A 56,329-nucleotide genomic window follows, 5' to 3' on the forward strand; every position below is an offset into this window, starting at 1 on the left:
GAACGAGACGGTGGCCGACTTCGTCGGCGCCGACCGGGGGCTCAAGCGGCTGGCGGTCACCCCGATCGACCCCGCCGACCTCGAGCACCCGCCGGTGGTCGGGGTGGGCGACGGCCTGGCCGAGGCCGGGGCGGCGCTGGACCGCGCCGGCGCGGCCCGGGCGGTGGTGCTGGACGCCGGCGGCCGCCCGGCCGGGTGGCTGCCCGCCGACCGGGCGTCGGGTTCCGGGACGGTCGCCTCGGCCGTCGTCCGCGACGACGCCGCCGTGCCGCTGCAGGCCTCGCTGCGGACGGCGCTGGCCACGATCCTGCAGTCCGACGCCGGGTGGGTGCCGGTGCTCGACGGCGACCGTCACCTGGGCGTCCTCACCCCCGCCGCCCTGCACGCGGCGCTGCGCCGGTCGGTGCACGAGGGCGCCGGCTGAGCGGCTGGGTCCGGCGCCGGGGCCGTCCGTCGGCACCGGTCAGGCTCGGGCGCCCGCCTGCGGTGTCTCGTCGTCGGGGGACGGCGGGATGCGGCAGACCGACTCCAACCAGAGCGCCGCTCCGACCAGCGCGGCCGAGCAGACGACCCCGACGACCCCGGTGACCGTGTCGTTCGCGGCGGCCTGCAGGCGCGACACCGACGGTCCCACGTAGAGCAGCAGCCCCACCCAGATGCCGACGAAGGCCGCGCCGACGTACGCGCTGGCCTGCGCCAGGACCGCGAGCCGGGCGACCAGCATCGGCTCGACCGGGCGGACCGGCGCGGTGCCGCGCTCGGCCGCGGGACGGCGGTCCCGCTGGGCGGCCAGCCGGGCCCGCAGCGTGCGGGCGCCGAGGAACTCGGCCAGGGCCAGCACGCCGAGCGGCACCGGCAGCCACCAGCGGAGGGCCGGCAGGGAGCCGTAGCTCGCCCGCACGACCAGCCACGCGGCGACGGCGAGGCCGGCCGCGAGGACCACCAGGTCCCGCCGGTCCACGGGTCTCACGCGCCCTCCTCGCCGGCGCTCGTCGGACGCGTCCGCGGCCTCGCCCTGCCCGTTCGCGAGCTCGCGAGCTCGCTCACCGGAGGTGCTCCCAGCGGACGACGGCCGCGACGTCCTCCGGTGGCAACGCGGCCAGCAGGTCGCTCACCCGGCCGCGGCCCGGTAGCACCGCGGTGGGGTCGAGGCTGGCCCACGGCACGAGCACGAACGCGCGCTCGTGCGCGCGAGGGTGCGGGAGGGTGAGCGCGGGGTCGTCGGAGAGGACCGGCCGGCCGTCGTCCCCGGTGACCGTGACGACGTCGACGTCGAGGGTGCGCGGCCCCCAGCGCACGTCGCGGGTGCGCCCGGCGGCCTGCTCCAGCTCGTGCGCGCGGGCCAGCCAGCCGGCGGCGTCCCGGTCCCCGCGCACGACCACGACCGCGTTGAGGTACGGCGGCTGCTCGACCGGGCCCCACGGCGGTGTCTCGTACAGCGTCGAGCGGGCCACCAGCACGCCGTCGCCCTTGAGGGCGGCGACGGCGGTGCGCAGCGCGGCGGCACGGTCCCCCAGGTTGGCGCCCAGCGACAGGACCGCACGGGTCACGAGTGCTCCCCGCCGGCGCTCGTCGTCCTCGCGCCCGGGGGTGCTGTGCCCTCGCGTGAGCTCGCGAGCTCGCTCACGGCCGCTCCCGCCGGATGGCGACGGCGACGTCGTCGAACGGGACGCCGAGGTCGGCCTCGGGCTTGTGCACGGTGATCTCGACGGCGTCGACCAGCGGGTCCTCGAGGCAGACGTCGGCCAGCCGCTGGGCGAGGGTCTCCAGCAGGTCGACCGGCTCCCCCGTCAGCACGCTGTGCAGCGCGCGGGCCAGCTCGGCGTAGTTGACCGTGCGCTCGAGGTCGTCGTCGGCAGCGGCCGGGGCGGTGTCCAGCTCGAGGACGGCGTCGACGCGGAAGGTCTGCCCCAGCCGGCGCTCGGCCTCGTACACGCCGTGGAAGGCGTGCGCGGAGAGCCCCTGGATGGCGATGCGGTCCAGGCGGGTGGACGGGTGGGCGTCAGCCACGGCGCTCTCCCTCGCGACGGGCCGCCTGGACGGCGGCGACGGTCCGGACGGCATCGGCCGAGGCTGCCGCGTCGTGCACCCGCACGCCCCAGGCGCCGGCCTCGGCGGCCAGCACCGTGGTGGCCAGCGTGGCGGCGTCGCGCTGCTCGGCCGGGCGCAGGGTGTCGTCGGGGGCGGCGAGCAGGCGGCCGAGGAAGGACTTGCGGGATGCGCCGACGAGCACGGGCAGACCGAGGCCGACGACCCGGTCGAGGCCGGCGAGCAGCCGCCAGTTGTGCTCGGCGCGCTTGGCGAAGCCGAGGCCGGGGTCGAGGACCAGCTGCTCGGGGGTGACGCCCGCGGCGACGACGTCCTCCACCCGGGCGGTCAGCTCGGCGCAGACCTCGGTGACGACGTCGCCGTACTGCGCGGCGGCGTACATCTCGCGGCTGTGCCCGCGCCAGTGCATGAGCACCCACGGCACGCCGGCCTCGGCGACCAGCTCGGCCATGTTCTTGTCGGCCAGGCCGCCGCTCACGTCGTTGACCAGGACGGCACCGGCCTCGAGCGCGGCCTCGGCCACCTCCGCCCGCGTGGTGTCGACGCTGGCGCGCACACCCGCCGAGGCGAGCTCGCGGATCACCGGGACGACCCGGCCGCACTCCTCGGCGGCGCTCACCCGGTCGGCTCCGGGGCGGGTGGACTCCCCGCCGACGTCGACGTAGTCGGCGCCGGCGGCGTGCATCACCAGCCCGTGCGCGATCGCCGCACCGGCGTCGGCGAAGCAGCCACCGTCGGAGAACGAGTCGGGCGTGACGTTGAGGACCCCCATGACCACGCAGCGGCCGGGGCGCGGCAGTTCGGTGCAGGTCACCGGCCCAGCACGAGGCTCATCGCCTCGCTGCGGGTCGCCGCGTTGTCCCGGAAGATCCCGCGCACGGCCGAGGTGACGGTCGACGAGCCGGGCTTGCGGACCCCGCGCATGGCCATGCACAGGTGCTCGGCCTCGATCACGACGAGCACACCGCGCGGCTTGAGGACGTCGGCCAGCGCGTCGGCGATCTGGCTGGTCATCCGCTCCTGCACCTGGGGTCGGCGGGCGTAGACCTCGACCAGCCGGGCCAGCTTGGACAGCCCGGTGACCCGCCCGTCCTCCCCCGGGATGTAGCCGATGTGCGCGACCCCGTGGAACGGGACCAGGTGGTGCTCGCAGGTCGAGTACATCGGGATGTCCTTCACCAGGACCATCTCGTCGTGGTCCTCGTCGAAGGTGGTCGCCAGGACCGCGGCCGGGTCCTGCCACAGCCCGGCGAAGGTCTCCGCGTACGCGCGGGCGACCCGGTCGGGGGTGCCCTGCAGCCCGGGACGGTCGGGGTCCTCGCCGACGGCGAGCAGCAGCTCCCGGACGGCGGCCGCGGCCCGGGCGTGGTCGACCCCGGTCCGTGGCGGGCTCAGCAGCAGAGCCGCGCCGTCCTCGTCCCCACCCGCTCGGGCCGGGACCTCGCTCACCGCTGCGCGGGGGCCCCCACGTCCCCCACAGCGGTGCTGCCGTGGCCGATGTGGCCGTTACCGTTCTGGGCGGCCTGCTCCGCGGGGGTCAGCACCGGCGGCTGGTCCGACGGGGTGCGCTTGCCGAAGCCGTTGTACGGGGCGAGCGACGGGCGCTTGGTGACCGGCGCGCAGATGCGGGCCATGTCCTCCTTGGAGAGGGTCTCCTTCTCCATCAGCTCGAGCACGAGCTGGTCGAGGACGCCCCGGTACTCGACCAGGATCTCCCACGCCTCGTCGTGCGCCGCCTCGATGAGGGCACGGATCTCCGCGTCGATGTCGGCGGCGACGGCCTCGGAGTAGTCCGGCCGGGTGCCCATGTCGCGGCCGAGGAACGGCTCGGACTCGTTGCTGCCGTACTTCACCGCACCGAGCTTGGCGCTCATGCCGTACTGGGTGACCATCGCCCGCGCCATGGCGGTCGCCTTCTCGATGTCGTTGCCGGCGCCGGTGGTGGGCTCGTGGAAGACGAGCTCCTCGGCCGCCCGGCCACCGAGGGCGTAGGCGAGGGTGTCGATCATCTCCGACCGGGTCTGGGTGTACTTGTCCTCGGTCGGCAGCACGAGCGTGTGCCCGAGCGAGCGGCCGCGCGGGAGGATCGTCACCTTGTGCACCGGGTCCAGGTTGGGCAGTGCGTGCGCCACCAGGGCGTGGCCGCCCTCGTGGTAGGCGGTGACCTTCTTCTCCTTCTCGCTCATCGCCCGCGTCTTGCGCTCGGGGCCGGCGACGACGCGGTCGATCGCCTCCTCGAGGAGCTCGTCGGTGATCACCGTGCCGTTGGTGCGGGCGGTGAGCAGCGCGCCCTCGTTGAGCACGTTGGCGAGGTCGGCGCCGGTGAAGCCCGGCGTCCGGCGGGCCACGGTCCCCAGGTCGACGTCCGGGGCGAGCGGCTTGCCCTTGGCGTGCACCTCGAGGATCCGCTTGCGCCCCTCGAGGTCGGGCCGGTCGACGGCGATCTGGCGGTCGAAGCGGCCCGGGCGCAGCAGCGCCGGGTCCAGGATGTCCGGTCGGTTGGTGGCGGCGATCATGATGACGCCGCCCTTGACGTCGAAGCCGTCCATCTCGACGAGCATCTGGTTGAGCGTCTGCTCGCGCTCGTCGTGGCCGCCGCCCATGCCGGCGCCGCGGTGCCGGCCGACCGCGTCGATCTCGTCGACGAAGATGATCGCCGGGGCGTTCTGCTTGGCCTGCTCGAAGAGGTCGCGCACGCGGCTGGCACCGACACCGACGAACATCTCGACGAAGTCGGACCCGGAGATGGAGAAGAACGGCACCCCGGCCTCGCCCGCCACGGCGCGGGCCAGCAGCGTCTTGCCGGTGCCGGGCGGGCCGAACAGCAGCACGCCCTTGGGGATCTTCGCGCCCACGGCCTGGAACTTGACCGGGTTGGCGAGGAAGTCCTTGATCTCGTGCAGTTCCTCGATCGCCTCGTCCGCGCCGGCGACGTCGGCGAACGTCGTCTTCGGGGTGTCCTTGGTGACCTGCTTGGCCTTGGACTTGCCGAAGGCCATGACCCCGCGGCCGCCGCCCTGCATGGAGTTGAACAGCCAGAACAGCAGGAGCAGGAGGATCACGAACGGCAGGAAGCTGATCAGCAGGCTGACCAGGACGCTGTCCTGCGTGACGTTGGTGTTGAAGTCGACGCCCTCGCCGTCACCCAGCCCGGAGACCAGGTCGAAGACGTCGTCGGCCGCCCCGAGCGGGTAGGAGGCGGTGATCTGGTCGCTGCCCTCGACCGGGTTGGCCAGCTCGAGGTCGAGCGTCTGTTCCTTGTCGTTGATCGTGACCTGGTCGGCGTTGCCGTTCTGGATCTGCTCCAGCGCGACCGCCGTGCTGACCTCCTGGAAGCCGCCGGTGCCGCGGAACAGCGAGGAGAACGCCAGCGCCAGGAGGACGACGAGGACGACCCAGAACCACACGGAGCGGAAGATCTTCTTGCGTTCCATACACCGATGCCGGGCGACCGGGTGCTCCGGCCTGTCCCGTCCACCCTCCTGATCGTCCGGGGGACGCTCCCTGCGGCCCGGGCGGGCACCCTGGCGCTCGGTGCAGCGTCGTTGCGATCGACGGTACACCGGGGAGTCCCTGCGACAGCCGTGCAGCGGCCGGGTCCGGCCCGACAACCCCCTGGCGGGTGGCCCGTCGTCGGCAGTGGGCCGCGGTGCGGCTCCGCGCACGACCGCCGCACCGTGAGCCGCCCGCCACCGTCCCGTCCGCCGACGGTCCTCCGCCGAATATCAGCTCAGCTCACGTCTGCAGGTCCTGGCTCACGACCGATGGGAGCCAGGACCCTCGGTGGGTCAGCTCGGCTGATCACCGAGGACCCGACGGACGGTCAGCTCGAGTAGACCTCGGGCTTGAGGGTCGCGATGTAGGGCAGGTCGCGGTAGCGCTCGGCGTAGTCCAGGCCGTACCCGACCACGAACTCGTTCGGGATGTCGAAGCCGACGTAGCGCACCGGCACGTCGACCTTCACCGCGTCGGGCTTGCGCAGCAGTGCGCAGACCTCGATCGAGGCCGGGCGCCGTCCGCCCAGGTTCTTCAGCAGCCAGGACAGGGTGAGCCCGGAGTCGATGATGTCCTCGATGACGAGCACGTGCCGGTCGCTGATGTCCCGGTCGAGGTCCTTGAGGATCCGCACGACGCCGGAGGAGCTGGTGGCCGAGCCGTAGGAGGAGACGGCCATGAACTCCATCTGGGTGGGCAGCCGCAACGCCCGCGCGAAGTCGCTCATGAACAGCACCGCGCCCTTGAGCACGCCGACCAGCAGCACCTCGCGCCCGGCGTAGTCGCGCTCGACCTGCTCGGCCATCTCGGCGATCTTGGCCTGGATCTGCTCCTCGCTGAGCAGCACGTGGTCGATGTCGGGGCCGTAGCCGTGGTCGTTGCCGAGCTCTGCGGGAGCGCTGGCGGGCTCGCTCACGGGCGGGACTCCTCGCGGGTGGGGGGTGCGTCCTCGGGACGGGTGCCCCGCGTCTCGGGGGGCGACAGGACCAGCCTGCCAGACGTCCGGAGGGCGCCTGCACCGCCGGGTAGGTCCACCCGGCCCTGCCCGCGCCAGTGTGTGACGAGGGCCTCCACCGCGTGCAGGTGCACCGCCTGGACGTCGGGGACGCCGGCGGCGCGCAGCCACCCGCGGAGCACGCGCCGGCGCAGGCCCGCGGGCAGCGCACCGAGCTCCCGGGCGGGGAGCTCGTCGGCGCCGGCGAGGCGGGCCAGCTCGGCCGCGGCGAGCTCGTCGAGGGCGTCGAGGTCCTCGCGGAGCAGGTCGGCGGTGCGGGCCAGGGCGGGCGCGACACCGCCGCCGAGCACCTCCTCCATCAGCGGCAGCACCTCGCCCCGCAGCCGGGCGCGGGTGTAGGCCGGGTCGGCGTTCCAGGGGTCGTCCCACACCGGCAGCCCCTGCTCGGCGCACGCCTCCCGGGTGGTGGCCCGGCGGACCCCGAGCAGCGGGCGCCACCAGGTGGTCCCGTCCGCCGTCCGCTCGGGGACCATGCCGGCGACCGAACGCGGGCCCGAGCCACGGCCAAGACCCAGCAGCACCGTCTCGGCCTGGTCGTCGAGGGTGTGGGCGAGCGCGACGCGGGCACCCAGCTGGACGGCGGCGGCGGCGAGCGCCGCGTACCGCGCCGTCCGGGCCGCGCCCTCCGGACCGCCGCCCGGGCCGACCGCCACGCGGCGGACGAGGACCGGGTCCAGCCCGAGCCCGTGCAGGACCTCCGCCGTCCGCTCGGCCCGCTCGGCCGAGCCGGGCTGCAGCCCGTGGTCGACGGTGATCCCCCCGGCCCGGACGCCGGCGCGCCGCGCCTCGAAGGCCAGCGCGGCGGCCAGGGCCACGGAGTCCGCTCCCCCGCTGCACGCGGCGAGCACCGGCCGATCGCTCCCCCGCAGGCCGGGCCGCACGGCGGTCCGCAGGACCGCGACGGCCCGCGGCGGACCGGCCACCGAGGTCAGGCGGGGATGGCGGGGCGGCCGTGCACCCGCTCGACCCAGCGCGCCGGGTCGGTGAGCTCCTCGATCCGCGGCAGGTTCTCCGGCCCCTCCCACACCCGGTTGAAGCCCTCCATGCCGACGAGGTCGACGACGCCACCGACGAACACCCGGCCCTCGGCGTACTGCTTCATCTTCTGCTCGAGACCCAGCAGGCGGCGCAGCACGCGGTCGATCGGGCCGCGGCCCTTGCGGCGCTGGGCGAACCGCTTGCGCAGCGTCCGCACCGACGGGACGACGTCCGGCCCGACGCCGTCCATCACGTACTCGGCGTGCCCCTCGACCAGGCTCATCACGGCGGTGACCCGGTCGAGGACGGCGCGCTGCGCCGGGTCCTGCACCAGCGCCATCAGGCCGGCGTCGTCCCCGCCGTCGGCGCCACGGGCGGCGTCCAGGATGCTGCGCAGGACGTCGCCCAGCCGGTCGCGGAGCACGTCGGGATCCAGGTCGGTGGCCTCCACGAACTCGGCCATCTGCGCCTCGAGGTGGTCCTTGAGCCACGGCACGGCGGTGAACTGCAGCTGGTGGGTGACCTCGTGCAGGCAGACCCAGAGCCGGAAGTCGGTGGGGTCCACGCCCAGGCGGCGCTCGGCGTCGACGATGTTCGGCGCGACCAGCAGCAGCCGGCCGCCGGTGCCGAAGACCTCGTACTGGCCGAGCACGCGGGAGGAGAGGAAGGCGAGCACGCCGCCGGCCTGCACGCCGGTCGCGCGGGAACCGATGGCGGTGGCCAGCGGGCCGGGCCGGTGCTCCTGCCGGGCGGCGAGGGCATCGACCAGCGGGTCGAGCAGCGCGGACATCCCCCGCGTGTTGGCGTCCACCCAGCCGGGCCGGTCGACGACGGCGACCTCGGGCACCGCGCCACCCGGCACGGGGCTGAGCCCGGTGAGGCCCTCGACGTGCGCGACGGCGGTGGCGGCGGCCTCGTGCAGCTCGCGGACGACGGCGGCGGCCTCCTCGCGCGTCGTCTGCGGGCCGGGGCCGACCAGGCGGCGGGCGGTGCGTCCGGCGAGGTCCCAGTCCACCATCCGTGCGGAGCTGCTCATCGGCTCACGGTAGGCCCTCCGGCAGGGGCCCGCCGCCGGCCCCGTCCCGGCCGGCCTCCTGCAGGGACCCGCCGCGAGCTCGCGAGTGGCGGGAGCAGGGGGTCCTCCTCCAGAGGACGGGGAGGACGGCGTCCTCCCCGGGTGGGGCCGGGGAGGTCCCTCTCACCTGCAGCCGCAGGCGGCCAGCGCGGAGGCGACGGCGTCGAGCGCGTCCTCGGCGGCCTCACCGTCGGCGGGGGCGCCGTCGGCGACCACGCCGAAGACCAGCAGCCGCCCCTCGGCGGTGACCACGGTGCCGGCCAGGCCGTGCACACCCAGCAGCGTGCCGGTCTTGGCGCGGACCGAACCCGGCGCGGTCGCCGGGTCCGCGTCGCCGCGGTCGAACAGGGTGCCGTCGTACCCGGCCACGGGCAGGCCGGACAGGACGGCGGAGGTGCCGGGCAGCGTGCCGTCGGCGGCGCCGGTCAGCAGCTCGGTGAGCAGCTCGACCGGCACCCGGTCGGTGCTGGACAGGCCGCTGCCGTCGGACAGCGAGACGCCGGTGACGTCGAGGCCCGCGTCGGCCAGCGCGTCGGTGACCGCTTCGGCGACCCCCTCGAAGGTGGCCGGCAGGTCACGGGCGAGGGCGACGTGGCGGCCCAGCGACTCGGTCAGCAGGTTGTCCGACTGGGACAGCGCCTGCTCGACCAACCGGGCGACCGGCGCGGACCGCACGGAGCCCAGGGGCTGCGCGCCCTCCGCCGCATCGCCCAGGACGACGGCCGCGTCGGGGACGCCAAGGGCGACGGCCAGCGCGGTGCCGGCGTCGGTCCCGGGGGCACCGCTGCGGGGCAGGTCGCCGGAGCGCACCCGGGCGCCGTCGACGGCGGTCGCGGTGACCGGGGCGGCGTAGGTCGACGGCGCGTCGCCGGGCCCCCAGCCGGCGGCCGTGAGCGGGCCCTGGAACAGCGAGTTGTCGACGACGACGCGGGTGACCTGCGTGCCTGGCGGCAGGCTGCTGCGCACCTGGGCGGCGAGGTCGGCCACGGTGGGCGCGCCGGGGTAGGTCAGCGAGGGGACGGTCCGCGACAGCGTCGGGTCGCCGCCACCGACGAGCACCACCTCGCCGGGCGCGGAGCCCGCGACGACGGTGGTCTCCAGGGTGGTGTCGGGGCCGAGGGTGGTCAGCGCGGCGACGGCGGTGAGCAGCTTGGCGGTGGAGGCCGGTGTCGAGGGGACGTCGGAGTCCTGGTCGAGCAGCACCTCGCCGGACGCGACGTCGACGACCCGGGCCTCGACACCCGGCCCGAGCGCCGGGGAGGCCAGCAGCGGCGCCAGCTCGTCGGCGAGCACCGCGGCGTCCGGAGCAGGCGCCTCCGAGGCCAGCGCCGCGAGCACCGGCGCGGCCGGCTCCACGTCGGGCAGGCGCGCCTCGGCCGCGGCGACCTCCTGGGCGGCGTCGTCCTCCCGCGGGGCGACTGCGAACCAGGCGCCGGCACCCACCACGAGCAGCAGGGCGAGGAGCCCGAGGACGAGGCGGCGGCGGAACCGGGAGTACTTCGGCGTGACGGTCGTCGACCCGCTCGACGCGATGGTGCCCACCCCCCGGAACGACCTCCGGCGGTCCTCCGGGGTCCGATCCGCCACACTACGTCCGTGCAGTTCGACGTGACGGTAGAAATCCCGAAGGGCCAGCGGAACAAGTACGAGCTGGACCACGCCACCGGACGCATCCGCTTGGACCGGATGCTGTTCACCTCCACCCGCTACCCGGCGGACTACGGGTACATCGAGAACACCCTCGGGCAGGACGGCGACCCGCTCGACGCCCTGGTGATCCTCGACGAGCCGACGTTCCCCGGGTGCCTCATCACCTGCCGCGCCATCGGCATGTTCCGGATGACCGACGAGGCCGGAGGGGACGACAAGGTCCTCTGCGTGCCGGCGACGGACCCGCGGATGGCGCACCTGACCGACATCCACGACGTGTCGGAGTTCGACCGCCTGGAGATCCAGCACTTCTTCGAGACCTACAAGGACCTCGAGCCGGGCAAGTCGGTCGAGGGCGCCGAGTGGGTCGGCCACACCGAGGCGGAGGCGGAGATCAACGCCTCGCTGCAGCGGGCCGAGGAAGCCGAGCCCCACCACTGACCCCTGTCCACTGGCCCCTCACCGAGCGGCCGCCGAGCGCACGACGGACCCCGACGGCGGCGCACCCCACCGGGTGCGCCGCCGTCGGCGTGGTGGGGACCGCAGGGACGACAGCGGCCCCGTCCGGGTGGACGGGGCCGCTGGGGTGGAGCCGCCTGTCGGAATCGAACCGACGACCTTCTCATTACGAGTGAGATGCTCTACCGACTGAGCTAAGGCGGCGGACGTGCGCGGCCAGCTTACGTGACCACTGCGCTCCCCCTGCGCAGGCCCCGGCGGGTCACGCGGGCAGGCGCAGCGCCACGGTGAGCGCCTCCACGGCGACCTGCGGCTTCACGTTCTGCTCCAGCGCCCGTCGGCAGTCCAGGACGGCGTCGATGCGCCGCAGCGCCCCCTCCGGACCGATCCGCCGCGCCAGCTCCGCGGCGTCCGCAAGCCGGTCCGGGTGGGCGAGGGTCACCCCTTCCGTCCCGCTCGTGGCGACCACCAGGGCGTCGCGGTAGAGGGCGGCGAGGTCGACCAGGGCCCGGTCCAGCGAGTCGCGGCCCAGCCGGGTGGCCCGCGACTTCTGCCGCTTCTCCAGCTCCTTGAGCTGCCCGGCCCCGCGGCTGGCCGCGGCGACGCCGGGACCGCGGGCGCCCACACCGAGGCTCTGCTTGACCGCCTCGGTCTCCGCGCCGTCGAGCTCCGTCGACGCCCGGTCGGACTCCTCCTTGGCCGCGCCGACCAGGTCGTCGGCGGCGTTCAGGCAGGCGGCCAGCGAGACCAGCGAGAGCGGGACGTCGAGGACGGCCTTGCGGGCGAGCCGGGCGGTCTCGTCGCGGGCCAGGTGCCGGGCGCGCCCGACGTGCCCGCCGGCGGCCGCGGCCGACCAGGCGGCCAGCGCCGGGTCGACGCCGTCCCGGCGGACCAGCACGTCGGCGACCGCGTCGACGGGCGGGGTGCGCAGGCCGACGACGCGGCACCGGGAGCGGATGGTCACCGGCACGTCGTCGGGGTGCAGGCTCGGTGCGCAGAGCAGGAAGACCGTCCGCGCCGGCGGCTCCTCCAGCATCTTCAGCACGGTGTTGGACGCCTGCTCGGTCATCCGGTCGGCGTCCTCCACCAGGACCACCTGCCAGCGCCCCTGGGACGGTGCCCGCCCGGCGATGCGGACCAGCTCGCGCACCTCGGCCACGCCGATGGACAACCCCTCCGGGACGACGGTCTGCACGTCGGCGTGGGTGCCGGCGAGCACCGTCCGGCAGGCGTGGCAGGTGCCGTCGCCGCCGTCCGGGCACTGCAGGGCCGCGGCGAAGGCGCGCGCGGCGACCGACCGGCCCGAGCCGGGCGGGCCGGTGAACAGCCAGGCGTGGGTCATCGCGGTCGGGTCGGCCACCGCGGCCTGCAGCTCGGCGACGACCGCCGGCTGGCCGATCACCTGCTCCCACACCCCGCTCACGAGTGCACCTCCAGCAGGGCGCCGACCCGCTCGCGGACGTCGGCGGCGAGCTCCTCGACACCGCGTGTGGCGTCGAGCACGAGGTAGCGCCCGGGCGCCGCCGCGGCCAGCGTGCGGAAGGTGTCGCGGACCCGCTGGTGGAACTCCAGCGACTCCGACTCCAGCCGGTCGGCGGCCGCGCGGCCGCGGGCGCGGGCCAGCCCGGTCTCCGGCGGCAGGTCGAGCAGCACGGTGAGGTCGGGGCGCAGCCCGAGAGTGGCCCAGCGGGAGATCGCCGCGACGTCGTCCAGGCCGATGGTGCGTCCGGCCCCCTGGTAGGCCAGCGAGCTGTCGACGTAGCGGTCGGTCACCACGACCTCGCCCGCTCCCAGCGCCGGGCGCAGGACGGCGTGCGCGTGCTGGGCGCGGTCGGCGGCGTAGAGCAGCGCCTCGGCGCGCGGGGACAGCCCGGTGTGCGCGCGGTCGAGCACGATCGCCCGGACGGCGGCGCCCGCGGGGGTGCCGCCGGGCTCGAAGGTGGCCCGCGCCGGACGCCCCCGCGCGGTCAGCCACTCGCACAGCAGCCGCACCTGGGTGGACTTGCCCGCACCCTCGCCGCCCTCGAACGCGATGAACAGGCCACGGGGCCGCCCGGCGGACTCGACGGACAGGGCGGGCGGACCGTCGTCGGACACGGGGATCGCGGGCTCCCAGTCGGTGCGGTGGAGGAGGGTGCAGCAGGCGCAACGGTACCGGGGTGGGCCGACGGTCCCGGGGGTCCGCGGGCCCTAGGGTCGGGACGTGACGAGCACCGCTGCCTGGGACCCGGCCGGCTACCTGCGCTTCGGCGACGAGCGAGCACGCCCCTTCGTCGACCTGCTCGCGCGCGTCGGCGCCCGGGAGCCGGGGAGCGTGGTGGACCTCGGCTGCGGGGAGGGTGCGCTGACGGCGTCACTGGCGCAGCGGTGGCCGGGCGCGCGGGTGACCGGGGTCGACTCCTCACCCCAGATGCTGGCCGCGGCCGCCGCGCACGCCGTCCCCGGCCGCGTGGCCTTCGAGGCCGGCGACGTCCGGGAGTGGCGGCCCGACGCGTCGGTCGACGTGCTGGTCAGCAACGCCGTCCTGCACTGGGTGCCCGGGCACGACGACCTGCTGCACCGGTGGGCCGGGGAGCTGGCGCCGGGTGGCTGGCTGGCGGTGCAGGTCCCCGGCAACTGGCGGGCGCCGACCCACGCGCTGCTGGCCGGTCTCTGCCGCTCGCCGCGCTGGGCCGGGCTCGTGGGCGACGCGGCACCGGCGGAGGACGCGGTGCTCGACCCGGCCGGCTACCTCGAGGTCCTCACCGCCGCGGGCCTGACCGCCGACACCTGGGAGACGACCTACCTGCACGTCCTGCGGGGGGACGACCCGGTGCTCGGCTGGGTGCGCTCGACCGTGCTGCGCCCGGTGCTGGCCCGGCTCGGCGAGGACGACGCCGCGGAGCTGACCGCGGAGTACGCAGCAGCGCTGCGCGCGGCCTACCCGCGCCGTCCGGACGGGACGACGCTGCTGCCCTTCCGGCGGGTGTTCGCCGTCGGGCACGCGGCCTGAGCGATCAGCCCACCGAGTTCGGCAGGCAGGCTCGGACCCCGTCGGTGCCGCCCCGCTCGAAGGCGTCGATCCGCTCCTGGGCGCTGCCGTGGGTCTCGGTCCGCGGCTGTCCGGACGCGTCGACGTAGACCGTCCCCCAGGCGTTGTCGCTGGCCACGGCGGTCAGCGACGCGGTGAACTCCTCCGCGTCGCCGGGCTCCAGCCTCAGCAGTCCGGCGTCGACGGCGCCCTGCAGCGCTGCCCCCGCCAGGCAGTCGGCCTGCAGCTCGTAGGCCTCGGACACCAGGGCCGGGTCGATGTGCGAGACGACGGAGTGGGCCCACTCGTGGGCGACGACCAGGTAGACGAAGGCGTCACCCAGCTCCTGGGACCGCAGCATCAGGTCCACCTCGAAGGCGAGGAAGTCCCCGATCGGGCAGTGGAAGGCGTTGCCCTCCGGGAGCAGCAGGTCGCCGCAGTACACCTGCTCCTGCGGGGCGTCGTAGAGCCCGGGTGCGCGGGCGGCCGGAACCAGCCCGGGCGCGGTGTACGAGCCGGGGAAGTACTCGCTCCAGGAGCTGCGCCACCAGGCGTCGACGGCGCGCAGCGCGGTGGCGTAGTCGTCGTCGAGGTCGTCGGTGGCGGCGCCGTCCGGACCGGTCACCAGGGCCGGCGGGGGTGCGGAGCCGGCCGGCCCCGGGGTGGCCGCCGCCGCGGGGGTGCCGACGCCGAGGAGCACGGCGGCCACGAGTGCGGTCAGCAGTAGGCCTGCGCGCGTCGCCATGGCCAGCTCCCTCCGTCGGGGACGCGCAGGCTAGGACGGCGGCCCTGAGAGCGCGCAAGGTGCGGCGCGACGCGGCCGGGCGGTTCGGGTCGGGTGGGGGTGCGTTCGTGACCGGGGGTGGCTGCGCCGGGCCGGTGGGTCGCCGCCGCGGGGCGGGCGCGGGCCACGGTCAGGCGGGCGTCAGCCGGTAGGCGTCGGTCCGGTACGGCAGGTCGACGACGTCGCGGCCGCGGGTGCCGGGGTGGGTGTCGAGCACCGCGCGCACCTCGCCCAGGAACGCCTCCCGCCGTGCGTCGTCCATCGTGGCGACGTAGCTGCGCGTGGCGATGCCGGCGACCACCTCCCCGTGGGACAGCCGTTGCACGGTGCCGGAGCGGTGGTGCTCCACCCGGGCGCCCAGCGCACGGGCGATGACGTCGACGACGCCCCGGTCGGCCTCGTGGCCGCGAGCCTCGTCGGCCAGCACCCGGCCCAGCGCGGCCACCCAGGGGACCTCCTCGTCACGGGTGTTCCAGACCAGGCCGACCACGCCGCCGGGGCGCAGGACCCGCCGCAGCTGCGCCGCCGCGGGCTCCGGGTCGAACCAGTGCGCGGCCTGGCCCGCGACGACGGCGTCGACGCTGCCGTCGGGCAGCGGGACGGCCTCCGCGTCGCCGACGTGCGCGGTCACCTGGGGGTACCGGGCGCGCAGCTCGGCGAGCATCTGCCCGTCCGGGTCGACGGCGACGACCTCGTGCCCGGCCGTCAGCAGGACGCCGGTCAGCAGGCCGGTGCCGGCGCCCAGGTCGAGCACCCGCCGCGGGGACGTCCCGACCAGGAAGGCCACGGCGTCGGCCGGGTAGTCCGGCCGGTGTGCCGCGTAGCCGGCCGCGACGGAGCCGAACGACGTCCGCCGCTGCCGCCACGTGTCCGGGTCGGGCCCGCCGGCCGGCACGGAGACGTCAGCCCGCGGGGACGGCGTCGCTGCCCGCCGTCGCCTTCTTCGTGGCCTTCTTGGCCGGCGTCTTCCCCGTCGTGGTCGCCTTCTTGGCCGTCGTCTTCTTGGCGGCGGCCTTCTTGGTGGCCTTCCTCGTGCTCGGGTTGCTGCGCCGGTCGGCCAGCAGCTCGGCGGCGCGCTCGAGGGTGATGCTCTCGACGTCGTCGCCCTTGCGCAGGCTGGCGTTGGTCTCGCCGTCGGTGACGTACGGGCCGAACCGGCCCTCGCGGACGGTGACCGCGCCCTGGGTGACCGGGTCGGCGCCCAGCTCCTTCAGCGGCGCGGCGGCGGCCCGGCGGCCCCGCTGCTTGGGCTGGGCGAAGACGGCCAGCGCCTCGTCGAGGGTGACGGTGAACAGCCGGTCCTCGGACTCCAGCGAGCGGGAGTCGGTGCCCTTCTTCAGGTAGGGCCCGTAGCGGCCGTTGAGCGCCTGGATCTCCTCGCCGTCCGGCGCGGCGCCCACGGTGCGCGGGAGCGTGAGCAGCTTCAGCGCGTCGTCGAGGGTCACCGTCTCCGGCGACATGGACGAGAAGAGGCTGGCCGTGCGCGGGGCCTCCTTGCTGCCCTCGGGCACCACGGTGGTGACGTAGGGGCCGTACCGGCCGGCCTTGACCACGACGGGCAGCCCGGACTCCGGGTCGGTCCCGAGCGTGCGGTCGCCGGACGGCGCGGCGAGCAGTTCCTCGACCTTCTCCTGGGTCAGCTCGTCGGGGGCGAGGTCCTCGGGGAGGCTGACGCGGGGACCGTCCTCGCCGCCGACCTGCAGGTAGGGCCCGTAGCGCCCGACCCGGACGACGACCCGCTCGCCGTTCGGCCCGGTGGCCTGCAGCGGGATGGAGTTGACCCCGCGGGCGTCGATCTCCTCCAGCCGCTGGCCGATCACCGACTTGAGCCCGCCGGAGGCCGCGATGCCGCCGGCGTGCCGGCCCTCACCGCCGAAGTAGAACTCGGTGAGCCAGTCGACCCGACCCAGGTCGCCGGCAGCGATCTCGTCGAGCTCCTGCTCCAGCGAGGCGGTGAAGTCGTAGTCGACGAGCTGGGCGAAGTGCTGCTCCAGCAGGTTGATCACGGCGAAGGCCACGAAGGTGGGCACCAGCGCCGAGCCCTTCTTCCAGACGTACCCGCGGTCCTGGACCGTCTGCATGATCGAGGCGTAGGTGGACGGCCGGCCGATACCCAGCTCCTCCAGCCGCGCGACGAGGCTCGGCTCGGTGTAGCGGGACGGCGGGGTCGTCGAGTGGCCCTTGGCCTCCAGCTCCCGGGTGTCGAGCTGCTGGCCGCGCTCGACCCGGGGCAGCCGGCGCTCGGCATCGTCGCTGCCGTGGTCGTCGTCGCCGGCGGTGCCCTCGTCGCGCGACTCGACGTAGGCGCGCAGGAAGCCGGGGAAGGTGATGGTGCGGCCGCTGGCGGTGAACTCGACCGCCTCGTCGGTGCTGCTGCGCCCGGCCAGCCGGATGCTGACGCTCTGCCCGACGGCGTCGGCCATCTGCGAGGCGATGGTGCGCTGCCAGATCAACTCGTAGAGGCGGAACTCGTCGCGGGCCAGCGGGCCGGCGAGCTGACCGGGGGTGCGGAAGCTGTCACCGGCGGGCCGGATCGCCTCGTGCGCCTCCTGGGCGCCCTTGGCCTTCTTGGCGTAGCGGCGCGCCTCGGCCGGGACGTAGGCGTCCCCGTAGAGCTGGCGGGCCTGGGTGCGGGCGGCGTTGACGGCCTCGTTCGACAGGTTCGTCGAGTCGGTCCGCATGTAGGTGATGTGGCCGTTCTCGTACAGCCGCTGCGCCACCCGCATGACCTGCGCTGAGGACCAGCCGAGCTTGCGACCGGCCTCCATCTGCAGCGTCGAGGTGGTGAACGGCGCGTACGGGCGCCGTCGGTAGGGCTTCTCGTCCACCCGGCTGACCGTGACCTGCCGGCCCTCGAGCCGGGCCGCCAGGCCGCGGGCGCCGGCCTCGTCCAGGTGCACGACCTCGCCGGTCGCCCGTCCGGTGGCGGGGTCGAAGTCACGGCCGGTCGCGACCCGGCTGTCGTCGACGCTGACCAGGCGGGCGCGCAGCGTGGTCGGCTCGCCCTCGTCCGCGCTGGTGCGCCGGCCGGTGACGGCGAAGGTGCCCTCCAGCGACCAGTAGTCGGCCGAGTGGAAGGCCATCCGCTCCCGCTCGCGCTCGACGACGATCCGGGTGGCCACCGACTGCACGCGCCCGGCCGAGAGCTTGGGCAGGACCTTCTTCCACAGCACGGGGCTGACCTCGTAGCCGTAGAGGCGGTCGAGGATGCGGCGGGTCTCCTGGGCGTCGACCAGCGCGGTGTCCAGCTCCCGCGGGTTGGCCACGGCGCGGGCGATCGCCTCGGGGGTGATCTCGTGGAAGACCATGCGCCGCACCGGCACGCGCGGCTTGAGCGTGTCCACCAGGTGCCAGGCGATGGCCTCGCCCTCGCGGTCCTCGTCGGTCGCGAGGTAGACCTCGCTGGCGTCCTTGACCAGCTGCCTGAGCCGGCTGACCTGCTGCTTGCGGTCGGGGCTGACCACGTACAGCGGCTCGAAGGCGTTGTCGACGTCGACGCCCAGCCGAGCCCAGGACGCGCCCTTGTGCTCGGCCGGCACGTCGGCGGCGTTGCGCGGCAGGTCGCGGATGTGCCCGACGCTGGCCTCGACGACGTAGCCACTGCCGAGGTACCCCGCGATCTTCCCGGCCTTGGTCGGGGACTCCACGATGACCAGCGGCCGTCCGCCGCCGGCGGCCGTCCGGCGGCGGGCAGGGGTGGTCGTACCCCCGGCGGTCGCCGCCGCGGTCCGGGTGCCGGTGTGCGTGGTCTTCGTGGGTGCCACGGTGCTCCTGTCGGTGGTGCTCGGTGCAGGCGCCGGTGGTCCGGCGCCGGACGACGCGGTCGCTCCCCGCGTGCCCTCGGCGACGCCACGGTAGGCCACGGGGCCGACCGGGAGGCCAGTGGCGACCCACCGTGGGCGTGCCGTCACCCGATCCAATGGACGGGGGCGACTGCGTGTTCCCGGGCCTGACGGGGTCATGCCGGCTCCCGGACCCCGCCCACGACCTCGCCGATCGGGGTCAGCGTCGGGAACCACTCGTCGTAGTACTCCCAGTGCATCATCACCGGGTCGGTCGGCAGCTCGATGGCACCGTAGGAGTCCTCCCACGTCTGCTCGCCGTGGAACTCGGCCCAGGTGATCGGGTCGACCGGCGCGGAGGCCTCGTACACCCGCTCGACCTCGAGCTCGACCGCCCTGTTGTCCATCCCCGGGCTGCCGAGCAGGACCACGTCGTCGGCAGCCAGCCGACCCGGTGCGTCCGCCGCCCGGTCGATGACGAGCGTGCCGTAGCTGTGCCCGATGACGGTGGTGTGCGGACGTCCCCCCGAGGTCTCCGCGCGGGCTGAGGCGAGCCCGTCCAGCGTTGCGTCGAGCGCCCGGCCGCCGGGCCAGGAGTGGTGCGGGCTCGGCGCCTTGGTCAGGTTCGACGGCGCCCGGTAGCCCATCCACGCGATCGTCGCGACGGCGGCCGCCGGAGCCGCCGCCGTCGCGACACCCGCGACAGCACCCGCGTCGCCGACGAGGCCCGCCAGGTCCTCGCTCGGGTCTTGCCCGGTGCCGGGCACGAGCAACGCCACGTGGTCCGCGGTGTCCAGGTCCCCGACCGCCAGGGCGACCAGCCCCTCCTCCGGCTGGAACTGGAGGAGCTGCACGTCCTCGCCTGCCACCTCCTTCCTGGTGATCTCTGCGGCCACCGAGACGGCGATCGCGTGCCCCGGCAGTGACGGGTCGGCCAGCGCGCGCTCCACCAGCACCCGGTTCCCCTGGTCGCGAGCCCAGGCCGGCACACCGTCCAGCCGGCCGATCCGGCCGGGGATCTCGGAGATGGCGGTCGACCGGTCCGCGGTCGACAGACCGGCCCACCAGGCGGCCCGCTCGTCAGGTCCGCCGGGCGGCGGGAGGACCGCCGCCCGGCCGGCTCCGGCGACGACCGTGCCGAGCAGGTCCGTGAAGGTGACCGGGGCGCTGCCTCCTCCCATCCCGAGGCGGGTCAGTGCGGCCTCGGCCTCACCCGCCGCTCGGTCCCCCCGCGCCGCGGCAGCCGAGGCATCCTCGGCCAGCTCCTGCGCCTGCAGGGCGACGGCCGTCCGGTCGGCGCCGACGCCGGGCTCGGCGCCGACCGCCACGACCGGCAGCGCCACCAGCCGCCCGGCGCCGTCCAGGACGACGGGGACCGACGCGGCAGCAGCCAGGGCCCGCTCGGCCAGCTCCTGCGCGGTCTCCGCCTCCGCCAGTAGGCGCTGCGCGTGCTCGAGCGACTCGTCCAGGGCCGCGGTGACCGCCGTGGCGACCGTCGAGACCTCCACGAGCGCGGCACCGGCGGCCTGCGCGGCCGGCCCGTACCAGCAGGAGGCGTCCTCCAGCGAGCGGCCGACGGCCTCGACCCGGGCCCGCCAGGCGGGCAGCCCACCGGCGACGGAGTCGAGGGTCCAGACCGCCCCCCGCAGCAGCGGGACGTCCCACCCGGCGACCTCGGCGAGGGTGCGGACGCTCACCGGGCGGCCGGGCCGTGGTGCCGGGCGAGCACCCGGTCGGCCAGTGCTGCGTCGGCCGCCCGGTAGGAGTCGACGGCCGCGGACAGGGTCGCGGCGAGCGCCCCGGTCTGCTGGCCCAGCAGCGCCAGGGCGGTGCCCCAACCCGAGCCCGCGGCGCCGGCGCTCTCCGCGGCTCCCCCGCTGACCGCCGTCCCCAGGGAGACCGCGGTGGACCGGCACAGCCGCGCCTCCCCGGCCAACTCGGCGGCGAGGCCGGCCAGCTCGGCGGCGAGCGCGTCGACGGCGTCGAACTGGGCGGCGATGGTTCCGGACACGTCAGGACCTCCCGGCGTCTGCCGGGCCCACGGCGGGACCGGCGCGGCGGGACGCTAGGACGGCGGGGCGACGCCTCCCGCGTGCTCGTCCACAGCGCCGGTCGCCGTCCACAGACCGGCGCCGGGCCGGCCGGGCGGCGCCTCGGTGCCGCAGTGTCCGGTGCGTGCGATCAGGGGACGGTGGTGGTCAGCGTGGACGAGGCGTCGGTGGAGGCACCGCCCACGACCACCGAGCGGCGCTTGGAGATGACGACCGAGATCACGATCACCAGGACGGCCCCGAGCGCGATGAGCAGGCGCGCGGTCGTGTTGGCGCCCTCCCCGACCGACAGGCTCACGATCGCCGGGGCGATGAGCAGGGCGACGAGGTTCATCACCTTGATCAGCGGGTTGATCGCGGGGCCGGCGGTGTCCTTGAACGGGTCGCCCACGGTGTCGCCGATGACCGTGGCGGCGTGCGCCTCGCTGCCCTTCCCGCCGTAGGCGCCGTCCTCGACCATCTTCTTGGCGTTGTCCCAGGCACCGCCGGAGTTGGAGAGGAAGACCGCCATCAGCGTGCCCGCCGCGATGGCGCCGACGAGGTAGGCGGCGAGCGGCCCGAAGCCGAGCCCGAAGCCCACGGCGACCGGCGCGAGGACGGCGAGCAGGCCCGGTGTGGCCAGCTCGCGCAGCGAGTCCTTGGTGCAGATGTCGACGACGGCGCTGTAGTCCGGACGCTCGCTGTAGTCCATGATCCCGGGCCGGGTGCGGAACTGCTCCCGGACCTCGAAGACCACTCGGCCGGCTGCGCGGGAGACGGCGCTGATCGCCAGACCGGAGAAGAAGAAGACCACCGCGGCCCCGAGCACCGCGCCCACCACGTTGTTCGGGTTGACCAGGCTGAAGGCGTCCCCCAGCGTGTCGCCGGCATCGTCGAGGGCGACCCCGATCTGGGCGTTGTAAGAGCCGAAGAGCGCCGTCGCGGCCAGCACCGCCGTCGCGATGGCGATGCCCTTCGTGATCGCCTTGGTGGTGTTGCCGACGGCGTCGAGGTCGGTGAGCACCCGGGCGCCGTCCTCGTCGATGTCCCCGGACATCTCGGCGATGCCCTGCGCGTTGTCGCTGACCGGGCCGAAGGTGTCCATCGAGACGATGACGCCGGCCGTCGTCAGCAGGCCGCACCCGGCCAGGGCGACGGCGTAGAGCGCCGCGCCGCCGCCGATCAGGAAGGCGCCGTAGACCGCACCGCCGATGAGGATCGCGGCGTAGACCGCGGACTCCAGACCGAGGGAGATGCCGGAGAGGATCACCGTCGCCGGACCGGTGAGGGAACTGCGGCCGATGTCCCTGACCGGCTTGCGGCTGGTCTCGGTGAAGTAGCCGGTCAGCTGCTGGATCGCCGCTGCCAGCACCACGCCGACCAGCACTGCGACGAACCCGAGGACCTGCGGGCTCACGACGCTGTCGGGGACGTCGGCCACGCCCGGCAGCACGGTGAACGAGGCCGCCGCGACGAGGACGAGGGACACGACCGCGGAGGCGAAGAACCCGCGGTTGATCGGCGCCATGCCGCTCGCGTCGTTCTTGGCCGGGTTGCTGGCCAGGATGCCGACGACCGAGGCGATCACGCCGATGGCGGCGACGGTGAGCGGGAAGACCATGCCGACCGCGCCGAAGAAGACCTGACCGAGGATGAGCGCGGCGACCAGCGTGACCGCGTAGGACTCGAACAGGTCGGCGGCCATGCCCGCGCAGTCGCCGACGTTGTCGCCCACGTTGTCGGCGATGGTGGCCGCGTTGCGCGGGTCGTCCTCGGGGATGCCCGCCTCGACCTTGCCGACCAGGTCGGCGCCCACGTCGGCGGCCTTGGTGAAGATCCCGCCGCCGACGCGCATGAACATCGCCAGCAGCGCCCCGCCGAAGCCGAAGCCCTCCAGCACCACGGGTGCGGTCTCGTCGAACAGCAGCAGCGCCAGGGCCGCACCGAACAGGCCCAGGCCGACGGTGATCATCCCGCAGACACCGCCGGTGCGGTACGCGATGCGGAAGGCCGGGCGGTAGCCGCCGGTACGGGCGGCAGCGGCCACGCGCACGTTGCCGCGGGTGGCCAGGGTCATGCCGATGAAGCCCACCGTCGCCGAGAACAGGGCGCCGACCAGGAAGAACAGCGCCCGGCCGATGCGGGTCCCCCAGCCGCCGTCGGCCACCGGGAGCACCAGCAGGAGCAGAAACACGATGATCGCGAAGACCCCGAGGGTCTTGAACTGTCGTCGCAGGTACGCCGCGGCACCCTCCTGCACCGCCTGCGCGATCTCACGCATCTTCGGGGTGCCCTGGTCGGCGGCCATGACCGCGCGGACCAGGTAGGCGGCGAAGGCGAGAGCGGCGAGCGAGACGGCGAGGACGATCGTCACGAGGACGACGTCCCCGCCGGAGAGGGAACTGTCCGGCATGTGTTCCTCCGAGCACTGGAACCGCCGGGGCACGCCCGCTCCGGTCGGCGAAGTTCGTGTCCAGCTCGCACGGGCCTGCACGGCTGGTGCCGCCGGAGTGTAAGGGAGGTCACACCCCGTACCGGTAGTCCTGCGGCCCGTCGTCTTCCTCCCGTTGCGCAGCGGGACGTCACCCGGAGGTGTGACAGTGGTGGGGTGACCGCGCTGCACCCGGTCCGGTCGGCTCCCCCTCCCGGCACGGACCCTCTTCCCCAGGGTGGTTCGCCCTCCCCCGCCGGCACGCCGCCGCCCGGGGCCGACCTGCTGGCCGCCGTCCTCTCCGGGACACCGGAGGAGGAGCAGCCGGTCACCCACGTGCACCGGATGCCGGTGCGGGACAGCCGCACCCTGCCGTGGCCCGCGTGGGTGAGCCCGGAGCTGCGCGGGCGGCTCGAGGCCCAAGGGGTGCACGCGCCGTGGCGGCACCAGGTCGAGGCCGCGCAGCTGGCCCGCGACGGCTCGCACGTCGTGGTGGCGACCGGGACGGCGTCGGGCAAGTCGCTGGCCTACCAGGTACCGGCGCTGACCCGGCTGGCCGAGGACCCCCGCGCCTGCGTCCTGTACCTGGCGCCGACGAAGGCCCTGGCCCGCGACCAGCTGGCCTCGGTCGCGGAGCTGGCCGACCCGTCGGTGCGGCCGGCCGCCTACGACGGCGACACCCCCATGGAGGAGCGGGAGTGGGTCCGGCGGCACTCGCGCTGGATCGTCACCAACCCGGACATGCTGCACCGCGGTGTGCTGCCGGCGCACCAGAAGTGGTCGAGCACGCTGCGCCGGCTGGCCTACGTCGTCGTCGACGAGTGCCATGCCTACCGCGGCGTCTTCGGCTCGCACGTGGGTCACGTGCTGCGCCGGCTGCGGCGGATCTGCCGCCGCTACGGCGCCGAGCCGGTGTTCCTGCTGGCCTCGGCGACGGTGGCCGAGCCGGCCGCGGCGGCGACCCGACTGGTCGGCGCACCGGTGGTCGCGGTGACGGAGGACGGCTCGCCGCGACCGGGCGCGACCTTCGCGCTGTGGGAGCCGCCGCTGACCGAGCGCACCGGCGAGCACGGCGCCCCGCTGCGCCGCTCGGCGGCCGCGGACGCCGCCGCGCTGCTGGCCGATCTGGTCGAGCGCGGCGCCCGCACGCTGGCGTTCGTCCGGTCGCGGCGCAGTGCGGAGTCCGTGGCCGAGCAGGCCCGGCACGTGCTGCGCGACCGCGGCCGCACCGACCTCGCCCGTCGGGTGGACTCCTACCGCGGCGGTTACCTGCCCGAGGAGCGGCGGGAGCTGGAGCGCGCGCTGTCGGCCGGCGAGCTGCTCGGGGTGGCCACCACGAACGCCCTGGAGCTGGGCATCGACATCGCCGGCCTGGACGCCGTCGTGCTGGCCGGCTACCCCGGGACGCTGGCCTCGCTGTGGCAGCAGGCCGGCCGGGCGGGACGGGCCCAGCGCGAGTCGCTGGTCGTCTTCGTCGCCCGCGACGACCCGCTCGACCACTACCTGGCCCACCACCCGCGCGCGGTCTTCGGCCGGCCGGTGGAGGCCACCGTCACCGACCCCGGCAACCCCTACGTGCTCGGGCCGCAGCTGTGCTGCGCGGCCGCCGAGCTGCCGCTGGTACCCGAGGACCTGGCCGACTTCGGCGGCACGGTGGCCGAGGCGCGGGTCGAGGAACTGGTCGCCGAGGGATCGCTGCGCCGCCGCCCCACCGGCTGGTACTGGGCCGGCCGGGGCCGGCCGGACGTCGACATCCGGGGCAGCGGCCTGGCCCCGGTCACGATCATCGAGGGCGGCACCGGGCGGCTGCTGGGCACCGTGGACGGCGACGCCGCGCACGCCACCGTGCACACCGGCGCGGTGTACGTGCACCGCGGTGAGACCTACGTCGTCGACGAGTTCTGCGTCGACGACGCCGTCGCGGTCGTCCACCCGGAGAGCCCGGAGTGGACGACGGTGGCACGGGACGTCACCGACCTCGCGATCGTCGCCGCCGACCGGTCGCGGTCGCTCGGCACGGTCACCGCGCACACCGGTGTCGTCGACGTGACCAACCAGGTGGTGGCCTACCAGCGGCGCCGGCTGGGGTCCGGTGAGGTGCTGGCCGAGTTCCCGCTGGACCTGCCGCCCCGCCAGCTGCGCACCCGAGCGGTCTGGCTGACCCTCGACGAGCGGGCCGTGGCCCGGGCCGAGGTCGACGACGCCGAGCTGCCCGGCTCGCTGCACGCCGCCGAGCACGCGGCGATCGGCCTGCTCCCCCTGCTGGCCACCTGCGACCGGTGGGACCTCGGTGGGATTTCGACCGCCCTGCACCCCGACACCGGCGCGGCCACGATCGTCGTCTACGACGGGCACCCCGGCGGCGCGGGCTTCGCCGAGCGCGGGTTCGCCGTGCGGCGGCGCTGGCTGCAGGCGACCCGGGCGACGGTGGCCAGCTGCGAGTGCGAGAGCGGTTGCCCGTCCTGCGTGCAGTCGCCGAAGTGCGGCAACGGCAACGAGCCGTTGGACAAGGCCGGCGCGGTGCGGGTGCTCGACGTCGTCCTCGACGAGCTGGCCGCCGCCGAGGCGGCCGGCGAGGCGGTTCCCGACGGGACTCCCGACGAGGACGACAGCGGGGACGCCGACCGGCCGGGTGCACCTCCCGACGAGGCCACCCCGGGGACGACCCGGGTGGACGGCCCGGACGCGGAGCCGCCCGCCGCGCAGGACGACCTCGTCTTCTGACCCCGGCGACCGCGGCCCGCCCCGCACGGAGCGGCTGGAGGACCGGCCGGCTACCGCCCGGCCCGCCGTCGGCTGGCTGCTGGCACCGGGCCGGGGCGGGCAGCCGCGCCCTGGGGGACCTCAGCGATCCACCCGGAACGCCACCGCCCGCACCGGGGCACCGTCGGCACCGGCCAGTCGCAGCGGCAGCACGCTGACCACCGGGTCCTCCGGCACCGCACCCAGGTCGCGCAGGTTCTCGACGATGACGCCTCCGGCGCCGAGCACCTCGAGGTGCGCGGCGAACCCGTCCGCAGGTCGGCCTCCGACGACGGTCTCGTCGAGGCTCAGGGCGTCGAGCCCGACGGTGCGGACGCCGGCCGCCACCACGCGCGCGGCGGCGTCCCCGGTCAGGTAGGGGTGGTCGAAGTAGGCGTCGGTCCCCCAGTGCTCGTCCCACCCGGTGCGCAGCAGCAGGATCCGGCCGGGGCCCAGCAGGGACGCCCAAGGCACGAGGTCCGCCCACTCGATCCGGCCGCGCAATGGCTTGCCGCGCACGTCGGCGACGACGGCCGGCCCGAGGAAGTACTCGAGCGGGAGCTCGTCGATGCGGGCGCCGTCGTCGAGGAAGTGGTACGGCGCGTCGACGTGCGTCCCGGTCTGCGAGCCCATCTGCACGTGGAGGACGTTGTAGCCGTCGGCCGCCACGGTGGCGGCGGGGGTGAAACGGGCCACCGGGTCGCCGGGGTGGACCGGGGTGTCGTCGTGCAGCGGGTGGGAGAGGTCGACCACCTCCCGGACGGGCGGGGTCGGGGGACCGGTCACCGGGCCTCCTCGAGCTCGACGGTCACGGGGCGGGCGTGAGGACCCACAGGACCTCGCAGGTCGCTGGCCGACGCCGGTGCCCAGCAAACCGCACACCGCGACGAGCGAGGCGACCGACGGCGAGACCCAGCAGCGCTCCAGGCGGCTGAGGAGACCCTTGGCGAGCCCCGCTTGCGCGGCCACGGCCGACAGCGTGGACCGGCCGCCTGGCGACCGCCGGGGAGCCGGAGCTCACGGCGAAACCGGACCGGCACGGGCACGGCCGCCGGCCCGGCTGACGCCCAGCGGGCCGAGCTGGACGGGGACCTCGACGGCGACCTCGACGACCGCCCCGCCCCCGACCGTGCACGCCGTCAGCCGGGCACCGTTGGCGCCGGCCACCTCCCCGGCGGCGGCGCAGGCGCCGGGGTCACCGCGGACGGCGTGCTCGGCCGCGGCCAGGGCGGCGAGGTCGGCCGCGGCGGTGGCCCGGTGCCGGCCGACCGCCGCCGCTCCGACCAGCACCGCCGCCACCCCGATCGCGGCCAGGACGCCCGCCAGGGCGACCACCCACACCGTGGCCGACCCGCGCTCCCCCGACCGTCGGGACCCGGCGCTCACCCGGGTGCCTCGGCGGTGCCCGGTTCCCGCTGGGCCACCGCGGAGGCCGACACCGGCACCCGCAGCGGGACCGGCCCGAGCGGCGCCACCTGCGCCGCGACCGTGACGGTGACCGTGGTCCCGCCGATGGCCACCGTGGTCGCCGCTCCGTCCGGCGCGGCCCGGCCGGCCAGCGTGGTCACCAGGGCGGTGTCCTCGCCGCGGGCGGCCGCCCGGGCGCCCTCGCGGGCGGCGTCGACGCACCGCAGCTGCGCCCCGACGACGGTCACCGCGGCGACCGCACCGGCGAGCACGAGCAGCAGCACCGGCAGCACGACCGCCGTCTCGGCCGTCACCATGCCGGCCTCACCGCGGAGCCGGCCGCAGCGCCGCCGCCGGACCATCAGGACAGGGTCGCCAGCGCGTCGGCGACGAGCGCGCTGAGCCCGTCGACGACGGAGCCCCCGGTGACCACCCGGTAGAGCACGGCGGCGAAGGCGCAGGCGGCCACGGTCCCGACGGCGTACTCGGCGGTGCTCATCCCGGCCTCGCCGGCCGCCCGGACGCGCGCCCACCGCGCCCGCAGGCCGCGCGGCCGGCTCCCCTCGGCGGGGACATCGTCCGCGTCGGGCAGCTCCTCGTCGCCGGTTCGCGTCGTGCAGGGTCCGGTCACGGTGCCTCCTCGGTGTCGGGCCCGCTAGCCGGGCCGTCACTGCGACCCTCGCGGGGCGAGGGGACCGGGCACAGGCGCGGACGGGATCTGTGGACGCCGCCGCCCGCTGTGGACGCGGGGCTCAGCCGAAGACGTCGGCCGCGATGCCGAGCACCAGCGGTACGACGCCGAGGCAGAGGAAGGCCGGCAGGAAGCAGACCCCGAGCGGCGCCAGCACCCAGACCCCGGCGCGCCGGACCGCGGCGTCGGCGCGGCCGCGCTGCTCGGCGCGGGCGTCGGCGGCCAGCGACCGCAGCGCCGGGACGACGGTCGAGCCGGACTCCCCCGCCCGCACCAGGACCCGGCCCAGGACGGCCGGCTCGGCCGCCGCGTCGGCCCACGCCCGCCGCGGCGCCGCGCCCAACCGGTACAGGCCGGCCACCGTGGTCAGCTCGGGGCCGAGGGGACCCGGCAGGGCGGTGGCCACCGCGGCCAGCGCACCGCCCACGGGCAGTCCCGCCTCGAGGCAGACCGCGAGCAGGTCGCAGGCGACGGGCAGGTCCGCCTCGGGTGTCGGGCCGGCCCGCGCGCCGTCCCGGCTGCCGCGGCGCAGCAGCCGTTCACCGCCGACCGCGACGAGCCCGGCCACTCCCACCCCGGCACCCCCGCCGACCAGCAGCCCGGCGGCCAGGCCGGCCGCGCCCGCCAGCAGCCACCGCCGCCGTGCAGCGCCCGGACCGGACGGCTGCGGCGGGCGCCCCGCACCGTCCCGGGTGGCCAGCCACCGGGCACGGACGGCGACCGGCGACCGCACCGGCCAGCACAGCAGGGCGCTCGCCAGCACGAGCGCGACCACGGCGGCGCTCACCGCACGGCCCGGCGGACCAGCCGCGCCGACCAGGCCAGTCCACCGACCTCCAGCGCGACGCCGGCCACGAGCAGCAGCTGACCGGTCCCCGTGGTGGTCAGCACCCGCCACGGGTCGGCACCCACGCCGCCGCCCATGGCCAGCCCCAGAACGGGGAGCCCGGCGAGCAGGGCGGCGCTGGCCCGCGACCCGGCGGTGGCCGAGCGGAGCTCCAGCCGGTGCCGGGACCGAGCGCGCAGATCGTCCTCCACCGCGCCGACGACGGCGACCAGCGAGCACCCGGTGCGCGCGCTCAACCGCGCGGCCGCCGCCACCCGGCCCAGGGCCCGCCCGAGCTCGCGGTCGTCGTCGGCCTCCCCGGCGCCGTCCCCCGGCGAGCGGACCGCCCGGGCCAGCGCCCGGCCGCTGTCGTCGTCCGCGCACGCGGCGACGGCGGCACGGGTGGCCTCGTCCAGCGACCGGCCGCTGCGCAGCTCCGCGCCCAGGGCGGTCAGCGCCTCGACCAGCGCGGCCAGCCGGGCCTCCTCCTGCGCACCGGCCCGGCGGTGCAGCTCGGCGCGGGCGGCGAGCGCCGCGCAACCGGCGGCGAGGGCCGCGACCAGCGGGGTGCTCAGCAGGGCGGCGACCGCGCCGGCGGCGGTCGCGGCCACCGCCGGCAGCGGGACGCCGGACGCCGGTCGGAGGGCGGCGTCCGCGGAGCGGACGACCGACCGCCACCGCTGCCGTCGGAGCGCCGCGGACCCCGGCCACAGCAGCAGGGCGCCGGCGAGGAGCAGCAGTCCGCCGGTCACCCGCGGCCCGCCGAGAGCAGCTCTCCGAGCAACGGCGCACCCGGGCAGGAGCCGCCGTCGGCCCGCCAGCCGGACTCCACGACGACGAGGTCCCCGGCGCGGCGGACCACGCCGACCTCCTCCACCCGCCGTCCGGACGGCGTCCGACGCAGGTGCACCACCGCGGACAGGGCCGCGGCGGCCTGGCTGTGCACGGCCAGCCGGTCCAGCCCCGCGGCCACCCCGAGCGCCTCGAGCCGCGCCGGGACCTCGGCCGGCCGGTTGGCGTGCAGGGTGCCGCAGCCGCCGTCGTGCCCGGTGTTCAGCGCGGTCAGCAGATCGGTGACCTCCGCGCCGCGCACCTCGCCCACGACCAGCCGATCGGGTCGCATCCGCAGCGCCTGGCGGACCAGGTCGCGCAGCGTGACCTCGCCGACGCCCTCGACGTTGGGCGGCCGGGTGGCCAGCCGGACGACGTGCGGGTGCGCCGGCACCAGCTCCGGGGCGTCCTCGCACAGCACCAGCCGCTCCCCCGAGGGGACGAGGCCGAGCAGCGCGGACAGCAGCGTCGTCTTGCCCGAGCCGGTGCCGCCGGTGACCAGGAACGCCAGCCGGCCGGCGACCAGCGCCTGCAGCAGATCACCGGACGCGCCGGGGAAGGCGCCGCGCGCGGCCAGGTCGGCGAAGGACAGCGAGGCCCGGCGCAGCACGCGCAGGGACAGGCAGGTCCCGCCGCCGGACACCGGCGGCAGGACCGCGTGCAGCCGGGTGCCGTCGGGCAGACCGGCGTCCACCCAGGGAGCGGCGTCGTCGAGCCGGCGTCCGGCCGCGGCGGCCAGGCGGACGGCGAGACGGCGCACCGCGTCCTCGTCCGGGAAGCGCAGGAGCGTGCGCTCCAGCCCGCCGCCCCGGTCGACCCACACCTGGTCGGGGCCGTTGACGAGCACGTCGCTCACCCCGGGCTCGCGCAGCAGTGGCTCCAGCGGACCGGCGCCGGCCAGCTCGTCCACGGCGTCGCGGACGGCCTGCAGGACGTCGTCGTCGCCGAGCAGGCCACCGGACTCCTCCCGGACCAGCGCCGCGACGGTGGCACGCGTCGGCACCCCGGGTTCGAGGACCAGCCGGGCGCGGACCCGGTCGACCAGCACCCCGGTCACGCCGCCGCGCCGTCCATCCGGGCCAGCTCGGCGAGCAGCCGGCGGGCCAGCGCACCCAGCGGCGAGCGCGCGCCCACCTGCGGTGGTCGGCCCTGCTCCCCGCGGGGCAGCGCGGTGCGGTCGGTGCCCAGCTCCCCCAGCACCGGCCGCCCCACGACGTCGGCGACCTCGTCGGCCGACAGCCCGCCGGGCACCGGGCGCACCACCAGCTGCGCCGCGGACCACGGCGCGGACCGGTCCGCCCCGGCGGGCTCGACCAGCAGGCGGGCCGCCGACGCCGCCCGGAGGCGGGCCGGGACGACGAGCACCGCGAGGTCGGCCTCGGCGAGCACGGCCGCGGTCGCCTCGGCGCCCGCCGTGCGGGGCAGGTCGACCACCACCGGCCGGCCACCCGCGCGCGCCGCCTCGACCACGGCGGTCAGCGCCTCCGCCGGGACCTCCCCGGGCGCCGACCGCGAGGCCGCGAGCACCGAGACGCCGCCGACCTCGGGGAGCGCGGCCATGAGCGCGTCGCCGGCCACCCGGCCGCGCAGCCCGGTCAGCTCAGGCCAGCGCAGGCCCTCGTCCCGCTCTGCGCCGAGCAGCAGGTCCAGCCCGCCGCCCCACCCGTCGGTGTCGACCAGCAGCACGCCGTCCGAGGCGGGTGCGGCGGCCAGCGCGAGCGCCGCCGCCAGCGTGCTCACCCCGGCGCCGCCGCAGCTCCCGCCGACGACGACGAGCCGGCCGCGGTCGACCGGACGGCGCAGCGCCGCGGCCACCCGGGACACCAGCCAGCCCTCGTCCGCGGGCAGCACCGCCACCCGCTCGGCGCCCTGCTCCACCGCAGCCGCCCAGACCGGGGCGGGCGGCTCCCCCGGTGCCACGACCACGACGCCGGCGCGTCGGGGCAGACCCCGCACCGGCGCGGAGGTCAGGACGTCGGCCCCCAGCAGCACCACGGGCGCCTCCCGGTGGGCCCGGCGCAGCCCCGGACCGCCCGTGGCGACCTCCGGTTCGGTGCCCGCGGCGGCGAGCAGCCTCAGCAGGTCGTCGAGCAGCTCCTCGTCGGCGCTGGCGACGAGCGGGCGGGCGGGCGGGGACCGGAACGCGGACACGCCCGCCAGCCCAGTCCGGGAACGGACGAGGCGCGAGGGGCGGCCGGGATCTGTGGACGACCCGAACGGGTGTGGACGCAGCCGTGTGCCACGTCACAACCGTCCTGCACACCTACAGTCGTGAACCGTGACCCGCGCAGCGGCGTTCTTCGACCTGGACAAGACGGTCATCGCCAAGTCCAGCACCCTGGCCTTCGGCCGTCCGTTCTTCCAGGGCGGGCTGATCAACCGGCGCGCCGTCCTCAAGGGCGCCTACGCGCAGTTCGTCTTCTCCCTCGCCGGCGCCGACGCGCCGCAGATGGAGCGCATGCGCGCGCAGATCACCGAGATGTGCACCGGGTGGGACGTCGCCACGGTCCACGAGATCGTCCGCGAGACGCTGCACGACATCGTCGAGCCGATGGTGTACGCCGAGGCCGCCGACCTGATCGAGGAGCACCGGGCAGCCGGACGGGAGATCGTCATCGTCTCCAGCAGCGGGGCGGAGATGGTCGAGCCGATCGGCGAGATGCTCGGCGTCGACCGCGTGGTGGCCACGCGCATGGTGACCGTCGACGGCCACTACACCGGCGAGATCGACTTCTACGCCTACGGGGCGAACAAGGCGGTCGCCGTCCGGGAGGTGGCCGCCGAGAGCGGTTACGACCTGGCCGACTGCTACGCCTACAGCGACTCGATCACCGACCTGCCGATGCTGGCGGCCGTCGGGCACCCGACGGCGGTCAACCCCGACCGGGCGCTGCGGAAGGCCGCGACCGAGCACGGCTGGCCGGTGCTGGAGTTCAGCTGGCCGGTGACCATGGGGTCGCGCTTCCCGGTCCCGTCCGCACCGGTGGTCACCGGTGCGGCGATGAGCGTGGGCGCCGCGGTCGTGGGCCTGGCCTGGTACGCCCGCCGGCGTGCCCTCCGCGTGGCCGCCGCGACCCCGCCGGCACCGGTGCCCGGCCGCTGGCGGCGCCGCGGCGCCTGAAGGAGGACCGTCCCGGCCCCCTCGCAGGGTCCCGCCGCGAGCTCGCGAGTGGTGGGGGGCGAGGGGGTCCTCTCTCAGAGCGGCAGGCGCTCCCGCACCCGCTCGACGAGCGTGCGCACCGCGGACACCGGCCGGAACGCCCGCGCGGCCGCGGTGAGGGCCGTCTGCTCGTCCGGCCGCAGGTCGATGTCGGCGGCCGCGGCGTTGGCCTCGATCTGCGCGACGCTCGAGGCGCCCGGGATCACCACGACCCGCGGCAGGGAGACCAGCCACGCCAGCGCGATCTGCGCAGGCGCGACGGCGTGGGCCGCGGCCACCTCGCGGAGCACGCCGAGCAGGGGCTCGGCGCGGCGCAGGTTCTCGGTGCCGAAGAGCGGGTTGGCCGCGCGGACGCCCCCGGGCCGGTTGCCGACCCCGTAGCGCCCACCGAGCAGGCCCTGGGCCAGCGGGCTGTAGGCCATCACCATCCGGCCCTCCCGCTCGGCGAAGGGCACCAGGTCGTCGAGGGCCGACGGCGCCGCCAGGGAGAAGTGCACCTGGTTGCTGACCACCGGCCGGCCGAGAGCGGCGTCGGCCGCCTGCCACCGCGCGAGCGAGTAGTTGGAGACGCCCACCGCGCCGATGCGGCCGGCGTCGAGCAGCTGCCGCATCCCGGGCATGGTCACCGAGTCGGGCACCACCGGGTTGGGCCAGTGCACCTGGTAGAGCGGCACGCGGTCCAGCTCCAGGCGGCGGGCGCTGCCGGCCAGCCGGCTGCGGACCACCGGCGGGAACGGGGCGACCGGGAACACCTTGCTGGCGACGACGACGTCGTCGCGCTCGCCGCCCAGCGCTTCGCCGAGGATCCGCTCGCTGCGGCCATTGCCGTAGATCTCCGCGGTGTCGAACAGGGTGGTGCCGAGCTCGCGGGCCCGCCGGACGATCGCCGTGGCCTCGCCGGACGCGTAGGCGTCGCCGTAGCCCCACTCGCGGGAGCCGAACTGCCAGGTACCGAGGCCGACCCGGCTGACCGCACCGAGCCCGTCGACGTCGAGGTAGCGCACGACCGACAGTCTCGCCGCCGCGCCGGACCGCCGCAGGGCGGCCGGACCTCAGCCACGGAGCAGGGCCTCGGCGATGGCCAGCCCCTCCAGAGCCCCGTGCTCGGTGGCGCGGCAGCAGTGCACCAGCCACCCGGCCACGCCCTCCGGCTGCCCGGCGGCGTAGCCCGCCAGGGCGCGGGTGTACTCCTCGCGGCCGAGTTCCGCGAAGCCGACCTCGGGCACCGAGACGGCCTTGGGGTCCAGTCCGCGGGCGATGCCGGTGAGCCGGGCGGCCGCGCGGGCGACGACGCCGTCGGCGGTGCCGAACGGGGCGATCGCGGCCAGCTCGCCGTGCACGACGGCGGCCAGCACGACGGCCGGCACGGAGCTCTCCGCGGTGACCAGGGAGAACAGGCCGGCGAGCCGGGGCCCGGCGTGGGCACCGGGGCGGCCGAGGTCGGCGCGGTCGGCGAGGTCCGCGGCGGCCAGCACGTGCAGCCGGGCCAGCACCTGGCCGGGGGCCCGGGACCAGGTGTCCACCATCGGGCCGAGGGCGGCCGAGGTCCGCAGCGAGCCCTGCACGACCGGGTGCTCGACCTGCCCGGCCCGCAGGTCGGCCAGCGGGACGTCGACGCCCTCGAGGGCGGCGGACGCACGCGCGCCGCGCAGCGCCGACTCGGTGCTGACCTCGGCCGACCGGTTGCGCATCAACCGGTGCCGGAGCAGGCGGTCGATGCCGGCCCGGGCGCCCTCGGCGGCGTCCCGCACGCCGGGCAGGTCCAGCAGCGCGGCGAGCGGGTCGGCAGCGGCCGGGCGGGTTGCCGGACGGCCGGCGCCGGGACGGACGGGGATGGTCACGTGTCCTCCTCGCTGACGGTCGTCGGCCGTGCGACCAACGGTGCTGCGATCCACCGGGAGCGCGCACGCTCGCTCCCGCTGGACGACGGTACGAGGCGGGCCACGGGAACCGGCGGCACCCTGGCTACGCTGCCTGCCACCATGGCCCGGCCGCTGACCCTCCTGCTCGTGCGCCACGGGCAGAGCGAGTGGAACGCCGCGGGCCTCATGCAGGGCCAGACGGCGCACGTGCCGCTGACCGAGCTCGGGCACGCCCAGGCGGCCGGGGCCGCGCGGGAGCTGGCGGAGCTGCGCCCGGGTGCCCTGGTGTCCAGCGACCTCCGCCGGGCGGTGCAGACCGCCGAGCACTGCGCCCGCGCCACCGGCCTGCCGGTGACGACCACGCCGGCGCTGCGCGAGCAGGGCTACGGGGTGCTCGAGGGCCGGCCCTCGCGGGAGCTGTGGGACGTCGTCGACTGGACCGACCCGCACTGGGCGGCGCACGGCGGCGAGAGCCTGGCCGAGCTGCACGCCCGGGTAGGCGCCTACCTCGCGCAGCTGTCCGCGGACCCGCCGGCCGAGGTGGTCGCGCTGGTCACCCACGGCGACACCATCCGGGCGGCGCAGGCGGTCGCCGCCGGGCTGGGCCCGGACGCGATGCCGGCGGTCACCCCGCACAACGGCACGGTGACGGCGCTCGAGCTGGTCCTGTGAGTGCCGCGACGGCGACGGGCGGGCGAGCCCCGCGGGGAGCGCCGGCGACCGAGGAGCGGAACGAGTCCGGAGACAGGCCATGAGCAGGGTCCTCGTGCTCGGCGGCTCGCGGTCGGGGAAGTCCGCGCACGCCGAGGCGCTGCTGGCCGGCGCCGGCGACGTCACCTACCTGGCCACCTCTCCCCCGGTCCCCGGCGACGCCGAGTGGGCCGAGCGGGTGGCCGCGCACCGGGCCCGCCGGCCCCCCGGCTGGACGACGCTGGAGACGACCGCGCCCGGCGACCTGCTGCGCCGGGGCACCGTGCTGGTCGACAGCGTGACGACCTGGGTCGCCGCGCTGATGGACGAGACCGGCGTCTGGACCGACGAGCCGGGCGCCCGCGACCGCCTGGCCCGCCGCTGCGACGCGCTGGTCGAGGCCTGGACGATGACGCCCGCGCACGTGGTCGCGGTGTCCGACGAGGTGGGGCTGGGCGTGGTGCCCGAGACGCGCTCCGGGCGGCTGTTCCGCGACACCCTGGGCTCGGTCAACCAGCGGCTGGCCGGCACCGCGGACGAGGTCTGGTTCGTGGTCGCCGGGCTGCCGCAGCGACTGCGATGAAGTGGGCCGGGCCGCTGGAGTCCGCCGCGCTGCTCACCGTCCTGCGGGTGCCGGCGCGGGCGGCGTCGTCCACCCGCGGCGTGCTGCCGTGGGCGCCGCTGGTCGGCCTGGTGCTCGGCGGGGTGGCGGCCGGTGTCGGCCTGGCAGGCGCACGCCTGGTCTCACCGCTCACCGGGGCGGTGCTGGCCGTGGCCGTGCTGGCGGCGCTGACCCGCGGCCTGCACCTGGACGGGCTGGCCGACACCGCCGACGGGTTGGGTCCGCTGCGCGGCCGCGAGCGCGCACTGCAGGTGATGCGCCAGGGGGACGTCGGCCCGTTCGGCGTGGTGACGCTGCTGCTGACCGTCCTGCTGCAGGTGTCCGCCGCGGCCACCCTGCTCGAGGCCGGGCGGGGCTGGACGGCGCTCGTGGCCGCACCGCTCGTGGCCCGGCTCGCGATGGCGCGCACCGGGCTGCCCGGCGTGCCGATGGCCGCGGGCTCCGCGCTCGGGCAGTCGGTCGCCGGCACCGTGTCGGCGCGCTGGCTGGCCGGCTGGGTATTCGCCACCGCGGCGCTGCTCACCGTCGCGGGCCAGGCCCTGCTGGTGAGCGCGGTGGCCGGCCTGCTCGCGGCCGAACTCCTCCTGCGCCGGGCGCGCGCCCGGCTGGGCGGCGTCACCGGCGACGTGATGGGTGCGATGGGCGAGACGGCGGCCACGGTCACCCTGCTGGTGGCCGCGGCCGCCCTGCCGTGAGGGGCTGGAACGGCCCCGTCCAGAGGCTCGCCGCGAGCCTGCGAGCGGTGAGGAGGACGGGGTCCTTGCTCAGCGGCGGCGCAGCAGCCCGCCGAGCAGCCCGCCGAGGCCGCCGGAGGCCGCGGGGGTCGCCCGCCCCCGGCCGACCCGCCCCGAGGTCGCCCGGCCGTAGCCGCGACCGGTCGACATGCCACCGCGAGGCGCCATCCCGCGGTTCATCCGCCCGCCGCGGGCCGCGCTGCGCGCAGTGTTCTCTGCCGTGCCCATCAGTCGTCCGAGGATGCTCATGCGCGCAGGCATACCCAGCGCCGCGCCGGTCGATGCGCCGGTCAGGACCGTGAGGACGCCGGGGTCTCGCCGCCCTCCAGGTCGCCCTCGGTGTCCAGGTATGCCTGCTGCAGCTCGGCCAGCAGGCCCGCGTCCGGCTCGGCCCACATCTGCCGGTCGACGGCCTCCAGCAGCCGCTCGGCGATGCCGTGCAGCGCCCACGGGTTGCTCTTCTCCAGGAACGCGCGGTTCTCCGGGTCGAGCACGTAGGTCTGCGCGAGCTTCTCGTACATCCAGTCGGCGACCACGCCGGTCGTGGCGTCGTAGCCGAACAGGTAGTCCACGGTGGCGGCCAGCTCGAAGGCGCCCTTGTAGCCGTGCCGGCGCATCGCCTGCAGCCACTTCGGGTTGACCACGCGGGCGCGGAACACCCGGGCGGTCTCCTCGGTCAGCGACCGGGTGCGCACCGACTCGGGCCGGGTCGAGTCGCCGATGTAGGCGCGCGGCGCCGAACCGGTCAGCGCGCGGACCGTCGCGACCATCCCGCCGTGGTACTGGAAGTAGTCGTCGGAGTCGGCGATGTCGTGCTCGCGGGTGTCGACGTTCTTCGCCGCCACCGCGATCCGCCGGTAGGCCGCCTCCATGTCCGGGCGGGCCTGCACGCCGTCCAGCCCGCGGCCGTAGGCGTAGCCGCCCCAGACGGCGTAGACCTCGGCCAGGTCGGCGTCCCCACGCCAGTTCCGCGAGTCGATGAGCGGCAGCAGCCCGGCCCCGTAGGCACCCGGCTTGGAGCCGAACACCCGCGTGGTCGCCCGCCGGCGGTCGCCGTGCCCGGCCACGTCGGCGTCCACGTGGGCCTTCACGTAGTTCTGGTCGTCGGACTCCGAGGACAGCCCCGCCACCAGCGTCACCGCGTCGTCGAGCATGGTGACCACGTGCGGGAAGGCGTCCCGGAAGAACCCGGAGATCCGCACGGTCACGTCGATGCGCGGGCGGCCCAGCTCCTCCAGCGGGACGGGCTCCAGCCCGGTCACCCGCCGGGAGGCGTCGTCCCACACCGGGCGGACGCCGAGCAGCGCGAGCACCTCGCCGACGTCGTCCCCCGAGGTGCGCATCGCCGAGGTGCCCCACACCGACAGCCCGACCGAGGCCGGGTAGGCGCCGGTGTCGGCGAGGTGGCGCTCGACGAGGGAGTCGGCCATCGCCGAGCCGGTCTCCCAGGCCAGCCGCGAGGGGATGGCCCGCGGGTCGACGGAGTAGAAGTTCCGTCCGGTCGGCAGCACGTTGACCAGCCCGCGCAGCGGCGAGCCCGACGGTCCGGCGGGCACGTAGCCGCCCTCGAGGGCGTGCAGCGTCGCGTCCATCTCGTCGGTGGTGCGCTCCAGCCGGGGCACCACCTCGTCGACGGCGAACCGCAGCACCGCCTCGACGCCCTCGTCGGAACGCCCCAGCACCTCGGCGACCACCGATGGCACGGCACCGGGCGCCCAGCCCGCGGTCTCCATGCCGCCGACCAGGGCGGCGGCGGAGGCCTCCACCGCGTCGGTCTCCGTCCGCGACGCCCCCTCGGGCAGCCCGAGCGCCTCGCGCAGCCCCGGCAGCGCCACCGCGCCGCCCCAGATCTGCCGGGCGCGCAGCATCGCCAACACCAGGTCGACGCGGTCCTGCCCCGACGGCGGCGTGCCGAGCACGTGCAGGCCGTCGCGGATCTGGGAGTCCTTGATCTCGCAGAGCCAGCCGTCGACGTGCAGGACCATCTCGTCGAAGCGGTCGTCCTCGGGCCTCTCGGAGAGCCCCAGGTCGTGGTCGAGCTTCGCGGCCTGCAGCAGCGTCCAGATCTGCGCGCGGACGGCGGGCAGCTTGGCCGGGTCCATCGCGGCGACGTTGGCGTGCTCGTCGAGCAGCTGCTCCAGCCGGGCGATGTCGCCGTAGGAGTCGGCGCGGGCCATCGGCGGCACCATGTGGTCGACCAGCGTGGCGTGCGCGCGGCGCTTGGCCTGCGAGCCCTCCCCCGGGTCGTTGACCAGGAACGGGTACACCAGCGGCAGGTCGCCGATCGCGGCGTCCGGGGCGCAGGACGCCGACAGCCCCACCGTCTTGCCGGGCAGCCACTCCAGGTTGCCGTGCTTGCCGACGTGCACCAGCGCGTGCGCCCCGAACACCGAGCGCAGCCACCAGTAGGCGGCGAGGTAGTGGTGGGACGGCGGCAGGTCCGGGTCGTGGTAGATCGCGATCGGGTTCTCCCCGAAGCCGCGCGGCGGCTGGACCATCACCACCACGTTGCCCGCCCGCAGCGCGGCGAAGACGATGGCCTGGTCGGTCCCGGAGCCGTCCACGAACAGCGCGCCCGGCGGCTGCCCCCAGTGCGCGACCATCGCCTCGCGCAGGTCCTCGGGCAGGGTGTCGAAGAAGGCGCGGTACTCCGCCGCCGGGATGCGCACCGGGTTGCCCGACAGCTGCTCCTCGGTGAGCCAGTCGGCGTCCTGCCCACCCGCGGCGATGAGCGCGTGCACCAGCGCGTCGCCGTCGAGGTCGGCGACGCCGGGCAGCGCGTCGGGACCGTCGAACGGGCCGACGTCGTAGCCGGCGCCGGACATCGCGGCCAGCAGCCGGACGACGGACGCCGGGGTGTCCAGGCCGACGGCGTTGCCGATGCGGGCGTGCTTGGTCGGGTAGGCGCTCAGCATCACGACGACGCGGCGGTCCCCGGGCGCGACCGACCGCAGCCGGGCGTGCGCGACGGCGGTACCGGCGACCCGTGCGGCCCGCTCGGGGTCGGCGACGTAGTGCGTCAGGCCGTCGGAGTCGGTCTCCTTGAAGGAGAACGGCACGCTGATCAGCCGGCCGTCGAACTCGGGGATCGCGACCTGGTTGCCGACGTCGAGCGGGGAGAGCCCGTCGTCGTCGGCCAGCCACTCCTCCCGCGAGCGGGTCAGGCACAGCCCCTGGACGACCGGCACGTCGAGCGAGGCCAGGGCGCCGACGTCCCACGCGCCGTCGTCCCCACCGGCCTGCGCGGTGGCCGGCCGCGAGCCGCCGGCGGCGAGCACGGTGACCACCAGGGCGTCGGCGCCCTGCAGCGTCGCCAGCAGCTCGTCGGAGACGTTCCGCAGGGACGACGTGAAGACCGGCAGCGCGGAGCCGCCGGCGTCCTCGACCGCGGTGCACAGCGCCTCGACGAACGCGGTGTTCCCGGCCAGGTGGTGCGCCCGGTAGTAGAGGACGGCGACCGTCGGGCCGGGCCCCGCCTCGTCCGTGCCGCCGTTCCGTGCTCCCTCCGCTCCTCGGTCGCTGGCGCTCCCCGCGATGCTCACTCGCCCGTTACCGGCGGACGGCCGCTCCAGCACGCCCCAGTCCGGGGCTACCACCGGCGGCTCGAAGCCCTCGCCGGTGAGCAGCACGGTGTCGGACAGGAAGCGGTGCAGCTGGACGAGGTTGTCCGGCCCGCCCTGCGCCAGGTAGCCGTGCGCCTCGGTCGCGACGCCCATCGGGACCGTCGACAGCTCCATCAGCTCGGCGTCGGGCAGCGCCTCCCCACCGAGGACGACGACCGGCACCGGCCCGGCCAGCAGCGGCGCCAGCAGCTCCTCGTACTGGCGGCGCACCCCGAGGAGGCGGACGACGACGAGGTCCGCGCCGTCGGTCAGCGCAGCGGTGCCCGCGTCGTCCAGCCGGGCGGGGTTGCCCAGCCGCCAGTCGGCGCCGCTGGCGCGGGCGGAGAGGAGGTCGGTGTCGCTGGTCGACAGCAGCGTGAACACCGACGGCACGCTACCGGGGGGAGCTGGGGCCTCGCGGCGCGGACCCGTCCCCCTGCGGCGGGTGGCGACGCCCCGGACGGCCGGGTCCGCACGCTGCGCCCGCGGGGACGGGGGACGCCGCAGCCCTAGCGTCGCGCCCATGGCCCCCGCTCCGGTGCCGCCGTTCCCCGCCGACGCGTTCGGCCGCGTGCTCTGCGTCGTCGCGCACCCCGACGACGTCGAGTACGGCACCTCCTCCGCCGTCGCCGCCTGGACCGCCCGCGGCACCGACGTCGCCTACCTGCTGCTCACCCGCGGCGAGGCCGGCATGGACGCGCTCCGCCCCGAGGAGACCGCCCGGTTGCGGACGGCGGAGCAGCTGGCCGCCGGTGAGGCGGTCGGGGTCTCCGAGGTCCGCTTCCTCGACCACCCCGACGGCGTCCTGGAGTACGGACTCCCGCTGCGCCGGGACATCGCGCGCGTCATCCGCGAGTACCGCCCCGACGCCCTGCTGGTCGGCTCGTGGGAGGTCGAGTTCGTCGCCGGGCTCAACCAGGCCGACCACCGCGTCGCCGGCCTGGCCGCGGTGGACGCGCTGCGCGACGCCGGGAACCGGTGGGTCTTCCGCGAGCTGCTCGACGAGGGGCTCGAGCCGTGGACGGTGCGCTGGCTGCTGGTCGGCGGCGACCCCCGCCCCACCCACGGCGTGGACGTGACCGGGGAGCCGCTGCAGCGGGGCATCGCGTCGCTGGAGGCGCACGGGCAGTACCTCGCCGGCATCCCCGGGCACCCGCCCCCGCGCGCCATGATCACCGGGGTCACGGCGCTGCAGGGGCGGGCGATGGGGGTCCCGCACGCGGTGCTCTTCCGCGCCTTCGACTTCGCGGCCCCACCGCCGATCGCGCTCGAGGCGATGCGGGCGGCGGCCGAGCCGGTCGGCTGAGGAGGCTCAGCAGCCCCCGTCGCCGCCGCCACCACCGCCGCCGCCGCAGTCACCGCCGAAGCCGCCGCCGGCCCACCCCCCCGAGCCGCCGTGGGCGTACACCCCGGAGTGGCTGCGGCGGACCTGGCCCACGCGCTGACCCGGGGGCGTCGGCAGGTACGGCGGGGGCGGGTCGAAGACGGCGGTGTGGAGCTCGGCGTCCCACGCGGAGGGCCCGGCCAGCGCCACCGCCAGCGCGGGGTTGCCGCCCGTGCCCGTCGGGGACGGCGGGCTCTGCCGCACCTGCCGCAGTGCGGCTCGACCCGCCCGCGTCAGACCCGACAGCGTCCAGAACGACGGCTCCCGCGCGCCCACGCCCCCGCGCCGGGTGAGCAGCCCGTCATGGGCCAGACCGTCGGCGACGGTGGCCAGGCGGGGGTCCGACCGCGCCCGCCAGACGAGTCCCCAGACGGAGCGTCCGCGCGGTCCCACGGCGTCCAGGACCACCGCCTCGACAGGGTGCCGACGGGAGGCGTCCACGACGTGCAGCCGGCCCGTGGCGCGGTCCACGCGCAGTCGCCCGTTCTCCACCAGGGCGACCACCGCGGTCTCGACCACGCGCCGGGGGCCGCCGGCCAGGTAGGCGATCTCGTACAGGTCGGAGCGGAGCAGGGGGACGGGCGTTCCGGTCATGTCCGTCGTCCTTCAGGTCGAGGATCGAGAGGGGCTGCGGCCGCACGCTCACGGTGGCACGCGTCCACCGGGCGACGCCAGCGCGCTTGCACGATTGCACGCAGGGTTACCGTCGCGCCGTGGTCGACCGGGACACCCCGTCGGTGCGGGAGCGCCGACTGGCACGGGAGCTGCGGCTGCTGCGGACCGGCGAGCGGCTGCACGCCAAGGACGTCGCCGCCCGCCTGGGCTGGTCGCCGTCGAAGGTCTCGCGGATCGAGACGGCGCGGACCGGCATCACCGCCGACGACCTGGACCGGCTGCTCGAGCTGTACCGGGTCCCCGACGACCACGCCGACCTGCTGCGCCGGCTGGCGCCGTCGGCCCGGCCGCGCGGCTGGTGGGACGCCTACGCCGACACGCTCTCGGCCGGCTACGCCAACCTCATCCGGCTGGAGGCCGGGTCGCGGGCGCTGCGCTGCTTCGGCGCGCTGGTGCCGCACGCGCTGCTGCAGACGCCGGACTACGTGCGCCAGGTCGTCCTCTCCACCTGGGAACGGCCCGCGCCGCCGGAGGTCGAACGCCGGGTGCAGGTCTGCCGGCGCCGGCAGGAGGTCCTCGACGCCGCCGACCCGATGCAGCTGTGGGCGGTCCTCGACGAGTCGGTGCTGCACCGCGCCGCGGGCGCGCCCGGGACGCCCGACGGCGCGACGGTGCTGCGGGGTCAACTGGCGTGGCTGGCCGAGGTCGCGGGGCGGCCGAACGTCACGCTGCAGGTGCTGCCGTTCGACGCCGGTCTGCCGCCGGTGACCGCGGGCTCGTTCTCCGTCCTCGAGTCGCGCGCCACCGGGACGCCGGACGTCGTCTACCTGGAGAACAAGACGCGGATCGCCTTCGTCGACGGGGAGGCCGAGGTGCACCGGTACGGCCGGGCCTTCCAGCTGCTCACCGAGATGGCCCTGGACCCCGCCGCGTCGATCGGGCTGATCGAGCGCCTGGCGAGCGCCCGCTGACGCTCAGGCGGCACCCAGGGCGTCGGCCACCCGGTGGTGCGCCACCGCCTCACCGGCCCGGCTCTGCCGCTCCAGCGTGCGGGCCAGCGCCCGCCGGGCCCAGCCGTTGGCCGGGGCCATCTCCACCAGGCGGGTCAGCGCCTCCTCCGCCCGCGCCAGCTGCGCGGACCCGAAGTAGGACCGGGCCAGCAGCTCGAGCGCGGCCTCGTTGGCCGGCTCCGCCTCGACCAGCGGCTCGAGCAGGCGCGCCGCCTCGATCGGCTGCGCCATCGCGAGGAAGAGGTCCGCGCGCAGGAACTCCGAGTGCAGGTCACGCTGCGTCATGCCGGGCAGAACGCCGCGGCCCCGCCACACCTTCCCGCGAGAAGCCGTCGCTGTAGTGCATCCACCCTGGGCTCGGGAGGCGAACAATGGTCACCGTCCCACCCTCTCCGGGAGTCCCCATGGCACTGCGACTGCACCTCCCGCACCGCACGAAGCCCTCCTCCGACCCAGCCGGCGACCCGCACCTCGGTGCGCGGGTGTTCGCCGTCCAACGAGCCGGCGCCGTCCTGGTGGCGCTGGTCCTGCTGGTCTTCGGTCTGCTCGGCTTCGCCGGCGGCCTCGACTACTTCTCCACCGAGGGTGAGCGCATCCTCGGCCTGTCCTCCAATGGCCTGCTGTCCACCATCTCGGTGGTCGTGGCGCTCGTGCTGCTGGCGGCCGCCGCGCGCAGCCCCCGCATCGTCTCGACGGTGATGCTCGTCATCGGCGCGCTCTTCCTCCTGTCCGCGCTGGTGAACCTGGCGGTGCTGCGCACCTCCTTCAACCTGCTGGCGTTCGAGTTCGAGAACGTCGTCTTCTCCGTGGTCGTCGGCCTGCTCCTGCTGACGCTCGGCGCCTACGGCCGGATCAGCGGGCACCTGCCGGCGGACAGCCCGTACGCCCGCGTGCGCCCGGGCGACGACGAGGACGTCGACCTGACCAGTGACCTGCCGTCGACCCCGGCCGAGGTCGAGGCGGAGCGGGCGATGCGCGCGGCCGAGGTGGCCGTCGTCCAGCACGTCGCCACCAACGACCAGCGCCGCCGGGTGGCCGCCATGGCCCACGAGCACAGCCGGGCCGACCGCCGCCGGGTGTGGATGTCGTTCGACGACGCGCGCCGGCTCGGCTGAGCCGGGCCGCCGCCGCTCACCGGGCGGGACGGCGGGCCGTACCCTCGCCTCCGCCATGACCGCCCGTGCCGCCCCCGCCGCCCGCGTCCGCGCCGACGCGTGCCCCGGGGCGCTGCAGACCCACGCCGCGGCCGACGGCGCGCTGGCCCGGGTCCGGGTGCCCGGCGGCCTGCTGACCGGCGGCCAGCTGCGGTCGCTGGCGGCCGCGGCCCGCGACCTCGGCGACGGGGCGCTGGAGCTCACCAGCCGGGGCAACGTGCAGCTGCGCGGGCTGGCGGCGGGCGCCGAGGCCGAGCTCGGCGACCGGCTCGCCGCCGCCGGCCTGCTGCCCAGCGCCACGCACGAGCGGGTGCGCAACGTGCTGGCCAGCGCGCTCACCGGCCGGGCCGGCGGGCACGTCGACGTCCGGCCGTGGGTACGGGCGCTGGACGCCGCCGTCTGCGCCGACCCTGCGCTCGCCGCGCTGCCCGGCCGGTTCCTCGCCACGCTGGACGACGGCCGCGGGGACGTCGCCGGTCTCGGCGGGGACGTCGGCCTGCTCACCCTCTCCCCCGCCGAGGTCGCGCTGACCCTCGCCGGCGCCGACAGCGGCCTGCGCGCGCACCCCGACGACGCGGTCGCGCTCGCCCTCGCCGCCACGCGGGCCTTCCTCGCCGAACGGACCGCGCAGGGCGGCACCGCCTGGCGGCTGGCCGAGCTCGACGACGGCGCGGTCCGCGTCGGGGCCCGCCTGGACGGCCGCCGGGGCGGGATCGTGCAGGTCCCCCACGTGCCGGCGCCGGGGCCGGTCGGTGCAGCGCCGCAAGGCGACGGGAAGGTCGCGCTGGTCGCGGTCGTGCCGCTCGGGCGGCTGGACGCCGCGCAGGCCGAGCTGCTCGCCCGGCTGGCCGACGAGGTGCAGCTGACACCGTGGCGCAGCCTCGTCGTCCCGGACCTCGCCGAGGACGCCGTCGACGACGCGGCCGTCGCGCTGCACCGGACCGGCATGGTGTTCGACGCGGGGAGCCCGTGGACGCGGGTCACCGCCTGCGCCGGGCGGCCGGGGTGCGCGAAGTCGCTGGCCGACGTCCGGGCCGACGCCACCGCGGCGGTCGCCACCGGGACGCTGCCCGTCGACGGCGCCCGGCAGCACTGGGCCGGGTGCGAGCGCCGCTGCGGCCGCCCGCAGGGCGAGGTCGTCGACGTGGTCGCGACCGGGACCGGATACCGACTCGGGAAGGGCTGATGTACGAGTACGAGAAGGACGGCGCGGAGATCTACCGGCGCTCGTTCGCGACCATCCGGGCCGAGACCGACCTCACCGGCCTGCCCGAGGACGTCGCGCGGGTCGCGGTGCGGATGGTGCACGCCTGCGGGCAGGTCGACCTGGTCGAGGACCTGGCGTACTCCCCCGCCGTCGTGGCGCGCGCCCGCGAGGCCCTGGACGCCGGCGCCCCGGTGCTGTGCGACGCGGAGATGGTGGCCTCGGGCGTCACCCGCCGTCGGTTGCCCGAGGACAACGAGGTCGTCTGCACGCTCAACGACCCCCGCACCCCGGCGCTGGCCGCCGACCTCGGCACCACCCGCACCGCCGCGGCGCTGGAGCTGTGGCGGGACCGGCTGGACGGCGCCGTGGTCGCCATCGGCAACGCGCCGACCGCGCTGTTCCACCTGCTGGAGATGGTCGCGGCCGGGGCACCCCGCCCCGCCGCCGTCCTCGGCATCCCGGTCGGCTTCATCGGCGCGGTCGAGTCCAAGGACGCGCTGGCCGCCTCCGACCTCGAGCACCTGGTGGTCCGTGGCCGGCGCGGCGGCAGCGCCATCACGGCGGCCGCGGTCAACGCGATCGCGAGCGACGTCGAGTGACGGGGCGTCTCTACGGGGTGGGCCTCGGCCCCGGCGACCCCGAGCTGGTCACCGTCAAGGCCGCCCGGCTGATCGCCGCCGCCGACGTCGTCGCCTTCCACGCCGCCCAGCACGGCCGCTCGGTCGCCCGGGCGGTGGCCGCCCCCTACCTGCGCGAGGGCCAGGTCGAGGAGCTGCTGGTCTACCCCGTCACCACCGGGACGACCGACCACCCCGGCGGTTACCAGGGCGCGATCGACGAGTTCTACGAGGCGGCGGCGGCCCGGCTGGCCGCCCACCTGGACGCCGGCCGCGACGTCGTCGTCCTCGCCGAGGGGGACCCGTTCTTCTACGGCTCCTACATGCACATGCACAAGCGGCTGGCGCACCGCTACCCGACCGAGGTGGTGCCGGGCGTGACCAGCGTCAGCGGGGCCGCCGCGGCGGTCGGCCGGCCGCTGGTGGAGCGCGACGAGGTGCTCACCGTGCTGCCCGGCACGCTGCCGGCCGAGGAGCTGGCGGAGTGGCTGGCCACCACCGACTCGGCCGCCGTGCTGAAGCTCGGGCGCACCTTCGACAACGTGCGCGAGGCGTTCGACGCCGCCGGGGTGCTCGACCGGGCGCTCTACGTCGAGCGGGCGAGCACCGACCGCCAGCGCACGCTGCCGCTGGCCGACGTCGACCCGGCGACGGTCCCCTACTTCTCCCTCGCCCTGCTGCCCAGCCCGCTGACCGGCCCGGCACCCGGGCCGGAGCAGCACGACGCGGCCGCGCCCCGCACCGGCGAGGTCGTCGTCGTCGGCCTCGGGCCGGGCCGGCGTTCCTGGACGACACCGGAGGCCGCCGAGGCGCTGGCCGCCGCCGACGACCTGGTCGGTTACGGCCCCTACCTGGACCGGGTGCCGGCCAACCCGCGGCAGACGCGCCACCCGAGCGACAACCGGGTGGAGGCCGAACGCGCCGCGCACGCCCTGGACCTGGCCCGGTCCGGACGGCGGGTCGCGGTCGTCTCCAGCGGCGACCCCGGCGTCTTCGCGATGGCCGCCGCGGTGCTCGAGGTCGCCGAGCGGCCGGAGTACGCCGGCGTCCCGGTGCGGGTGCTGCCCGGCCTGACCGCCGCACAGGCCGTCGCCGCCCGGGTCGGCGCGCCACTGGGCCACGACTTCGCGGTGGTCAGCCTCTCCGACGTCCGCAAGCCGTGGGACGTCGTCGTCGACCGGCTGCGCCACGCCTCGGCCGCCGACCTGGTGCTCGCCCTCTACAACCCGCGCTCGAAGGCCCGCCCGCACCAGCTCGCCGAGGCCCGGGAGGTGCTGCTGGAGAGCCGCGGACCCGGCACGGTGGTCGTCGTCGGCCGCGACGTCGGTGGCCCGGAGGAGAGCATCCGGGTCACCACCCTCGGCGCACTCGACCCGGAGACCGTCGACATGCGCTGCTGCGTGGTCGTGGGCTCGTCGCAGACCCGGGTGAGCCGCACCGGCGCCGTCTACAGCCCGCGCACCCACCCTGGGGTCACGCGCTGAGGGAGGACCTCCGACGAGGCCCCGTCCCGGCGGTCCTTCTGCCGAGCGTGCGAGGGGCGGGGGGACGGGGTCCTTCCGGAGGGCCACGTGACACTGAGTGCCACGCCTGGCACGATGACCCGCCAGTGGCGCACGTCACCCTGATGCGGGCGGCGCCGGTGGCCGGGCGATGGCGGGAGGGGCTCTCATGGCGAGCACCAGGGACTGGTTCGAGACCGTCGAGGAGGCCCAGCACCGCGCGAAGAAGCGGCTGCCGCGGTCGGTGTACCTGGCGCTGGTCGCCGGGACCGAGAAGGGGCTGACGGCCGGCGACAACGTCGCCGCCTTCGACGAGATCACCTGGCGCCCGCACGTCGCCGACCTGCACGCCAAGCGGGAGACGGCCACCACCGTGATGGGCCAGGAGGTGTCCATGCCGGTGCTGGTCTCCCCCACCGGCGTGCAGGCGGTGCACCCCGACGGCGAGGTGGCGGTGGCCCGGGCGGCCGCGGCCCAGGACGTCGCGATGGGGCTGTCCTCGTTCGCCAGCAAGCCGGTGGAGGAGGTCGGCGCGGCGCACTCCAAGCTGTTCTTCCAGATGTACTGGGTCGGCTCGCGCGAGACGATCCTCGCCCGGGCCGAGCGGGCCCGCGCCGCCGGCGCCAAGGGCCTGATCATGACGCTGGACTGGTCGTTCGCCTCCCGCCGCGACTGGGGCAGCCCACCCATCCCCGACAAGATCGACCTGAAGAACGCGGTCAAGTTCGCCCCCGAGGTGCTGCGCAAGCCGCGCTGGCTGGCCACCTACCTGCGCTCGGGCGGCATCCCCGAGCTCAGCGTCCCCAACCTGGCGCTCGGCGGCGAGGAGCCCCCCAACTTCTTCGGCGCCTACGGCGAGTGGATGGGCACCCCGCTGCCCACCTGGGAGGACGTCGCCTGGCTGCGCCAGCAGTGGGGCGGGCCGTTCATGCTCAAGGGGATCACCCGGCCCGACGACGCCCGCCGGGCCGTCGACGCCGGCGCCAGCGCCATCTCCGTCTCCACCCACGGCGGCAACAACCTCGACGGCACGCCGGGGGCGATCCGCTCGCTGCCGGGGGTGGTCGACGCGGTCGGCGACCAGGTCGAGGTCGTCATGGACGGCGGGGTGCGCCGCGGCGCCGACGTGGTCAAGGCGATGGCCCTGGGCGCCAGGGCCGTGATGATCGGCCGGGCCTACCTGTGGGGCATGGCCGCGGGCGGCGAGCGGGGCGTGCAGAACGTCCTGTCGATCATCCGCCAGGGCATCGACGAGGCGCTGCTGGGGCTCGGGAAGGCCTCGGTGCACGACCTGACCCGCGAGGACGTCGTCCTGCCGCCCAACTTCACCCGCGACTGAGCGGGCCGCCCGCCGGCCGACGGGAATGCGGACGCGGCGGGCGGGCTTGCGTTGTTGCGTGCCCGCCCGCCGCGCGTCCCGCGCCGTCTCGTTCTGGACGGCGGCCGCGCTGCTCGTCCTGGTCCTCGCGGCCTCCGGCGTCCCCTCGCCGCTCTACCGCGTCTACCAGGAGCGCTTCGGGTTCTCCGCGGGCGTGCTGACGACGGTCTTCGGCATCTACGCCCTCGCCCTGCTCGCCACGCTGCTGGTGGTCGGCGCGCTGTCGGACCACGTGGGACGGCGGCCGGTCATCGTCGCCGGGATGCTGCTGCAGGTCGTCGCGATGGCGCTGTTCTGGGCCGCCGACTCGGTGGGCTGGCTGCTGGCCGCGCGGGTGGTGCAGGGGCTGTCGGTCGGCAGCCTCACGGGTGCCCTGGGCGCGACGCTGCTGGACCACCAGCGCAGCGACCGCCCGCTGGGCGCCCTGGTCAACAGCGCCTCCCCCGGGTTCGCCCTCGCCCTCGGTGCGGTCAGCGCGGGCCTGTCGGTCGAGTTCGTGCCCGCCCCCACCGACTGGGTCTTCGGCACGCTGACCGTCCTGTTCGCCGTCGCCGCCGGGGTGGCCCTGCTGCTGCCGGAGTCCTCGCCGCGCATCCCGGGCGCGCTGGCCTCGCTGCGCCCGCGGGTGCACGTGCCCCTCGCCCAGCGGGCGGCGTTCCTCGTCGCGGCACCGTGCCTGGTGGCGATGTGGGCGCTGGGCGGCCTCTACCTCTCGCTGGGGCCGTCCGTGGCCGCCGGCGTCTTCGGCCTGGAGGACCACCTCGTCGGCAGCCTGGTCATCGTGGCCATGCAGGGCATGGGCGCCGTCGGCGGCATCACCATGCGGAACACGGCCCCGCACACCGCGATGACCTCCGGCTGCCTGGTGTTCGCCGCGGGCGTCAGCGGCACAATCGTCTCGCTGGCCACCGGGAGCGCCGCGCTGTTCTTCGCCGCCGCCGCGGTGTCCGGGTTCGGCTTCGGGGCGGCCTTCCTCGGCGCGGTGGCCACGGTGACCGCCGGCGTCGCGCCCGGCGAGCGCGGCGGGCTGCTCTCCAGCGTCTTCGTCGTCGGTTACCTGGCCTTCAGCATCCCGGCCGTCGCCGCCGGGCTGGCCTCGGGCGCGGTGGGGCTGCGGCCGACCGCCGCGGTGTACGGGGGAGCGGTGATCGTCCTGGCCCTGGCCGCGGTGGCCGGGCTGCTGCGGCACCGGCGCGCGACCGAGCGCCGTCCCGAGCCCGTCGCCGTGTAGCCCGGAGGCGGCGGGTCAGCGCAGGACGGCGTCCAGGAACCCGTGCACCCGCTGCTCGAGCTCGGCGGTCCGCTCGGCGGCGACCTCCTCCGGGTCGCGCTCGCGCAGCCACGGCGGGATCTCCTCACGCGCGCGGACGGCGCAGGCCAGGTCCGCGCAGACGTAGGTGCCGACCGTGTTGCCGTTCCGGCCGGCCTCCCCGGCCCGGCGCGCGGTGAACAGCGAGACGTCGCTGCCCGCCTGCGCCGTCTGGCACAGCAGGCACATCGCGGGCGTGCCCGACGACATCCGGGTGTCGGCCGCGCGGACGGCGACGCCGACCGGCCGGCCCTCCCGCTCCACGACCAGGTAGCCGCGCAACGGCGCCTTCGGGTCGCGCCAGCCGAGGACGACGAGCTCCTCCCACGGCGTCTCGGCGAACGTGCGGGGCAGGGTCATGCCCTCGGCCTCGCCGCGCGAGCAGTTCACCAAGGACCGCCGTACCTGCTTCTCCGTCAGCGCGTGCACGATCTGCTCCCCCGTCGTCGGACTGCCGGCGGACATCATGCGCGACGGCGCCCCGGAGGTCAGCCGGGTATCCGGTCCAGCGCCGTCCGCACCTCCGCCGGGGTGGCCGCCACCACCGCGGCCCCGGCGTCCACCAGCTCGCCCGGCGGCGCAGGACCCCAGCCGGCACCGATGCACGGCAGCCCGTGCGCGGCGGCGCCCAGCACGTCGTGCGCCCGGTCGCCGACCAGCACCGGCCGCTCCCCGTCGGGGTGCGCGGCCAGCGCCGCGGCGACGACCTGGTCCTTGTGCCGGACGGTGCCGTCGAAGGTGGCGCCGTGCACGGACGCGAAGGAGGGCAGGAGGCCGGTGTGCGCGAGCAGCCGGACGGCGAAGGGCTCGGGCTTGCTGGTGGCGACGGCGAGGGTGGCGCCGGCGTCGGCCAGTGCGGTCAGCAGCTCGGGGACGCCGCGGTGGACGGTGGCGTCGAGCAGCGCGCCCGCCGAGTAGTGCGCGCGGTAGGCCGCGACGGCCCGCGGGACGTCGTCCGGCGGGACGCCGAGGACGAGGGCGAAGCCGTCCTGCAGCGGCGGGCCGACCATGCCGCGCAGCTGTTCCGGCGTGGGCTCCGGCAGGCCGAGTGCGTCGGCCGCGGCGCGGACGGAGGCCCAGATGCCGGGCGTGGAGTCGACCAGCGTGCCGTCGAGGTCGAACAGGACCAGGCGCCGGGTGAGCCCCTGGTGCGCAGGGTGATCAGCTGCTTCCATCTTCAAGCAACCCCCTGCCGTCGTCCGACCCGGAGGACCTCCATGACCCGGACCCGCGACACCACCGTGGCAGCCCCTCCCTCGACGATCCGGCCGGTGCAGGCCGCCGCGGCGCTGTCGCTGGTGGTCCTGTTCTGGCAGTTCCTCTCGGCCGGCCGGATCATGGTGGGCGAGGACGCCACCGGCGGCCACGGGGCCGGGGCGATCGCGCTGCACGTGACCACCGGGCTGCTGCTGGCCGCCGCGGTGCTGCACGGGCGGCGCACGCGGGTGTGGTGGCCGGCCGCGCTGGCCGCGGCCGTCTTCGTGCTGACCTTCGCCCAGGCGGCGCTGGGCAGCTCGGGCTCGATCGCCGCACACGTCCCGCTCGCCCTGGTGCTCACGGTCGGGACGGTGTGGCTGGCGGCCTGGTCGTCCCGGACCGCCTGAGCACCCAGGCCGCGGCCTCCTCGACGGTCGCGGCCACCGGCACGCCCTCGGGCAGCGGGGGCCGGCGGACCAGCACCACCGGGACGCCGAGCTCCCGGGCCGCGGTGAGCTTGGCCGCGGTCATCGGCCCGCCGCTGTCCTTGGTGACGACGACGTCGACACCGTGCGCAGTCATCAGCGCCCGCTCGTCCTCGACGCCGAACGGGCCGCGGGCGAGGACCACCGTGGCCCGGGCCGGCAGCGGCGGCTCCGGCGGGTCCACCGAGCGGACGACGCAGTGCGCGCTCAGCCCGGCGAAGGCCGCGAGCCCCTGCCGGCCGGTGGTCAGCAGCACCGACCGGGCGCCGGCCACCGCCGTCGCCGCCTGCTCCAGGGAGTCCACCCAGCGCCAGTCGTCGCCGGGCTGCGCCGTCCAGCCGGGGCGCTGCAGCCGCAGCAGCGGGGTGCCGGTCGCCGCGGTCGCCGCGGCCGCGTGCGCGGTCATGGTGGCCGCGAACGGGTGCGTGGCGTCGACCAGCGCAGCCACGCCGTCCAGCGCCGCCACCAGACCGGCCGTGCCGCCGAAGCCGCCGATCCGCACCTCGCCGGGCGGGAGCACCGGGTCGGCGACCCGTCCGGCCAGCGAGCTCAGCACGTCGACGCCCTCGGCCACCAGCCGCTCCGCGAGCCGCCGGGCCTCCGCCGTCCCACCCAGGACGAGCACCCGGCCGGTCACGCCGGGCTCCCGTGCATGCTGGTCAGGTGACCGAGGCGGGGCGCGAGCGCAGCACGGGGCTGCGCCACGGCTGGACGACGGGCGCCTGCGCGACCGCGGCCACCACCGCGGCCTACACCGCGCTGCTGACCGGTGAGTTCCCCGACCCGGTGCAGATCGACCTGCCGCGCGGCTTGCACCCGTCGTTCGCGCTGGCCACCGAACGGCTCGAGGACGGCGCCGCCACCGTCGGGGTCGTCAAGGACGCCGGCGACGACCCCGATGTCACGCACGGCGCGCTGGTCTCGGCCCGGGTCACCCACGGCGAGCCCGGCAGCGGCGTCGTCTTCCGGGCCGGCGAGGGCGTCGGCACCGTGACCAAGCCCGGCCTGCCGTTGCCCGTGGGTGAGCCGGCGATCAACCCGATGCCGCGTCAGTTCGTCCGCGAGCACGTGGCCGCGGTCGCCGCCCGGCACGGCGGCACCGGCGACGTCGTCGTCGAGGTCTCGGTGGAGAACGGCGCGGAGCTCGCCCGCCGGACGTGGAACCCCCGGCTGGGCATCCTCGGCGGGCTGTCGATCCTCGGGACGACGGGCGTCGTCGTCCCGTACTCGTGCTCGTCGTGGATCGACTCGATCCGCCGCGGCATCGACGTCGCCCGCGCCGCCGGTCACCTGCACGTCGCCGGGTGCACCGGCTCGACCAGCGAGCGGGTGGTCGCCGAGCTGTACGGGCTCCCGGAGGACGCGCTGCTCGACATGGGCGACTTCGCCGGCGCGGTGCTCAAGTACCTGCGCCGCCACCCGGTGCCGCAGCTGACCGTCGCCGGCGGCATTGGCAAGCTGGCCAAGCTGGCCGACGGCCACCTGGACCTGCACTCCGGCCGCTCGCAGGTGTCGACGGAGTCGCTGGCCGCGATGGTGCGCGACGCCGGCGGGGCGGCCGAGCTGGTCGAGGGCGTGCGCGGCGCCAACACCGCGCTCGACGCGCTGCAGCGGTGCCAGGCGGCCGGGCTGCCGCTCGGCGACCTGGTGGCCGCCGGCGCGCGCAGGACGGCGCTCGGCGTGCTCCGCGGAGCGCCGGTCGAGGTCGACGTCGTGGTGATCGACCGCGCCGGGACCGTGGTGGGACGGGCCTAACCGCGGCATCGCGTCGTCGAGTACAGGTGGCTGTCGGGGAACTCCGCCGCCGCGAGCACCGGGCCCACGACCACCACCGCCGTCCGCTTCACGCCCGCCGCCTCGACCTGCCCGGCGATGTCCGCGAGCGTGCCGCGCAGCACCAGCTCGTCGTCCCGGCTGGCGCGGGCGACCACGGCGACCGGGCCGTCGTCCCCGTAATGCTCGGCCAGCTCCGGCGCGAGCTCGGCGATCCGCTGGACGGCGAGGTGCAGCACCAGCGTCGCGCCGGTGGCCGCGTAGGCGGCGAGCTGCTCGCCGGGCGGCATCGGGGTGGACCGGGCGCTGGTCCGGGTGAGGACGACGGTCTGCCCGACCCCCGGCACGGTCAGCTCCCGCTTGAGCGCCGCCGCGGCCGCGGCGAACGCCGGGACGCCGGGCACGACCTCGTAGGGCACCCCGGCCGCGTCGAGCCGGCGCATCTGCTCGGCCACGGCGCTCCAGAGCGACGGGTCACCGGAGTGCAGCCGCGCCACGTCGAGGCCGGCCTCGTGCGCGGCGACCAGCTCGGCGGTGATCTGGTCGAGGTCGAGGTCTGCGGTGTCGACCAGCCGCGCGCCCGCCGGCGCGGTGTCGAGCAGCTCGCGGGGCACGAGCGCGCCGGCGTACAGGCAGACCGGCGCCGACGCGATCAGCCGCGCCGCCCGCAGCGTGACGAGGTCCGCCGCGCCCGGCCCGGCCCCGATGAAGTGGACCGTCATGGCCTGGTCACGCTCCAGATCGTCACGGGCATGGCCGGCCGCCAGCCGGTGTAGCCGCCGACCGGCGCCGCGTGCGCGACCGACAGCCGGGTCAGCTCGCCGCCGACCCGCGACCGCCACGCGGCCAGCACCGCCTCGCCCTCGACGGTCACCGCGTTGGCCACCAGCCGGCCGCCCGGGCGCAGCGCGGCCCAGCAGGTCTCCGGCAGCGCCTCGCTGGTCAGCCCGCCGCCGACGAACACCGCGTCCGGCTCGGGCAGCCGGTCGAGCGCGGCCGGCGCGCGGCCGTGGACCACCTGCAGCCCGGGGACGCCGAGGCGCGCGGCGTTCTCCGCGATCCGGCGCGCCCGCTCGGCCGACGACTCCACGGCGACCGCCCGGCAGGACGGGTGCACCCGCATCCACTCGATGCCGATCGAGCCGGCCCCGGCACCGACGTCCCACAGCAGCTGCCCGGGCACGGGCGCGAGCCGGGCCAGGGTGACCGCGCGGACGTCGCGCTTGGTCAGCTGGCCGTCGTGCGCGTACGCGTCGTCGGGCAGGCCGGGCACGGCGGGCAGCGGCTCGGTGCCGGGGTCGGCGACCACCTCGACGGCGGTGACCACGAGGGGGTCGGTCCCGGCGTGCGGCCAGCCGGCGGCGGTGCCGCGGAAGCTCCGCTCGGCGGGCCCGTCCAGCTGGGCCAGCGCCACGACCCGGCTGGCGCCGTAGCCGTGCCCGGCCAGCAGCCGGGCGACCTCCGCGGGGGTGCCGCCGTCCGAGCCGAGCACCAGCAGCCGCCGGCCGGGGGTGACGTGCGCCGCGACCAGGTCGACCGGCCGGCCGACGACCGACACGACCTGCGTGTCCTCCACCGCCCAGCCCAGCCGGGCGCAGGCCAGCGTCACCGACGAGGGGCGCGGGAGCACCTCGACCGCACCCGCACCGTGCGACCGGACCAGCGAGGTGCCGACGCCGGACAGCATCGGGTCGCCGCTGGCGAGCACCACGACCCGGCGGCCCGGGTGCTCCCCGAGCAGGCCGGCCAGCGCCGGGCCCATCGGCGAGGGCCAGGGCACCCGCTCGGCGGGCACGTCGTCCGGCACGAGCGCCAGCTGGCGGGCGCTGCCGCGCAGCACGTCGGCGTCCTCGACCGCCCGGCGGGCCCGCGGCGAGAGCCCGTCCCAGCCGTCCGCGCCGATGCCGACGACCACGACCGGCGTGCTCACGCGGGCAGCTGCCCGCTCGGGCCGGCCGCCTCGGCGAGCAGCCGCTCGCGCAGCTCCTCGGGCAGCCGGTCGACGTACACGGTCCCGTCGAGGTGGTCGACCTCGTGCTGCAGGCAGCGCGCGGCCATCCCGGTGGCCTCGATCGACACCGGCGCACCGTCCGCGTCGACGCCGTCCACCCGGGCGCGGAAGGCACGCGGCAGCTCCGCGTAGGGGCCGGGCACCGAGAGACAGCCCTCCTCGGTGACCTCCTCGGCCGGCTCGCCCTCGCGCGGCTCCAGCACGGTCAGCTCGGGGTTCACCACGTAGCCGACGACGTCCTCGCCGCCGGCGTCCGGGCAGTCGATGACGAACACGCGCGCGTCGACGCCGATCTGGTTGGCCGCCAGGCCCACGCCATCGGCGGCCTCCATCGACGCGAACATGTCGAGGACCAAGCGGCGCAGGTCCTTGCCGAACGCGGTCACCGGGGCGCACGGGCGGTGCAGGACCGGGTTGCTGCCGTAGGTGACGATCGGCCGGGCGACGCCGCTGTAACGGCCGGGCAGGCGCATGACCGTCGATCCTAGGGACGGCGCCGGTTGGCACCATGTGCCGCGTGCTGCTCCCGCGCGACCTGCCCACCGCCGCGGGGCTGGCCCTCGGCGCCGCCGCCGACCTGCTGCTGGCCGACCCGCGCCGGTGGCACCCGGTGGCCGGCTTCGGCCGGGCCGCCGCGGCCCTGGAGCGCCGGACCTGGCGCGACTCCCGCGCCGCCGGGGTCGCGCACGCGGGGCTGCTGACCGGGGCGGCGGCCGGCCTGGGCGTCGCGCTGGACCGCGCCACCCGCGGCCGGGCCGGAGC

Annotated in this window: 57 protein-coding genes and 1 tRNA gene (2 of these 58 only partly in view); 19 read left to right on the plus strand and 39 right to left on the minus strand. The window is 76.4% G+C overall.

Translation table 11 applies throughout. From position 1 onward, the window contains the following. A protein-coding gene (locus BMW27_RS13050; RefSeq protein ID WP_245743538.1) for an ABC transporter ATP-binding protein crosses the window boundary here: on the plus strand, positions 1 to 424 show its final stretch. It extends 761 nt beyond the left edge of the window; only the last 424 of its 1,185 coding nucleotides appear in the window; the start codon falls outside the window, past its left edge; the stop codon is at positions 422 to 424. A 39-nt stretch (positions 425 to 463) separates the two neighbouring features. On the opposite strand, the gene BMW27_RS13055 is transcribed toward BMW27_RS13050, so the two are convergent. From BMW27_RS13055 to dacB, 10 genes are all read right to left on the minus strand, one after another. Next, complete coding sequence (locus tag BMW27_RS13055; protein WP_091444818.1) at positions 464 to 970, minus strand: DUF3180 domain-containing protein; 507 nt, start codon at positions 968 to 970, stop codon at positions 464 to 466. A gap of 73 nt (positions 971 to 1,043) precedes the next feature. Beyond that, a complete protein-coding gene (gene folK, locus BMW27_RS13060) occupies positions 1,044 to 1,550 on the minus strand; it encodes a 2-amino-4-hydroxy-6-hydroxymethyldihydropteridine diphosphokinase (RefSeq protein WP_091444820.1) in 507 nt (168 codons plus the stop codon). 73 nt (positions 1,551 to 1,623) lie between these two features. Beyond that, positions 1,624 to 2,010 carry a dihydroneopterin aldolase gene (gene folB, locus BMW27_RS13065; protein WP_217638147.1) on the minus strand — a complete coding sequence of 129 codons (387 nt, stop codon included), beginning with the start codon at positions 2,008 to 2,010 and terminating at the stop codon, positions 1,624 to 1,626. Continuing rightward, positions 2,003 to 2,863, minus strand: a complete 861-nt coding sequence (gene folP / locus BMW27_RS13070) for a dihydropteroate synthase (RefSeq protein ID WP_091444821.1) — start codon at positions 2,861 to 2,863, stop codon at positions 2,003 to 2,005. The genes folB and folP overlap by 8 nt, the downstream gene beginning before the upstream one ends. Continuing rightward, positions 2,860 to 3,498 (minus strand): GTP cyclohydrolase I FolE, encoded by a 639-nt coding sequence (gene folE, locus BMW27_RS13075; protein ID WP_425431670.1) that lies wholly within the window; start codon positions 3,496 to 3,498, stop codon positions 2,860 to 2,862. Before folE ends, folP begins: the two co-directional genes overlap by 4 nt. After that, positions 3,495 to 5,483, minus strand: coding sequence for an ATP-dependent zinc metalloprotease FtsH (gene ftsH, locus BMW27_RS13080; RefSeq protein ID WP_091444823.1), 1,989 nt, complete (start codon positions 5,481 to 5,483; stop codon positions 3,495 to 3,497). Before ftsH ends, folE begins: the two co-directional genes overlap by 4 nt. Positions 5,484 to 5,872: 389 nt before the next feature. Then, the gene (gene hpt / locus BMW27_RS13085; protein WP_091444825.1) at positions 5,873 to 6,460 is read right to left on the minus strand and encodes a hypoxanthine phosphoribosyltransferase; all 588 of its coding nucleotides are present in this window, start codon (positions 6,458 to 6,460) and stop codon (positions 5,873 to 5,875) included. Continuing rightward, positions 6,457 to 7,482 carry a tRNA lysidine(34) synthetase TilS gene (gene tilS / locus BMW27_RS13090; protein WP_091444827.1) on the minus strand — a complete coding sequence of 342 codons (1,026 nt, stop codon included), beginning with the start codon at positions 7,480 to 7,482 and terminating at the stop codon, positions 6,457 to 6,459. The genes hpt and tilS overlap by 4 nt, the downstream gene beginning before the upstream one ends. Positions 7,483 to 7,487: 5 nt before the next feature. Further along, entirely contained in the window at positions 7,488 to 8,573 is a 1,086-nt protein-coding gene (locus tag BMW27_RS13095; protein ID WP_091444829.1) for a zinc-dependent metalloprotease, read from the minus strand. A 162-nt stretch (positions 8,574 to 8,735) separates the two neighbouring features. Further along, positions 8,736 to 10,154, minus strand: a complete 1,419-nt coding sequence (dacB, locus tag BMW27_RS13100) for a D-alanyl-D-alanine carboxypeptidase/D-alanyl-D-alanine endopeptidase (RefSeq protein ID WP_245743539.1) — start codon at positions 10,152 to 10,154, stop codon at positions 8,736 to 8,738. A 54-nt stretch (positions 10,155 to 10,208) separates the two neighbouring features. Here dacB and BMW27_RS13105 point away from each other — a divergent pair, with 54 nt between their 5' ends. Beyond that, entirely contained in the window at positions 10,209 to 10,703 is a 495-nt protein-coding gene (locus BMW27_RS13105; RefSeq protein WP_091444833.1) for an inorganic diphosphatase, read from the plus strand. A gap of 146 nt (positions 10,704 to 10,849) precedes the next feature. Here BMW27_RS13105 and BMW27_RS13110 read toward each other — a convergent pair. The 3 genes from BMW27_RS13110 to tmk form a co-directional block, all read right to left on the minus strand. Continuing rightward, a tRNA-Thr gene (locus tag BMW27_RS13110) sits at positions 10,850 to 10,925 on the minus strand. A gap of 58 nt (positions 10,926 to 10,983) precedes the next feature. Continuing rightward, complete coding sequence (locus BMW27_RS13115) at positions 10,984 to 12,144, minus strand: DNA polymerase III subunit delta' (protein WP_091444835.1); 1,161 nt, start codon at positions 12,142 to 12,144, stop codon at positions 10,984 to 10,986. Continuing rightward, positions 12,141 to 12,818 (minus strand): dTMP kinase, encoded by a 678-nt coding sequence (gene tmk / locus BMW27_RS13120; RefSeq protein WP_091444837.1) that lies wholly within the window; start codon positions 12,816 to 12,818, stop codon positions 12,141 to 12,143. Before tmk ends, BMW27_RS13115 begins: the two co-directional genes overlap by 4 nt. A gap of 106 nt (positions 12,819 to 12,924) precedes the next feature. Here tmk and BMW27_RS13125 point away from each other — a divergent pair, with 106 nt between their 5' ends. Next, positions 12,925 to 13,713 carry a trans-aconitate 2-methyltransferase gene (locus tag BMW27_RS13125; protein WP_091444839.1) on the plus strand — a complete coding sequence of 263 codons (789 nt, stop codon included), beginning with the start codon at positions 12,925 to 12,927 and terminating at the stop codon, positions 13,711 to 13,713. A 4-nt stretch (positions 13,714 to 13,717) separates the two neighbouring features. On the opposite strand, the gene BMW27_RS13130 is transcribed toward BMW27_RS13125, so the two are convergent. The 6 genes from BMW27_RS13130 to BMW27_RS13155 all read right to left on the minus strand — a co-directional run bounded on the left by BMW27_RS13130 (position 13,718) and on the right by BMW27_RS13155 (position 22,740). Then, positions 13,718 to 14,476, minus strand: a complete 759-nt coding sequence (locus BMW27_RS13130) for a neutral zinc metallopeptidase (protein WP_139206896.1) — start codon at positions 14,474 to 14,476, stop codon at positions 13,718 to 13,720. A gap of 169 nt (positions 14,477 to 14,645) precedes the next feature. Further along, entirely contained in the window at positions 14,646 to 15,410 is a 765-nt protein-coding gene (locus BMW27_RS13135; RefSeq protein WP_091444843.1) for a class I SAM-dependent methyltransferase, read from the minus strand. A gap of 7 nt (positions 15,411 to 15,417) precedes the next feature. Next, positions 15,418 to 18,279, minus strand: a complete 2,862-nt coding sequence (topA, locus tag BMW27_RS13140) for a type I DNA topoisomerase (RefSeq protein WP_091444845.1) — start codon at positions 18,277 to 18,279, stop codon at positions 15,418 to 15,420. A gap of 194 nt (positions 18,280 to 18,473) precedes the next feature. Beyond that, positions 18,474 to 19,994, minus strand: a complete 1,521-nt coding sequence (locus BMW27_RS13145; RefSeq protein ID WP_091444847.1) for an alpha/beta hydrolase — start codon at positions 19,992 to 19,994, stop codon at positions 18,474 to 18,476. Continuing rightward, entirely contained in the window at positions 19,991 to 20,308 is a 318-nt protein-coding gene (locus tag BMW27_RS13150; RefSeq protein ID WP_091444848.1) for a hypothetical protein, read from the minus strand. The genes BMW27_RS13145 and BMW27_RS13150 overlap by 4 nt, the downstream gene beginning before the upstream one ends. A 170-nt stretch (positions 20,309 to 20,478) precedes the next feature. Then, positions 20,479 to 22,740: a sodium-translocating pyrophosphatase gene (locus BMW27_RS13155; RefSeq protein ID WP_091444849.1), complete on the minus strand. Its 2,262-nt coding sequence runs from the start codon at positions 22,738 to 22,740 to the stop codon at positions 20,479 to 20,481. Positions 22,741 to 22,935: 195 nt separating this feature from the next. Between BMW27_RS13155 and BMW27_RS13160 the strand changes: the two genes are divergently transcribed. Beyond that, positions 22,936 to 25,482: a DEAD/DEAH box helicase gene (locus tag BMW27_RS13160; RefSeq protein WP_091444851.1), complete on the plus strand. Its 2,547-nt coding sequence runs from the start codon at positions 22,936 to 22,938 to the stop codon at positions 25,480 to 25,482. Positions 25,483 to 25,602: 120 nt separating this feature from the next. Here the strand turns inward: BMW27_RS13160 and BMW27_RS13165 are convergent, their stop codons facing one another. From BMW27_RS13165 to ssd, 8 genes are all read right to left on the minus strand, one after another. Further along, on the minus strand, positions 25,603 to 26,286 hold the full coding sequence (locus BMW27_RS13165) for a cyclase family protein (RefSeq protein ID WP_091444853.1): 684 nt from the start codon (positions 26,284 to 26,286) through the stop codon (positions 25,603 to 25,605). Positions 26,287 to 26,517: 231 nt separating this feature from the next. Further along, positions 26,518 to 26,886, minus strand: a complete 369-nt coding sequence (locus BMW27_RS13170) for an Rv3654c family TadE-like protein (protein ID WP_091444854.1) — start codon at positions 26,884 to 26,886, stop codon at positions 26,518 to 26,520. Next, the gene (locus BMW27_RS13175; RefSeq protein WP_091444856.1) at positions 26,883 to 27,269 is read right to left on the minus strand and encodes a TadE family type IV pilus minor pilin; all 387 of its coding nucleotides are present in this window, start codon (positions 27,267 to 27,269) and stop codon (positions 26,883 to 26,885) included. The genes BMW27_RS13170 and BMW27_RS13175 overlap by 4 nt, the downstream gene beginning before the upstream one ends. Further along, positions 27,269 to 27,538, minus strand: coding sequence for a DUF4244 domain-containing protein (locus tag BMW27_RS13180; RefSeq protein ID WP_091444857.1), 270 nt, complete (start codon positions 27,536 to 27,538; stop codon positions 27,269 to 27,271). Before BMW27_RS13180 ends, BMW27_RS13175 begins: the two co-directional genes overlap by 1 nt. 121 nt (positions 27,539 to 27,659) lie before the next feature. After that, positions 27,660 to 28,385, minus strand: coding sequence for a type II secretion system F family protein (locus BMW27_RS13185; RefSeq protein WP_245743540.1), 726 nt, complete (start codon positions 28,383 to 28,385; stop codon positions 27,660 to 27,662). After that, entirely contained in the window at positions 28,382 to 29,176 is a 795-nt protein-coding gene (locus BMW27_RS13190; protein ID WP_091444859.1) for a type II secretion system F family protein, read from the minus strand. The genes BMW27_RS13185 and BMW27_RS13190 overlap by 4 nt, the downstream gene beginning before the upstream one ends. After that, positions 29,173 to 30,312, minus strand: a complete 1,140-nt coding sequence (locus BMW27_RS13195; RefSeq protein WP_091444861.1) for a TadA family conjugal transfer-associated ATPase — start codon at positions 30,310 to 30,312, stop codon at positions 29,173 to 29,175. The genes BMW27_RS13190 and BMW27_RS13195 overlap by 4 nt, the downstream gene beginning before the upstream one ends. Then, complete coding sequence (gene ssd / locus BMW27_RS13200) at positions 30,309 to 31,406, minus strand: septum site-determining protein Ssd (RefSeq protein WP_091444863.1); 1,098 nt, start codon at positions 31,404 to 31,406, stop codon at positions 30,309 to 30,311. The genes BMW27_RS13195 and ssd overlap by 4 nt, the downstream gene beginning before the upstream one ends. A 127-nt stretch (positions 31,407 to 31,533) precedes the next feature. Here ssd and BMW27_RS13205 point away from each other — a divergent pair, with 127 nt between their 5' ends. Continuing rightward, the gene (locus BMW27_RS13205; protein WP_091444864.1) at positions 31,534 to 32,376 is read left to right on the plus strand and encodes an HAD family hydrolase; all 843 of its coding nucleotides are present in this window, start codon (positions 31,534 to 31,536) and stop codon (positions 32,374 to 32,376) included. 74 nt (positions 32,377 to 32,450) lie between these two features. Here BMW27_RS13205 and BMW27_RS13210 read toward each other — a convergent pair whose 3' ends face one another. Together BMW27_RS13210 and BMW27_RS13215 are read right to left on the minus strand one after the other, a co-directional pair. Continuing rightward, the gene (locus BMW27_RS13210) at positions 32,451 to 33,419 is read right to left on the minus strand and encodes an aldo/keto reductase (RefSeq protein ID WP_091444866.1); all 969 of its coding nucleotides are present in this window, start codon (positions 33,417 to 33,419) and stop codon (positions 32,451 to 32,453) included. Between the two features lie 48 nt (positions 33,420 to 33,467). Next, positions 33,468 to 34,256 carry an oxidoreductase gene (locus BMW27_RS13215; RefSeq protein ID WP_091444868.1) on the minus strand — a complete coding sequence of 263 codons (789 nt, stop codon included), beginning with the start codon at positions 34,254 to 34,256 and terminating at the stop codon, positions 33,468 to 33,470. Between the two features lie 141 nt (positions 34,257 to 34,397). On the opposite strand from BMW27_RS13215, the gene BMW27_RS13220 reads away from it, so the two are divergent. The 3 genes from BMW27_RS13220 (at position 34,398) to BMW27_RS13230 (ending at position 36,284) form a co-directional block, all read left to right on the plus strand. Then, positions 34,398 to 34,949 (plus strand): histidine phosphatase family protein, encoded by a 552-nt coding sequence (locus BMW27_RS13220; RefSeq protein ID WP_091445158.1) that lies wholly within the window; start codon positions 34,398 to 34,400, stop codon positions 34,947 to 34,949. A gap of 79 nt (positions 34,950 to 35,028) precedes the next feature. Next, entirely contained in the window at positions 35,029 to 35,550 is a 522-nt protein-coding gene (gene cobU, locus BMW27_RS13225) for a bifunctional adenosylcobinamide kinase/adenosylcobinamide-phosphate guanylyltransferase (RefSeq protein WP_091444870.1), read from the plus strand. Next, complete coding sequence (locus tag BMW27_RS13230; RefSeq protein WP_091444871.1) at positions 35,547 to 36,284, plus strand: adenosylcobinamide-GDP ribazoletransferase; 738 nt, start codon at positions 35,547 to 35,549, stop codon at positions 36,282 to 36,284. Before cobU ends, BMW27_RS13230 begins: the two co-directional genes overlap by 4 nt. A 69-nt stretch (positions 36,285 to 36,353) precedes the next feature. Here BMW27_RS13230 and BMW27_RS13235 read toward each other — a convergent pair whose 3' ends face one another. After that, positions 36,354 to 36,572, minus strand: coding sequence for a hypothetical protein (locus BMW27_RS13235; protein WP_091444872.1), 219 nt, complete (start codon positions 36,570 to 36,572; stop codon positions 36,354 to 36,356). Positions 36,573 to 36,613: 41 nt separating this feature from the next. Continuing rightward, complete coding sequence (cobN, locus tag BMW27_RS13240; RefSeq protein ID WP_091445159.1) at positions 36,614 to 40,309, minus strand: cobaltochelatase subunit CobN; 3,696 nt, start codon at positions 40,307 to 40,309, stop codon at positions 36,614 to 36,616. A 139-nt stretch (positions 40,310 to 40,448) separates the two neighbouring features. On the opposite strand from cobN, the gene BMW27_RS13245 reads away from it, so the two are divergent. Then, complete coding sequence (locus BMW27_RS13245) at positions 40,449 to 41,231, plus strand: PIG-L deacetylase family protein (protein ID WP_091444874.1); 783 nt, start codon at positions 40,449 to 40,451, stop codon at positions 41,229 to 41,231. Between the two features lie 6 nt (positions 41,232 to 41,237). On the opposite strand, the gene BMW27_RS23725 is transcribed toward BMW27_RS13245, so the two are convergent. Next, positions 41,238 to 41,903, minus strand: a complete 666-nt coding sequence (locus tag BMW27_RS23725; protein WP_091444876.1) for a TIGR04222 domain-containing membrane protein — start codon at positions 41,901 to 41,903, stop codon at positions 41,238 to 41,240. Between the two features lie 119 nt (positions 41,904 to 42,022). Between BMW27_RS23725 and BMW27_RS13255 the strand changes: the two genes are divergently transcribed. Next, positions 42,023 to 42,895, plus strand: a complete 873-nt coding sequence (locus tag BMW27_RS13255; protein ID WP_091444878.1) for a helix-turn-helix domain-containing protein — start codon at positions 42,023 to 42,025, stop codon at positions 42,893 to 42,895. A gap of 3 nt (positions 42,896 to 42,898) precedes the next feature. Here BMW27_RS13255 and BMW27_RS13260 read toward each other — a convergent pair whose 3' ends face one another. Then, entirely contained in the window at positions 42,899 to 43,219 is a 321-nt protein-coding gene (locus BMW27_RS13260) for a tetratricopeptide repeat protein (RefSeq protein WP_175486498.1), read from the minus strand. A 119-nt stretch (positions 43,220 to 43,338) separates the two neighbouring features. Between BMW27_RS13260 and BMW27_RS13265 the strand changes: the two genes are divergently transcribed. The 6 genes from BMW27_RS13265 (at position 43,339) to BMW27_RS13290 (ending at position 50,023) form a co-directional block, all read left to right on the plus strand. Continuing rightward, positions 43,339 to 44,049, plus strand: a complete 711-nt coding sequence (locus tag BMW27_RS13265; RefSeq protein WP_091444879.1) for a DUF4383 domain-containing protein — start codon at positions 43,339 to 43,341, stop codon at positions 44,047 to 44,049. A 55-nt stretch (positions 44,050 to 44,104) separates the two neighbouring features. Then, entirely contained in the window at positions 44,105 to 45,274 is a 1,170-nt protein-coding gene (gene cobG, locus BMW27_RS13270; protein ID WP_091444881.1) for a precorrin-3B synthase, read from the plus strand. After that, positions 45,274 to 45,894: a precorrin-8X methylmutase gene (locus tag BMW27_RS13275; RefSeq protein ID WP_091444883.1), complete on the plus strand. Its 621-nt coding sequence runs from the start codon at positions 45,274 to 45,276 to the stop codon at positions 45,892 to 45,894. Before cobG ends, BMW27_RS13275 begins: the two co-directional genes overlap by 1 nt. Next, a complete protein-coding gene (locus BMW27_RS13280; RefSeq protein ID WP_091444884.1) occupies positions 45,891 to 47,396 on the plus strand; it encodes a precorrin-2 C(20)-methyltransferase in 1,506 nt (501 codons plus the stop codon). The genes BMW27_RS13275 and BMW27_RS13280 overlap by 4 nt, the downstream gene beginning before the upstream one ends. A 187-nt stretch (positions 47,397 to 47,583) precedes the next feature. Further along, a complete protein-coding gene (mftD, locus tag BMW27_RS13285) occupies positions 47,584 to 48,753 on the plus strand; it encodes a pre-mycofactocin synthase MftD (RefSeq protein WP_091444886.1) in 1,170 nt (389 codons plus the stop codon). A 58-nt stretch (positions 48,754 to 48,811) separates the two neighbouring features. Then, positions 48,812 to 50,023 carry an MFS transporter gene (locus BMW27_RS13290; RefSeq protein ID WP_245743541.1) on the plus strand — a complete coding sequence of 404 codons (1,212 nt, stop codon included), beginning with the start codon at positions 48,812 to 48,814 and terminating at the stop codon, positions 50,021 to 50,023. A gap of 15 nt (positions 50,024 to 50,038) precedes the next feature. On the opposite strand, the gene BMW27_RS13295 is transcribed toward BMW27_RS13290, so the two are convergent. Continuing rightward, on the minus strand, positions 50,039 to 50,530 hold the full coding sequence (locus BMW27_RS13295) for an FBP domain-containing protein (protein WP_091445161.1): 492 nt from the start codon (positions 50,528 to 50,530) through the stop codon (positions 50,039 to 50,041). A 59-nt stretch (positions 50,531 to 50,589) separates the two neighbouring features. Further along, positions 50,590 to 51,276, minus strand: a complete 687-nt coding sequence (locus BMW27_RS13300; protein WP_091444889.1) for an HAD hydrolase-like protein — start codon at positions 51,274 to 51,276, stop codon at positions 50,590 to 50,592. Positions 51,277 to 51,318: 42 nt separating this feature from the next. Here BMW27_RS13300 and BMW27_RS13305 point away from each other — a divergent pair, with 42 nt between their 5' ends. Further along, entirely contained in the window at positions 51,319 to 51,705 is a 387-nt protein-coding gene (locus BMW27_RS13305) for a hypothetical protein (RefSeq protein WP_091444891.1), read from the plus strand. On the opposite strand, the gene BMW27_RS13310 is transcribed toward BMW27_RS13305, so the two are convergent. Continuing rightward, a complete protein-coding gene (locus BMW27_RS13310; RefSeq protein WP_091444893.1) occupies positions 51,656 to 52,420 on the minus strand; it encodes a cobalt-precorrin-6A reductase in 765 nt (254 codons plus the stop codon). The two genes, BMW27_RS13305 and BMW27_RS13310, sit on opposite strands and share 50 nt — an antisense overlap. Positions 52,421 to 52,446: 26 nt before the next feature. Here BMW27_RS13310 and BMW27_RS13315 point away from each other — a divergent pair, with 26 nt between their 5' ends. Then, complete coding sequence (locus BMW27_RS13315; protein WP_091444896.1) at positions 52,447 to 53,538, plus strand: cobalt-precorrin-5B (C(1))-methyltransferase; 1,092 nt, start codon at positions 52,447 to 52,449, stop codon at positions 53,536 to 53,538. Here the strand turns inward: BMW27_RS13315 and cobM are convergent. From cobM to def, 3 genes are read right to left on the minus strand one after another with little or no spacing between them, the layout of a single operon-like run. Further along, positions 53,535 to 54,278, minus strand: coding sequence for a precorrin-4 C(11)-methyltransferase (cobM, locus tag BMW27_RS13320; RefSeq protein ID WP_091444897.1), 744 nt, complete (start codon positions 54,276 to 54,278; stop codon positions 53,535 to 53,537). The genes BMW27_RS13315 and cobM overlap by 4 nt on opposite strands. After that, the gene (cbiE, locus tag BMW27_RS13325) at positions 54,275 to 55,486 is read right to left on the minus strand and encodes a precorrin-6y C5,15-methyltransferase (decarboxylating) subunit CbiE (protein WP_091444899.1); all 1,212 of its coding nucleotides are present in this window, start codon (positions 55,484 to 55,486) and stop codon (positions 54,275 to 54,277) included. The genes cobM and cbiE overlap by 4 nt, the downstream gene beginning before the upstream one ends. Continuing rightward, positions 55,483 to 56,040 (minus strand): peptide deformylase, encoded by a 558-nt coding sequence (gene def / locus BMW27_RS13330; RefSeq protein ID WP_091444901.1) that lies wholly within the window; start codon positions 56,038 to 56,040, stop codon positions 55,483 to 55,485. Before def ends, cbiE begins: the two co-directional genes overlap by 4 nt. Before the next feature lie 35 nt (positions 56,041 to 56,075). Here def and BMW27_RS13335 point away from each other — a divergent pair, with 35 nt between their 5' ends. Then, on the plus strand, positions 56,076 to 56,329 hold the 5' end (the start) of the coding sequence (locus BMW27_RS13335; RefSeq protein ID WP_091444902.1) for a cobalamin biosynthesis protein. The gene runs 703 nt beyond the window's last position; 254 of the gene's 957 nt are visible here — the first part of the coding sequence; the start codon lies at positions 56,076 to 56,078; the stop codon falls past the right edge of the window.

The organism is Geodermatophilus poikilotrophus, assembly GCF_900111455.1.
Taxonomy (GTDB): Bacteria; Actinomycetota; Actinomycetes; order Mycobacteriales; family Geodermatophilaceae; genus Geodermatophilus; species Geodermatophilus poikilotrophus.

Coding starts and splice junctions, on each gene's coding strand:
- BMW27_RS13175 (WP_091444856.1), bottom strand. CDS start 27,269: ATGGTCCGGCGGCGGCGCTGCGGCCGGCTCCGCGGTGAGGCCGGCATG.
- BMW27_RS13260 (WP_175486498.1), bottom strand. CDS start 43,219: ATGACGCAGCGTGACCTGCACTCGGAGTTCCTGCGCGCGGACCTCTTC.
- cobU (WP_091444870.1), top strand. CDS start 35,029: ATGAGCAGGGTCCTCGTGCTCGGCGGCTCGCGGTCGGGGAAGTCCGCG.
- BMW27_RS13245 (WP_091444874.1), top strand. CDS start 40,449: ATGGCCCCCGCTCCGGTGCCGCCGTTCCCCGCCGACGCGTTCGGCCGC.
- BMW27_RS13095 (WP_091444829.1), bottom strand. CDS start 8,573: ATGAGCAGCTCCGCACGGATGGTGGACTGGGACCTCGCCGGACGCACC.
- BMW27_RS13220 (WP_091445158.1), top strand. CDS start 34,398: ATGGCCCGGCCGCTGACCCTCCTGCTCGTGCGCCACGGGCAGAGCGAG.
- ftsH (WP_091444823.1), bottom strand. CDS start 5,483: ATGGAACGCAAGAAGATCTTCCGCTCCGTGTGGTTCTGGGTCGTCCTC.
- mftD (WP_091444886.1), top strand. CDS start 47,584: ATGGCGAGCACCAGGGACTGGTTCGAGACCGTCGAGGAGGCCCAGCAC.
- BMW27_RS13235 (WP_091444872.1), bottom strand. CDS start 36,572: ATGAGCATCCTCGGACGACTGATGGGCACGGCAGAGAACACTGCGCGC.
- cobM (WP_091444897.1), bottom strand. CDS start 54,278: ATGACGGTCCACTTCATCGGGGCCGGGCCGGGCGCGGCGGACCTCGTC.
- BMW27_RS23725 (WP_091444876.1), bottom strand. CDS start 41,903: ATGACCGGAACGCCCGTCCCCCTGCTCCGCTCCGACCTGTACGAGATC.
- BMW27_RS13230 (WP_091444871.1), top strand. CDS start 35,547: ATGAAGTGGGCCGGGCCGCTGGAGTCCGCCGCGCTGCTCACCGTCCTG.
- BMW27_RS13275 (WP_091444883.1), top strand. CDS start 45,274: ATGTACGAGTACGAGAAGGACGGCGCGGAGATCTACCGGCGCTCGTTC.
- BMW27_RS13155 (WP_091444849.1), bottom strand. CDS start 22,740: ATGCCGGACAGTTCCCTCTCCGGCGGGGACGTCGTCCTCGTGACGATC.
- def (WP_091444901.1), bottom strand. CDS start 56,040: ATGCGCCTGCCCGGCCGTTACAGCGGCGTCGCCCGGCCGATCGTCACC.
- BMW27_RS13130 (WP_139206896.1), bottom strand. CDS start 14,476: ATGGCGACGCGCGCAGGCCTACTGCTGACCGCACTCGTGGCCGCCGTG.
- BMW27_RS13265 (WP_091444879.1), top strand. CDS start 43,339: ATGGCACTGCGACTGCACCTCCCGCACCGCACGAAGCCCTCCTCCGAC.
- cobG (WP_091444881.1), top strand. CDS start 44,105: ATGACCGCCCGTGCCGCCCCCGCCGCCCGCGTCCGCGCCGACGCGTGC.
- BMW27_RS13305 (WP_091444891.1), top strand. CDS start 51,319: ATGACCCGGACCCGCGACACCACCGTGGCAGCCCCTCCCTCGACGATC.
- BMW27_RS13300 (WP_091444889.1), bottom strand. CDS start 51,276: ATGGAAGCAGCTGATCACCCTGCGCACCAGGGGCTCACCCGGCGCCTG.